We start from the raw sequence: 44,634 nt of genomic DNA, 5'->3' as shown, positions 1-44,634 counted from the left end.
AATTACCGATTTCTGTCCCACTCTCTCTTTTTATTCATCAAAGAATCCGGATAAGTCCAAGCCTCCGAAGGGGTTGGTGGAGAAGTTCTCTTGCTCTTCAAGGAGGGTACGGCCTTGATCAAATTCGAGAAATTGTTGGTAGACAAGAGCTGTCATGCGGGCGTCTTCTAAGCTATCGTGCGATCTTCCTGCGACTCCTAGAAATGCTGCAACGGTGTGGAGTTGGAGATTTTTAATGCCATGAAGGTCAGATGGACGACGTTCGAAGGCTTGGTCAAAGACATCGACAGCGTATTGCCCTTCTAAATCCAAGCCATTTTCAAGTAGGATGGGAAGGTCGCTCTTTTTGGCATTGTATCCAATCAAGGGGCGGTCTCCAACGAAGGCCTTGAATTCGCCGAGGACCTGCTCTAGTTGTGGAGCATTTTGGATCTTGTCCTGGGTTATGCCAGTGAGGCCGTTAATAAAGCTTTTTAGAGGCTTATCGGTGTAGACGTAGGAGTCATAGTGATCGACTTCTTTACCGTCCGTAAAACGCACGGCAGACACTTGGATGATCTGATAGGCACCTTCGTATTGGTTAAATTCGAGATCGAAGGCGATATAATCTTCTAATGTTTTCATGGAAAATCTCCTGTGCTAGAAAAGAAAAGGGACTGGTAAGATCCAGCCCCGGATTATCGACGGAAAACGCGTGCCCAGAAACCTTTGCTTTCTTGCTCTTGAACTTTTTCGTTGGCTTGTTCGAGTTCAAGTTTCAAGGTATCGCGGTCGTTCATTGCTTGTAAAGTCAATTGTTGTTGTTGGTCCAATTGCTTGTCTTTTTCAGCAATTTGAACGTCTTTCACGCGCAACTGTTCATCTTTCTTAGCGAGTTGCTCGTCTTTGGCTTTGAGTTGCTCGTAGAGACGGACGATTTCAGCATTTTTTTCATCTACCAAAATTTCCATCAATTCGCGTTGCTTCACATCATCGCTGACTGGCTCATCTTCAAAAATAGTTTTTTTGTAGATTTCTTCGAGCTTGATCAAGCCACTACGGGTTACAACGGTAACCCCTTTTTCGTTTTTTTGGGTATCTTCTGGAGCCAGCGCCTTGACACGGTTATTGACCGCCTGGCGGCTGACTCCTAAAATTTCAGCAATTTCGCTGACAGTTTTTTCAATCGCCATAACTTCCTCTAATATCTTTTTCTATGAAATACTCTATTAGATAGTAACATAAGTAGGCTAAGCTGTCAAATGAAGCAAAGAAAGGCTAAGCCTTGATACCACGATTAGTGGGCCTCTGTCATTTCAGGAAGATGGAGGCTTGATTGTGCTAAGTCAATGGTGAGTTGGTAATCGGTTTGATCACGCACAGTGATTTCAAAGTCCGTCGTGTAAAGGACCAAGCGAAGAGTTGTACCTTTTTCGAGCTTGTAGATAGTTGGTTGGAGATCAAAGTCAAATTCCATCCACTCGCCTGGTGTTACGGACTCAACCTCTAAGAGGTCATGCCGGTTTTGGAGGTTAAGATAACCTTTCGAAATGACTCGTTGGGCCGCTTCCTTGAATGGCAACTCGGTCAAGTTGTCTAGCATATGGTAGCGACCATTATCCAGCGTACGGACTGACAAGACAGCAGGATAGGGTTGGAGGTATTTCTTGCTTCCAAGCTCTAAGAGTTGGGCTGAGAGAAGACCTTTATTGGTGCTGGAGTGAAGTCGCAGGTGAAGGCGAGCTTTCCCGTTGAGGTGCAGGTCTTCTTCGATTGGAAGGTCGATGGTCACTTGTTGGGCCTTGTCTTGGTAGAGATCGCTTAAGAAGGTCGGATAAGCCTTGCCATAGCGCTCGTAATCTTTTGTCTCATAGCGATTTTGGATAACTTTTTCACCATCTCCCAGTGAGAATGTCCGCTGAGCTGTTTGATTGCCAAAGTCTTCCAAGGAAGTCCAACTTTGTTCTCCTGTATTGTCCTGCCAGATGACAGTTGGCAACTCATAGCTTGAATCGTAGCCCAGCAATTTTTTAGAGAGAAGGGCGTTCATGCTCTCACGGAAGTCAATGGACTGCCAGTTGTTGAGGTAGACATGGGCACCATTGTGGTAGAAGAGGTGCTTCTTGATGCTTGCTGGAAGGGCTTGGAACATGTTAAAGACGTGAAGCGGTTTGACGTTCCAGTCTTGGGAGCCATGGGTAAAGACCACCTCTGCCTTGACACGATTTGCGTTTAAGAGATAATTCCGATCGTGCCAGAATTGGTTGTAGTCCCCAGAAGCGCGGTCCAGCTCTTTTTTGACGCGATCAAGATCGGCTTGGTGGGCCACATTGTGGTGTAAATAATCTCCACCTAGAAGGTTGCGTGAGTAGGTCAATTCGGCAAGTGAATCAAAATCTTCACCTGGATAGCCCCCAGGACTTGTCACGAGGCCATTTTCGCGGTAGTAGTTGTACCAAGAAGAGATCCCAGCCTCTGCAATGATGACTTCTAGACCATCCACACCTGTGGTCGCAAGGCCGTTAGACATGGTTCCAAGGTAAGAGATCCCGGTGGTTGCGACCTTTCCATTAGACCAATCAGCTTTGACTTGACGTTTGCGTGTATGATCTGTAAAGGCCCGGCAACGGCCATTGAGCCAGTCGATAACGTTCTTGTAGGCTTCGATTTGTTGGTAATTTCCATTGGTCATCAAGCCTTGCGAATCTTTTGTCCCCACTCCAGATACGTAGAGATTAGCGTAGCCGCGTGGAAGGAGGTAGTCGTTGAGGGTATAGCTGGAATTGATATGGGTGAGAGTTTCTTCAGCTTCATCGACTAGCTCAGCTGAACCGACAGGATCCACCAATTCTAATTGAGGTACTTCTACTTGAATGGTATGAGGTTCTTTGACCTCGAGGTCGACATTCATATTGTAGAGGGCCTTGTCGCTGGCCTTATCGTTGGTCCCTTGGTGATAAGGACTTGCGGTCATAACAGCTGGAATCTTGCCTTCATAGCGAGGACGGATAATGCTGACCTTGACCAAGTCTGGCAGACCATCTTTGTCGGTATCGACCCGACTTTCCACATAGACGACCTCGCGGATGGCATCATGGCTCGTAAAGGTTGCGAGGCTCTTGCCGTTAAAATAGTGATACTGGTTATCTTCAGGAATCAAGCCATCGCTGACCAACTGATCGATGAGTAAATTTCCTTTTACTGTTCGAGTATTGAGAAGGTGATAGAGGTTTTCTACCAAGTTTCCATACTCAATCGGAAATTGGACTTCTTTCAAGAAGCTATCCGTATCTTCAAAATCAATAAAATAGCGGAAACCGAGTAATTGGAGGGCTACTGTGTAAAAAATGTTCGGAGACCATTCGCAGTCAGATTGGATATACGTTAAAAAGTCTGTTTTAGAATCCACCACTAGGTTAGAGAGGGGATAATCTGTATCTTTATAGGTGAAGTAAACCTTGCGGACAAACCATTCAAACAGTTCTTTTTCTGGGAGGTGGGTGGGAAGGTCAAACCCAATTTCTTTTAGTTCCTTAAGAATGTCTTTTTGGTCAACAGATAGATAGCTATATTGATTGTATTTCATAGACTGCTCCTTTTATCAGTTTCTTTTTTCTTTACTTCTTATATTATACTTGATAAAATAGTATTTGTCTAAAGACCTTTCGTCTATAAGGAGAAGGAATATTGAAAAAAATATCTTTTGAACAAGTTGCAAGAAGACGGACCTTATTGTTTGGGGTTCTTGCCGTCATTTTTGGGATTCTCATTTTTCGAAACGGCGTTGGTTTCACCAAATTTTCCTTGGATCTATTAGCCATTTACTTTTTAGTTGATGGACTAGGAAGCTTTCTTCTTCGCTTTTTGTTACGTAGCAAGTCTATTTCCTATAGCCACTCTATTTGGTTTATTTTTCTTTCACTTGCGTTGATCTGGTTGAATCGACTGAGTAGTCTGCCCGTAAACTTAGTTGTGATTTGTTTAGGGGCATATCAGTTGGGGAGTGCCATTGTCTATGGGATCACATTTTGGCTTTATAAGGCCAATCGGGTAAAAGGAGGCTGGCTCTATTTATGGGATGCGCTTTTAAACGGTGGGCTTGGTCTAGCAACTGTCTTGGAACCTGGTTCAGATGGGCACTTCCAATTTATCCTCTTGGGGGCTTATCTGGTCTTGTTGGGGATTTCTAATATTCGAGATGGTATTTTATTTGACAAAGACCAACAAGGCCAAGAGTTAAAACGTCGCTTTCGTATTAGCCTACCGGTTATCTTTGCAGCCTTTATCCCTGCTAAGGAGTTAAAACGGTTTAACCAGTTTCTTCAAAAAGGGAGCTCGGCGGGACACACAGGCCCTTATCGATTGGTGAAAAAAGAAGAAGAGGCAAGGGAATTAGAAATTTTGGTTCATACTTCTGACAGCAACTTATTTGGAGCGATTGGGCATGTAGATATTTGTTATCAGGGGAAGGTCATTTCTTACGGAAGTTACGATCCCTTTTCAGAGCGTCTATTTGGGACGATTGGGGATGGCGTACTGTTTAAAGTGGATAAGGAACCATACATCGAACTATGTAAAAAAGAGAGTCAAAAGACGCTGTTTGGCTACAGCCTATCCCTTACCGAAGAAGAGAATCAGGCAGTAGAGAAGCGTCTAGCTGAAATTGATCAGTTGTTAGAACCTTGGGATCCACCTAGGAGGTTACTGGAAGACGGTCAGCCGACCTACGCTTACAAATTGAAATATGATTTAGGGGCTGAGCTATATAAATTTACTTCTTCGCGTTTTAAATCTTACTTTGTTCTGTCTACTAATTGCTGCCTGTTAGCAGATTCCATTGTGGGACAGGCAGGAACGGCTGTATTAGATGTGCGTGGAGTGATTGCACCAGGGACCTATCAGGATTACTTAGAATACGAATTTGAAGCTCCAAACGGGCGGGTCCATACACGAACAGTATACTAAAAAAAGAAAGACAGATTTTTATTTTTGAAAAATCTGTCTTTTTTGCACAAGATTTCTTGTAAAAAGCCAGAAAATCTTTTACAATAAAAAGTGCTTGGAGGAAAGTATGACAGCAAATCAGATCGTAAGAGTGATCCCAGTCTTGAAAGTGAATAACCGAAATGTCAATCAACGCTTTTATGAAGAGACATTGGGAATGAAAGTATTAGTGGAAGAAGGAGCTCTCCTATCTTTAGGAGATGCCTCAAAAGTAGAGAAAATTGTCTTAGAAGAGTCACCGAGTATGCGTTCGCGTAAGGTCGAAGGTCCAAAGAAATTGGGTCGAATTGTGGTGAAAGTGGCGCAAGCTCAAGAAATTGATTATTTGTTGGCCCGCCAGCCAGAAACAAGCGCCCTTTACCAAGGAGCTATTGGTCGCGCCTTTGAAGTTGTGTCTCCTCAAGGAGATACCGTTTTCGTGCATGCTGAAGAAAATCTTGAAAGTCTAGAGCCTTTGGAGAAAGCGCCTCTTGTTGAGCTTCCAGAAGATTTCAAGGGTTTGACCAGCTTTGATGTGGACTTTCTTGAAGTCAATGTGGCCGATCTGGCCCAATCTCAGGAGCTTTACAGACGCTTGCCAGATCTTGCCCGCTTTATCCATTTGCAGGAAGCCCAGGGAGAAGATCTCCAAGTGGAGAACAAGGTGACTTGGGATTTGAGCATGATCAAGGTCGAATTGGCATCTTTTGATGTGGAAGACTTGAAAGAACGCTTGGGAGAAGCTGTCGATTTTGTGCACCGTAAGGGAACTTTCTTGATTGCCAAGGATCTAAGCCAGATCGAACTCTGGTTTGAAGCCAATCAAGATCAGGTCCATATTTCTTATGAAGAATAAGAATGGAGTGATGAGCGTGAAGGCAATCATCGAAAAAATTACCGAACAAATCCAAGAAGGCATCTATCCAGGTGCCTCTCTTGCGCTTTACCGCAATGGTCAGTGGAGTGAGCACTATCTAGGACTTGCGGACCCTGAAAAAGGTGAGCCAGTAGAGGCTGATCTGGTCTATGATTTGGCCAGTGTCAGCAAGGTCGTCGGAGTCGCTACCATCTGTGCTTTTTTGTATGCGAAAGGGGAGCTTCCGCTCGATCGTCCCTTTAAAGAGTTTTACCCGCGTTTTGCTCATGAGAAGACGACCATCCGGGAACTCTTGACCCATACTTCTGGGCTGGATCCTTTTATCCCCAACCGGGATCAATTGGATGCGAGACAGTTGAAAACAGCTCTTGAAAATTTGCAGTTGAAAGAAGACAAGAGTTTTCATTACACCGACGTCAATTTTCTTCTGCTGGGCTTTTGGTTAGAAGACAGGTTTCACCAGCCCTTGGATCGTTTATTTGAAGAGCTGATCTTTACACCTTGGAAGATGACAGAGACACGGTTTGGACCGGTCGAAAAGGCGGTGCCAACGGTCCGTGGCCTTGCTTCTGGAAGTGTTCATGATCCCAAAGCGAGAGTATTGGGCTGTCATGCGGGAAGTGCTGGACTTTTTTCAACTGTTGCTGATCTAGAGCGCTTCTTAGAGCATTATCTGAAGGATGATTTTGCGCGTGACTTGTCTCAGAATTTTGCGCGTGAAGAGGGCAAGACCCGCGCTCTCGGATGGAATCTAGAGGGTGACTGGTTGGATCATACGGGCTATACTGGAACCTTCATCATGTACAATCGAAAGAGGCAGGAAGCTGTGATCTTTTTGTCTAACCGGACCTATGAGAAGGACGAACGGGCCCAATGGATCTTAGACCGCAACTCTTTGATGGACTTGATCAAACAAGAATGTGAAAAATAGAAATGGATGGCTGGGATGACGGATCCCGGCCTTTTCTTGTCTGTCCATAAGAAGGAGCTCTTCTGGGTGATTCATTTTTGGACTCCGTCTTAGGTTGGATTTCCTTCAAAAGCATCGCTTTTTTGGCTGATTTATATTAAAATAGTAATGACCTTAATAGAGCGAGATGAATATGAACAAAGAGATAGGCGTCGGAAGGGCGCATAGTAAAATTATCTTAATTGGAGAGCATGCGGTGGTCTATGGTTATCCGGCTATTGCTTTGCCTCTCCATCATATCGAAGTGACCTGCCAGATCATTCCGTCAGATAGTCCATGGATTTTGTTTGAAGATGACACTTTGTCCATGGCAGTTTTTGCGTCTCTTGAGCACCTCGGGATTAAAGAGGCCCGGATTCGCTGCCGGATTCAGTCCATGGTACCGGAAAAACGGGGGATGGGATCGTCTGCGGCGGTGAGTATCGCAGCCATTCGTGCAGTTTTTGACTATTATCAAGAGGAGCTGGATGATGAGACCTTAGAAATCCTGGTCAATCGAGCAGAAACCATTGCCCATATGAATCCAAGTGGGCTCGATGCCAAGACTTGTTTGAGTGATCAAGCCATTAAATTCATCCGGAATGTCGGCTTTTACCCGCTGGAGCTGGGGATAAAAGCGAGCTTGGTGATTGCGGATACGGGGATTCACGGCAATACCCGTGAGGCGATTCAAAAGGTGGAAGCCAAGGGGCAGGAAGTTTTGCCCCATTTCCATGAGATTGGTCAGTTGACTCAGCAGGTGGAAGAGGCTCTGAAAATGAATGATCTAACGAACCTAGGACAGGCTTTGACTACTTGCCATGAGCACTTGAGAGCCGTGGGTGTCAGCTGTGAAAAAGCAGACCATCTGGTCGCCGTTGCCCTTGAAAATGGGGCCTTAGGCGCTAAAATGAGCGGAGGCGGTCTTGGAGGTTGTGTGATTGCCCTCGTCAAGGATTCTCGTGAAGCAGCAACCATTGCCCATGCATTAGAAAAAGAAGGAGCGCACCATACATGGATCGAAAACCTGTAAAGGCTAAGTCCTATGCCAATATCGCGATTATCAAATACTGGGGAAAAGAAGATGCCAAACAGATGGTCCCTTCGACCAGTTCGATTTCGTTGACCTTAGAGAATATGTATACAGAGACCAGTCTCTCTCCCTTGCCAGCAGATGCGACTGCTCATGAATTTTACATCGATGGGGAATTCCAAAATCCAGCTGAGCAAGCCAAAATTGGAGCTGTGATTGATGGCTTGAAGCCAGCAGATGAAGCGGGATTTGTTCGGGTGGATACCAGCAACAACATGCCAACCGCAGCAGGCTTGTCCTCTAGCTCGAGCGGGCTCTCTGCTCTCGTTAAGGCTTGCAATCGGTATTATGATTTGGGCTTGAGCCAGGAGGAATTAGCTCAAAAAGCCAAGTTTGCTTCGGGCTCTTCTTCGCGGTCTTTCTTTGGTCCCTTAGCAGCCTGGGACAAAGAAAGTGGCGATATATACAAGGTTAAGACAGACCTGAAATTAGCCATGATCATGCTGGTCCTCAATGACAAGCAAAAGCCCGTTTCCAGCCGCGAAGGGATGAAACGCTGCATGGAGACTTCGACTAATTTCAAAGAATGGATCGAAGAGTCTCGACAAGATTACAAGGACATGCTGGACTATCTAGCTGGCAATGATTTTGAACAGGTCGGTCAGCTGACAGAGCGCAATGCCCTTGCTATGCATGCGACGACTAGGACAGCCACTCCAGCCTTTAGCTACTTGACAGAAGAAAGCCACAAAGCTATGGACTTTGTCCGTGAGCTTCGCGCTGCAGGCCATGCTTGTTACTTTACCATGGATGCAGGGCCAAATGTTAAGGTTCTCTGTTTAGAAGAAGACTTGGATCAGCTGGTGCCTTTATTTGACGCCCGCTATCGGACCATCATATCTAAGACAAAGGACCCTCAAGATGAAGACTAAGTATCAGGTACAGACTGGAGGCAAGCTCTATTTAGCTGGAGAATACGCGGTGCTAACGCCTGGTTATGGAGCTGTGATTCAGTTTATCCCTATTTATCTGTCAGCTACCATCCAAGAATCTAGAAGCTATCAGCTAGCCTCAGATCTCTTTGGTTACCAGGTGGATTTGACCCCAAATAAGGACTACACCTTGATTCAAGAGACTATTCAGCTTATGGAAGAGTGGCTGAAAGATCAGGGGATAGCCCCTAAACCCTTTGATCTTCACCTTAGAGGAACACTGGGCGAAGAGGGGAAAAAGTATGGGATTGGTTCCAGCGGAAGTGTGGTCTTGCTCGTGATCAAGGCCATGGCTGCTCTGTATGAGTTAGACCTACATCCGGATCTGCTCTTTCGACTAGCAGCAGTGGTCTTGGTGCAAAGAGGGGACAATGGTTCCATGGGCGATTTGGCTTGTATCGCTTACGAGGACTTGATTTATTACCAATCCTTTGATCGGGCTTGGTTGCATGAAGTCTTGACTTCTCAGCCTCTTTCACAAGTTTTAGTCCTGGATTGGGACTACCAGATATGCTCGATCCAGCCAGCCATCTCTTATGATTTTCTGGTTGGTTGGACCAAGGAACCAGCGATTTCAAGTGATTTGATCCGCCAGGTCAAGGGAGCGATCAAGGAAGAATTTCTTCAGGAGAGCCAGAGCGCAGTGAAGAATCTTGAAAAAGGCCTCCGTGAAGGGAACCAAAAGGACATTAAGACCAGTATCAAACGCGCCGATAAGAACCTAAAGTCTTTGAACCCTTTGATCTATACCCCAGCTCTAAAAGAGCTACAAGAATCGACAGAGGACCTTTTTGCCTGTGCCAAATCCAGTGGTGCTGGAGGAGGCGACTGTGGGATCGCCCTTAGTTTTGATCCAGTTGAGACTCAGATCTTGATAAAGCGCTGGAAGAAAAAGAATATTGAAGTCATTTACCAAGAAAGGATGGGAGATTCGTGAGCGAAAATCGAAAAGACCAGCATATTCGTTATGCCTTGGAGCAAAGCTCCTCCTATAATAGCTTTGATGAGATCGAGCTGATTCACCGATCCCTCCCCCTTGTGGATCTAGCGGAGATTGATTTGACAACCCATTTCGCAGGGCGTGATTGGGAGTTTCCTTTTTACATCAATGCCATGACAGGCGGGAGTAAACGAGCCAAAGAGATCAATCAAAAGTTGGCAGCAGTAGCCGAAGCCTGTGGGCTTCTCTTTGTGACTGGCTCTTACAGCGCAGGGCTGAAGGATCCGAACGATCAATCGTATGCGGTCAAAAAAGACCATCCTCATCTTCTTTTAGCAACCAACATTGGCATCGATAAAGAGCCAGATCTGGGCTTGCGAACAGTGGAAGAGCTACAACCTCTCTTTCTTCAAGTCCATGTGAATCTGATGCAAGAGTTGCTCATGCCTGAAGGGGAGCGGAGTTTCCACACTTGGAAAGACCATCTCAAGAGCTATGGGCAGGGCTTTCCAGTACCTGTAGTCCTGAAGGAAGTCGGCTTTGGTATGGATCCCAAAACAGTTCAGGCTGCGCTAGATGCTGGGATCAAAACCGTCGATATTTCTGGTCGTGGTGGAACTAGTTTTGCCTATATTGAGAATCGTCGTGGTGGCAATCGCGCTTATCTGGATGATTGGGGACAATCAACTGCGCAGTGTCTCTTACAGTTACAGGATCAGATGGATCAGGTTGAGGTCCTCGCAAGTGGGGGCATCCGTCATCCTCTTGATATGGTCAAGGCCTTGGTCCTTGGAGCACGTGGCGTAGGACTTTCCCGCGTTTTTCTTGAGATGGTAGAGACTAAGAGTATTGAAGAAGTAATCGCCATTGTCCAAGGCTGGAAAGAAGACCTCAGATTGCTCCTTTGTGCGCTCGGTTGTCAGAACCTGAAAGAGGTCCGTGAAGTCGACTATCTCCTCTATGGAAAATTATGGCAAGCTCAGCAACAGAAAAAATGAAGAAAAATCATTTTAGAAACTTTCCTTAGGTGAGTACGGACGTCAGCGAACTTCTACGAAGTTCCATGACTTAGTTTTGAACCTAAGGTTTCAAAACTCCCGAGTGCCTGAAACAAAAACGTTTCAGGCACTTTTCTCACGGCGGAAAGTTTTCGTATATTATGATTCATTTTGAAAATTAGAACTCTTTTATAGTTCTTTGAAGAATCACTTAACTTATTTTACTTAAAAATTAGTTCCTATTCGTTTAGGATTGACAAAATAAGCCAATTTTTTCTTTTTTTTGAAAAAGTGTTCTCCTCAAAAATTCTGATAGTTTACGAATCGTTTACGGTTGCTGGAATCGCTTGCAAAATAGGCTTGTAAAAGAGTATACTAAATAAGGAAAAACATTTTTAAAAAGGAGTTTAGGATGAAGAAGCACTATTTTCGATCAGCTGTAGCAGCCTTGCTTCCGCTTTTGTTGATTGCTCAACCTGTTGAGGCTTGTACAGGGTTCATCATCGGGAAGAAATTGACTGCCGACGGTTCGACCTTGGTAGGGCGTACCGAAGATTTAGAGCCCAACCATAATAAAAATTTTGTGGTTAGAGAGCGTGTCTACAATAAAAAAGGAGCCATCTTTGAAGATGCTGCCAACGGTTTTCAATATCCCTTGCCTGAGATTAGCTATAAGTATACAGCGGTCCCAGATGTCATCCCTGATCAGGGAATTTTTGACGAAGCAGGATTCAACGAATATGGGGTTTCCATTTCTGCCACTGTATCTGCTTCAGCAAATGACAAGATCCAAAAGGTGGATCCCTATGTCAAGGATGGCCTCGCAGAATCGGGCTTGACCAGTATCGTTCTCCCAAGTGTGAAAACCGCAAGAGAAGGGGTTGAACTCATTGCTAAAATCGTCGAAGAAAAAGGCGCTGCAGAAGGAAATATTGTGACCATTGCCGATAAAGAAGGCGTCTGGTATATGGAAATCCTATCTGGTCACCAATATGCAGCGATTCTCTTCCCAGAGGATCGGTTTGCGGTCTTTCCAAATACCTTCTTCTTAGGGCATGTCGATCTATCGGATACCGAACGCACGATCGCCTCAAAAGATCTTGAAAAAGTCGCCAAAGAAGCCAATAGCTATAAGGAAGTGGACGGAAAATTCCACGTTTCTCAATCCTATAATCCTCCTTTGCAAGAAGCAGATCGCTCTCGGGTTTGGTCGGGAATCAAATCGCTAGACCCAAGCTCTCCTGTTAAATATGACGATGCGTCCTTTGACCTTCTTCATACAACCGATCGAAAATTAACCCTCCGCGATGCCATGAATCTCCAACGCAATCGTTTGGAAGGAACCAAATATAAACCACAGGATCAAATGGAGCTGGATGGAAAAGGCATTCCGAAAAAAGGGGAGTTTGATGAGGTTTATAAATACCCTATTTCCAATCCAAATGTCATGGAGGCCCATATTTTCCAACTGAAAGATGATGTCCCAGCGAGTGCGGGTGGGGGCACCATGTGGCTGTCGATGGGTAGTCCACGAAATGCTCCATATCTACCCTACTATGGCAATATTCTCAACACCTATCAAGCCTACCAAGAATTAGGGGATCATTACAATGATCGCTCCTGGTATTGGACCATTTCAAGAATCAACGACCTTGTGGCCAAGTATCCAGATTTATTCGAAGATGGGGCGATTCGTACTGAAATGGAACGGTTGGAGTCTCAGTGGATGGTCGAACAAGATCTGAGTGATCAGGAACAAATTGCCCTTGCTTCTCAGCCTGAAGAAGCTAGTAAGAAGGCAACAGAGGAAAGCATGGCAAGAGCTGAGAAAACTTTCGAACGCTTGCAAGAAATCAGAAAAGAAGCAGAACAAAAGGTAGCAGATGAACACGGAAAAAGTGCTCTGCAGGATTTAGATGACGAAGAAGATGCTGCTTATGAAGAAAAGATTGATCTCGTTGAATTTGACTATGATTACATTTTAGCAGCAGGCTTGTTCGGAGCAACCCTTCTAGCGATTGTGATCTACCTGATTCGCTCAAAGAAACAAAAGGGAGGAAAACAAGATGACTAAAATTCAAAGAGCCTCTATCTATCTCTTTCTACTATTTGCAGGAATTGGCTTGGAGTTTGAACTCGGTCATCTTTCTCAACAAGAATTTAGCCAGTCTGCAGGCAGAGACTTGGTCTTGAACTTGTCTGTCTTAGCGGCTATTATTATCCCACTCTATCTCTTTTCAAAACGATTGGCCAAGCAGTTGTCTGTCCCAACCTATCTCTTATGGATTGCTATGTTTGGAGGTGCCTTCGTAGCAGGCTGGTTGAGCTTTTCAGGTAATAGCTTGATTGATATTATGAATAGCCATGTGATCAAGGATGCCACTGTCTTTAACAAGTGGACCGATGCCTTGACAGCCCCATTCTCAGAGGAATTCTTTAAGGCTCTAGTTGCCTTTTGGGTTGTCTTGATGGTTGGCAAGAAAGATCTAAAAACGATTCTAATTGCAGGCTTGGGCTCTGGCTTTGGTTTTCAAATCATTGAGGATTTAGGGTATGTTGCTCGCCAAACCAAAACCAGCCAATTAGCCGCGGTTACTGAGGCCATTAACCGGATCTCTGGTGGATTAGCTTCACATGCCCTCTATACTGCTGTTGTATCAGTGGGTGTCTTCCTCTTGTTGTCTCAAGTGACCCAGCAAAAGGAAAAACTCTTTGGGCTCTGGTGTGTTCTCTCGACAGTAGCCAATCACTTCTTATGGAACTCTCCGTTTTATGAAACAGACCATCGGATTAATCTTCTCGTCGGACTGCTCTTTGCCGTCCAAGTAGGGACCTTTATCGAAGTGGTGCTCTATACCAAGAAACATCCCGAGTTGCCATTTTTAAAACAATAAGAAAATTTTTTCAAACACAAAAGAACTAAGACATGGGTCTTAGTTCTTTTAGAATGTAAACAAACTGTTTTTTACATAAAACAAGCTAAGTGATGCAGAATAATTAAAACTGATACATACCAATAGGCTCATTCAAACATACACTGAAACTTTCCGCAGTGAGAAAAGTGCTAGAAATAGGATTGTTTCTAGCACTCGGGAGTTTTGGAACCTTAGGTCCAAAACTAAGTCATGGAACTTCTTCGAAGTTCGCTGACGTCCGTACTCACCTAAGGAAAGTTTCAAAAATGACTTTGTCTTCAATCTGAAAACGAAAACCTTGTCTTAGTTCTTTTATTTTCTCAATTCTTGTAAGAGTGTTTGTGCTTTTTCTAAATTAAAGGGTTTGTTTTCAAGGAGTTGGCTAACCAATCGGGGAACTTCCTCTTCCTTAGCTCCTGCTAGAAGGGCTAGGGAGCGTGCTTGGAGTTTCATATGTCCTGATTGAATTCCTGTGGTGACAAGGGCTTTGAGGGCTGCGAAATTCTGCGCCAAACCGAGCGAAGCGATGATACCGGCTAATTCAATAGCAGAAGGCTCTCCTAGCAAACGGTGGCTGACTTGAACCGTTGGGTTGAGGCCAATCGAGCCTCCTTTTGTCGCAACCGGCATTGGCAGGGTGATCTCTCCATAGAGTTTTTTCTCTTCTGGCTGACTTGTCCAGTGGCTCAAGCCCTTGTATGAACCACTTTGTGTAGCATAGGCATGGGCTCCTGCTTCGATGGCCCGCCAGTCATTGCCTGTCGCAAGGACCAGGGCATCAATCCCGTTAAAAATTCCCTTGTTATGAGTAGCCGCACGGTAAGGATCCACTTGAGCCAGTTGGCTAGCTAGCTCCATCCGGTGGGCAATCTCAATGGCTTCCTCAGGATTTCGACTCAGTGCTTTAAAATCGATGGCACACCGTGCACTCACCAAAGAGCGAGTGGCCAAGTTGGATAAAATTGCCATCAAGGCCTGACCACCAGAGAGTTCCTGGATGCGATCGGTCAGAGCTTCTAACATGGTATTGAGCATATTGGCTCCCATGGCTTCTTTGGGATCGACAGCCAAGTAGACAATGAGAAAGTCCCCCTTGTTTTCGACCCAAAGATCCCTCGCTCCACCTCCACGCTTAACGATAGAAGGATAGGCTTCATTAGCCATCTGAAGAAGGGTTTCTTTGTCTTCGAGGATGCGCTTGCTTGCAGTATTCCTATCTTCAACATCCGTCAGAGCAATCTCACCGATCATTTGGCGCTGGTGCACCTGGGTGGTGAAGCCGCCCGAACGTTGGATGAGCTTGGCTGCAAAGCTGGCAGCTGCAACCACGGAAGGCTCTTCTGTGACCATGGGAAGGACATAGTCACGACCGTTGATCAAGAAATAAGGAGCGAGGCTAAAAGGCAAGTCAAAAGTCGACAAGACATTTTCTGTCAATTGATCTGCAATAGAAAGGGGAAGTCCCTTTTGTTCTTTTAAGATCTGTGCTTCATCCCAAGTTAAGAGGCCTTCCTTCAGTAAGGCCTCTATGCGTTCAGTGGGCGAAAGTTTTGCAAAACCTGGTAATCGTGCCATTATTTTTCTACTTTCTGGTAAGTGCGTTGGTGTTCCTTGATCTCTGTCAAAGCATAAGTTTGAAGCGTAGCAGGCTCAAACACTTGATTGCCACTAGGATCTAGATCTACTTCCTCATAAAAGAGTCGTTCGTAGTCAGAAACACTAAGAACCGTACGTTGGTCCAGTCTTTCCATGCGTTTGTGATCTAAGAGTTGCTCAAAACCAGGAACGAGATTGGCGCTAAAGATCTCAGAAACCGCTCCACTTCCATAGCTAAAGAGGGCGATTCGGTCACCAGCTTTGAGTTGGGGGTCATTTTCCAGTAGTGACAGCAAGCCTAGGAAAAGAGATCCAGTGTAGATATTTCCTACGCGTTGGCTGTATAGAATCGATTGATCAAAGTTGTATTGTAATTGATCTTTTTTCTCTTCTGGTACTGACTTATCCAAGATTTTTTTCAAGCCCTTGAGAGCTAATTTTGGATAAGGTAAATGGAAGCAGACGGCCGCAAAGTCTGTCAAGGTAAGGCCAGTCCGTTTCTGGTATTCCGCCCAGGTTGTTTTCAGAGAATCTAGATATTGTTGTGTTGAATAAATTCCATTCACGAAGGGAGTTGTCGCGTAATTTGGACGCCAAAAATCCATGACATCGCGTGTTTGGGCAACATTATCATCGTTAAAAGATAGAATACGAGGATTTTGGCTGATTAGCATGGCAACCGCTCCGGCCCCCTGTGTTGGTTCTCCAGGAGTTCCAATTCCGTATTTAGCAATGTCACTGGCAATGACCAAAACCTTACTCTGTGGGAATTTTTCAACATGGAGTTTAGCATAATCCAAGGCAGCAGTTGCAGCATAGCAGGCTTCTTTCATCTCAAAAGAACGAGCGAAAGGTTGGATGTCTAGTAAGCCATGGACAAACACAGCAGCAGCCTTACTCTGGTCAATTCCAGATTCTGTCGCAAGAATCACCATGTCGATTGCTTCTTTATCTTCGTCTGTTAAAATATCATCTGCTGCAGTAGCAGCCAATGTGACGATGTCTTCTGTGATCGGTGCAACACTTTGTTCTTTTAAGAGAAGACCCTTGCTCAGTTTTTCGGGATCAGTATCACGAGCAGTAGCCAAATCTTCTAAACGCAAGACATAAGGGCTCGTCGCAAAACCAATCTTATCAATCCCAATTGTCATTCTTAACCTCTTTTTTATTTGATATCTACTAGTATATTTCGTTACTATTTTACCATATTTAAGGGTTAAACTCCCTTGAAAAAGCTAGATCAGCAAGGAAATCATTCTCGGGACCGATTTTGCAATGTTTCAAAGAAAAATAGAGAATCTATAAGAAAAAGCCATCCTCAGATGGCTTTTCAACTCTTATCCTTGCTTATCTTTTTTAGGATTGCTCATGATTCGTATGAAGAGTTCTTTGCATTTGTCTCTTAGAACATTTTCGTAGAAGACGATTAAAGCGATGTACACAATCAGAAAGTTCAAGGTCAGATAGAACAAGTCAAATGAATTACGGGCATAGATAGTTGCTGATTGATAGGAGGGGAGGGCTCCTAGGATCATCCAAGGAAGATACTTGATATACTTGCTTATCATCATACAGCACCTCGCATACTTTAAAGGATTTGTTTTTTCACTATCATTGTATCCCTTTTAAGTAAAAATGCAAGCGATAACACTTAGAGAAATTGAAAAACGAATATTATTTTGCATTAGTTTGAATGGAGAAAAACTATTTTAAGATAAGTGAAGCGATTACTTTAGTAACAAAAAAATTTTTTGAGCTAATCATGTCAATTATGTACTTTATTTAAGCAAACTAATGACAAAATCTAAATGCAAAATCATCGATTAATCAATTCCTCAATTTCCTTTATCCCTTCAAACTCTCCAACACTTTCGAAAAGTTCTATAGCTCGTTTGAAATGTGTGTTGGCTAATCCTTTATCTTCCAAGGCTAAATAAATTTCCCCTAACCCTCTATAGCTACAAGCCTGAGAAATCACATCATCAGTCTCTAAAGATTGTTCCAGTGACAGATTCATGAATGTAAGAGCTTCATCAAGATTGTTTAATTTCAATCTCAAATAGCCTTGTTCGTAGTTATTCACAGCTTTCTTTAGATTATCATTGGGAAAATGCTCTTCAATTATCTTCTCTTCATCTTCAATGAGCTTTAAAGCCTTATGAAAATCACCCTGATCTCTGTAGATCATAGCTAATTGATGTAATCCAATGTGTTCATGTTCTTTGTCTTCATTTTGTTGAGCTAATAAAATGTATTTCTCAAAGATACGGGTACACGAGGCATAGTCTTTTTCTGCCAATAATAAATACCCCATCAGATTTAAAAGGCTAAAATCTGTACAGGTATCAATGGAAAAATCTTGTTCAACCAACTTTTTAGCTTCTGATGTTTTTCCCTCCAGAAACAAGTCCCAAGCCACATCAATTTTAGAAACCATCTATTTTCCCCTTTACCTATAAACAACCTTCATAAAATAAAATCACTCAATAAGAATATGCTAAATCCTATCTTTATAAATTTAATCCACTAGGCTAAAGTATAGCAAAAAGCCCAAATAACTACTATTTGGGCAAAATGTTACTTAGTTTCTTTTTAAACGAGCAATGAGTAACTTAATAAGATAAGCTAGAACTACAAGTGCTACTACGCGTGATAATAGATAGAAAATAGAATAAACAAAATAGATTTGCATATCTGACACCTCCTAAATAAAAGAGATTAACCATCTTGTCCTCAATATTATTGTACTCCCGTTTGAAAGCGACGTCAAGCGTTATGATAAATAGTATCAACATCTAGAATGAAGTTAAAACCTACAAAAAGCAAAATAAAACAATCTGTTTCATTTTGAAATCCTTTAACGATTGTAAAATATATCCTATTTTAGAAGAGGTACGTAAGAAGTTATCAATTTAGATAGTGTCAAAGCAAGAGAGAAATATAATTAGTAAACATAAAGACAATATTTTTTACATTTTTTATTATACTTTTATTAGTATAATTGGTAAAATCTTAATTAATAAAAATTATGGTCTATCTACTATCTCAATTACCTTACAACACAGGTTGATTGAATAGGATTAGATAACCGAAGTAATGTTGAAACGAATGGAGGGGGCTAATATTAAGAATTTAATAAGTGATCAAATGTCTAATAGACAAATCATCAAAGACTTTATTAGTAGTTTTATTAGTTCTTTAAGTGGAAAAGCTTTTAATTTTGCTTTAGGATTAATGTTACTGGACCAAACAAAATCGGCAATGAGTTTTGGAATCAATATGATCATCTATCCTTTAGTTAGTTTGATTTTCTTGGTTCCAATCGGTAATTTAGTAGACCGATACCGTCATAAAAAGATCTTAATTTATAATTTTATTTTTAGACTTATTATCTTTCTTCTGTTTTATGCATTTTATTTTTTAACGAATTCATCTACTATCTTATATTTAGTAATTCCGTTTGTCATACTTCACTCTGTCACAGTTAACATCAATGATACTTGTTATTCAGCCTCTATCCACGAGTTAGTAAATGATACAAAAATTCAACGATTAAGCTCTGTTACACAAACCGCCATTGCTATCGCAACCATGCTTTCCCCAGCTATTGGAGTCATTCTTTATAATTGGTTAGGCTTCTCAGGCTTTATTCTTATAGAAATCATTGCAAATATCCTTTCTTTAGGTGTCTTACTTACCATGAAATTCTTCTATGAACACGAAGAGCAAGAAGCTAAGATTAAACAGAATGAAAAGCATCAACACGGGGTCAAAGAAATTATCCAATTCTTAAAAGAAAATCAGATTGTCAAATATATTATTCTTGTTAGTGTTGTACTGAATTTTTTCTATACTTCCATTAGCATTGGAGTGCCATTTGTAGTCAAAGAGCAACTCTTATTAGATAATGCAACAGTAGGTATCCTAGAAACAATGTCTGCAGTTGGAATGTTATTAGCCAGTGTGTCTATGTCACTATTGCCAGACAAAAAAGAAAATAATACACTTCTCTCTAATAGAATTCGCATTCCACTTTTTCTTCTAACCATCGCAATCGTTGGTTTGGGTATTACATTTGCAACTACTAACACCCAAGTGATTATTTCTTCCGTTGGCGGTTTATTTATGGGAATTATCGCATTCACTCTTGTTATTCTAAATATTGTCGTCATGACCTATCTTCAAAGTAGCATTGAAACAAATTATTTAGGAAGAGTAATGAGTACTTTGTTCACACTAAATACGTCTATCATGCCGATAGGTACCATTGTATTTACTTATCTATTTCAAAAGGACATAAACGGAGGTCTTATATTCATATTTGGAGGTGTTTCTCTCCTGATCTATACCGTGATAATGTTACCTCGAATCTATAGAATACTCCAAAAAGAACACATTTATTGACATTGAAACAAAAGCAGTACTAAAACGTAAAACGAAAAAGACAAGGATAAAACACCTTGTCTTTTTTCAAAATATAAATGGACTGATTTATTTTGGATTCTATTTGTGATTTTGACATGCATCTATATAGGAAACCGTGATTTGCTTCCTCTTAATCATCAAGAATTTTCTCTTCGTGGTAGTTTCTGGGGATTTGTACTTGCATTATATCACTTACTATTCATTGATAAATTTGTTATCTCTAATCGGAATTAAAACGATACTAGGTAAAAACTCAATTTCAGGAGAAAATAAAGTAAATCTCCCCACAATAAAACGCATAGTATCAAGGTTCTTCAAAACCTAATATTATGCGTTTTTTGATCCTAAAGACTTTTCCCTATTCTTGTTTATTTTGATGTATAGTCCAGATAAAGACAATTCAAATTAGATTACGTCTATCTATTTACTTACCTTTTATTTGCTTTAATTCCTTTATCTCTTTTAGAATACTAAAAATATAGAAACTAAATAGAACTACAAATAAAAAAGATAAAACAAAGAAACCAAACGGAAGTTTTCTTCCCATACCAGCTACTATTCCAAGGGATAAAATACCGATAGCCATTATGGAAATTATGAAGATAAACCACAAGTAAATCATGTAAAACTTATAAAGATAACAAAAGGACTTATTTTTTTGTTTAGGCTTATCCTTCCATTTTAAATAAAAGAAATAAGGTGTATTAATAATTAAAATAAATAAAAATCTCATCTCTAGCACAACTTTTTACTTTCTATTTTGGATTTCCCACAAGATCTCCCAACTTCCAAATACCAAGCCAAAAAGAAATTGTTAGCATGATAAAGAATGTGAGGAACATATTATCCACCAGATTTTTACTCATCAAGCATAGTTCTCTAGCTATGTAAGGAGACACGAGGAACAAAATGCACTGTACTATAGTAATTATTTTTTTCATGATTCATTTATAATACTGTCACATATGATACAGTATACTCCTTTCTAGGAAGAATTCTTATTATTCCTATCTTTATTATAGGCCTACAGCAATTTAGATTCAATTTTTAATATGTGAAAGTAGTTTCAGAATAATTTACAAAACAAAAATAAAGTACACTTTTTAAAGAATGTACTTTATGCTTCTAATTCAGTTGTATCAATGGTTTAGCTTTAGTTTAGTCAATTGTACATAAACTTTTAGTTTTCTTCAAAAAATAAAAATGAGTTCCAATTGTTAAAATGAATCAAGAAAATACAAAAACTTTCCGCCGTGAGAAAAGTGCTAGAAACACTATTGTTTCTAGCACTCGGGAGTTTTGGAACCTTAGGTCCAAAACTAAGTCATGGAACTTCTTCGAAGTTCGCTGACGTCCGTGCTCACCTAAGGAAAGTTTTAAGAAGACTTTGTTACCAACATGACAAATGCTAGTTAGCATTGGTCATTTTTCTTTTTTGATAGCGTTGATAAGAATGGTAGAGTTTCAAAACGACAGATCCACTAGCCATCCCGATGGAGATCACCAAGGCCAGAATAACCACCAGGGTCACGCTGGTCACTGCCTGACGATATTGGCCACTGACAAAAAAGGAAGTAGTTCGATAGGAAATATATCCAGGAACCAAGGGCGCAAGAATGGACAACATAAAGACCACGACAGGCGTCTTGAGAATGATACTTAAAATCTGACTGATACAGGAGCCGACAATGGCTGCGATAAAGGTCGCAACGATGACATTGGTAGGCCCTTTCAGGATATAGTAGAGTAGCCAGATGCCCATACCGAGGATCCCTCCAGGAATCAACATGGAGCGCTGCACATTTAGGACAATTAAAAAGGTGATGATGGCAATCAAACTGGCCACCGCTTGGATTAAAAATTCAGTTAGGTTCATTATTTTATTTCATAAGGACGAGGGCGACCGTTGTACCGGCACCAAGTGCAAGAGTAATGAGGAGAGTCTCAAAGAGTTTGCTCATCCCAGAGTTGAGGTGGTAATTCATCAGATCTCGGACGGCATTGGTCATAGCGATTCCAGGAACGAAGGGCATGACACAGCCTGCGATAATGAGATCGGTATTGGAAGGAAAACCACTATAGCGCGTCCAGATATGGGCCAAAAAACCAAAGACAAAGGCGGCCGCAAAGGCAGTGACAAAAGGAATGCGAACGTATTTCTCAACGACAAGAGAAAAAGCAAAGGCAAAGACAGTCGCAATACCTGCTCCAATCGCATCATAGAAATTTCCTCCAAACATGATGGAGAAGAAAGGAGCACTGAGGGTTGCCGCAATGGTCAACTGGAGATTGGTATAAGGAACGCGCTTCATTTTCAACTCGCTCAGGGCCTGGTAGGCTTGCTCGAGATCGATCTCTCCAGAGACGAGTTGACGAGAGATCTGATTGACATCACAGACCTTTTCGATATTGTAATTGGTCCGCAAGATCCGTTTCATGCGCGTGACATTGGCATTCTCAATAGAAAAGAAAATAGCGACTGGCATCGCTAAAACATTGCAATCGACGATTCCCTGTGAATGGGCGATCCGGATCATGGTATCTTCGACCCGGTGAATCTCAGAACCGCTCTCTATCAGGAGGGTTCCAGCTAACATCAGGACGTCGATCACTTGGTTGATCTGTTTTGACTCTTCCATAATATCCTTCTTACTAAATAATCTGTTTCTATTATAGCAAAAAAGGACGAGAGACAGAACTAAAATTTGACAATTCTAGTTTGTTTCTTATCCTTTCTGAATTCGTTTAGAATAGCTATTGTTTAGGCTTATCATTCGTTAACTCGGGTGGTGGTGCTGCATGGTGCTATCCTGGACGAGAAGGGTTGCTAAAAAGATCAGTGCAATCAGGATAAAGAGCCAAATAATAGCGAAAATAAATGTTAAAAACATAGGATCACCCCTTCTATCTTATTTACAGCTCTACTATAACACTTGGAGAAAGCGCTGTCAAACCCTATATAGTAAGCTCTTAAACTCTTTCAAAATTCAGAATACTCTTGCGATGGGGATGAAAAAAACCAGCCGTTTCCGACTGGTTTTTTAAGATCTATTTGAATCTTAGTTCAAGGCATCATCCATTGAAAGAACTTCGTGGAAGACACGTTGTGTCAATTCAGTTTTTTGTTCTGGAGTGAGGTATTTAGTGTTTACACAGTATCCAGAGATACGTACGATTACGTCTTCACCTGACATGATCTTTTCGTAAACATCGTTCAAGTCCATAACGTTCAAGTTAACGTGTTGTCCACCGTTTTCGAAGTATCCATCAAGGATGGTTACCAAGTTATCAACTTGTTCGTCACGAGTTTTACCAAGAGCACGTGGTGAAACTTGAGTAGTGAGTGAGATACCATCAGCTGCATAACCAAAGTCAAGGCTAGCAAGTGAGTTCAAGTTTTGCAACCATCCACCTTTAGCTTTGTTAGATGGGTTAGCACCTGGTGAGAAGAATTCCAATTTAGACAAGTTCACAGAACCATCTTCGTTGAGGTATACCCCTTTGTGGACTGGTGAGTTACCAGTTTGTTTAGAGTAAGCAACGTTAGAAGTGATGGTAAGAAGTGAAACAGTTGCTTCAGCGTTCTTGTAAAGTTTGTGGCTGCGAAGACGAGTAGTGTAAGCTTCGATCAACCATTCTGCCAATTCGTTAGAACGTGGGTCATCTTCACCCCAACGTGGGTATTCACCGATTGTTTCGTAGTCGTAGATGTAGCCATCTTCGTCACGGATTGGTTTAACAGTAGCGTATTTGATTGCTGACAAAGTATCAACAGTGTTAGCGAATCCACAGATACCGAATCCCATGTTAGCGCGTTGGTGAGTTGGCAAGAAGGCCATTTGAACAGCTTCGTAGTTGTACTTATCAGTCATGTAGTGGATGATGTTCAAAGCATCTACGTAAGTGTCTGTCAACCAGTCAAGAGATTTTTCGAAGTTTGCTTTAACAGATTCGAATTCAAGAACTTCGTCACGGATTGGATCGATGTCAAATACTTTGTAGTCTTTATGAACATCGTCGTAACCACCGTTCAAACCAGTAAGAAGAGCTTTAAGAACGTTAACACGAGCACCGAAGTATTGGATGTTGTGGCGTTGTTCTTCGTTTTCTGGGTCAAGTGGAGATACACAACATGAGATACAGCTCATTTCACCGTATCCGTCTTTCGCCATTGTTGTTACACCTTCGTATTGGATAGAAGAGTGTTTGTGGCTCATGTGCATACAGTAGCGACGGAAGTTGTATGGCAATTTGTCAGTCCAAAGAACTGTCAAGTTTGGTTCTGGAGAGTTACCGATGTTGTCCAAAGTGTTCAAGAAACGGTAGTCCATCTTAGTAACACGGTGGCGACCGTCGTTACCCATACCAGCCATTGATGTTGTGATGAAGGTTGGGTCACCTGAGTACAATTCGTCGTAAGCTTTTGTACGAGCAAATTTAACAGTACGCAATTTCATAACGAAATCATCAACGAATTCTTGGATTTCTGATTCAGTGTAAGTACCACGAGCCAAGTCACGTTCAGCGTAGATATCCAAAACGATTGGCACACGTCCAAGAGAAGTAGCAGCACCGTTGATCACACGGCAGACAGCCATGAAGGCGATGTTTGTCCATTGGATCGCTTCTTTTGTATCGAAGGCAGGACGACGTACGTCTACACCATAAAGGTCACCCAATTTAACAACTTCTTGAAGTGCTTGGTATTGAAGGTTTACTTCTTCACGAAGACGGATTGATTCTTCATCGATTTCAGTAATAGAGTTCCAGTCGTTTGCTTTTTCAGCCATCAAGTAGTCAGCACCGTAAAGAGCCAAACGAGCATATACCCCGATGATACGTCCACGAGAGTAAGCGTCTGGAAGACCAGTTACAGTGTGAGCGTGACGAGCGCGACGGATGTTAGAAGTGTAAGCGCGGAAGATACCATCGTTTACAGTTGTAACGTATTTTGTGAAGATTTCATGAACTGCTGGATCTGGTTCGTATCCATTTTCTTTCAAAGTAGTTTCCGCCATACGAATACCACCACGAGGCATGAAGTTCAATTTGAACAATTCATCATTTTGGATACCGAAGATCAATTCGTTTTCTTTGTCGATATATCCAGCTGCGATATCAGCGATAGATGTTGGACGGTTATCGTATGGGAAACGAGTTTCTTCGTAATGAGCTTTTGTTTCTTCAACAATCTTCTTGATGTGAAGTGAACGTTCTGTTGGACCAGCTAGGAAGCTTTCATCTCCATCATAAGGTGTGTAGTTAGCTTGAACGAAGCGAGAAACGCTTGCTTTTTCTTTCCAATCTTCACCTTTGAAGCCTTCCCAGGCTTTGTCAAAAATATCTTGTGCTTCAACGACTGTTTTAACAACCATTTTTATTTTCCTCTATTGTCTTTCTAGCAACTATATCTGTTGCACTTACAATAGTAGTATACCATACAGAAATCGGTTACACAAAGACAAATTGCGAAAAATAGCAGATTCTTTTATAATACAGTTTCAACTCTTCTGTGATACTGTACTACATTTTTGAAAATGAACACGAATTTCCATCAATTTTCATGTTTTTAGGAAGGGCCGATTTTTGCAATTCCAAAATTTTATTTTTATAATAGAAAAAGGAGGGTGAAAAATGCTGATATTTCCATTAGTGAACGATACAAGTCGTAAGATCATTCATATTGATATGGATGCATTTTTTGCTGCTGTCGAAGAAAGAGACAATCCTAGTTTGAAAGGACAACCGCTTGTCATTGGCCAGGACCCTCGTCAGTCAGGAGGGAGAGGTGTTGTCTCGACTTGTAACTATGAAGCAAGGAAATATGGCATTCATTCAGCTATGAGCTCTAAAGAAGCGCTGGACCTTTGTCCTCAAGCGATTTTTATCTCTGGAAATTATGAGAAATACCGAGAAGTAGGTGAGCAGGTCCGTGAGATTTTCAAGCGTTATACAGATCTAATCGAGCCGATGAGTATTGATGAAGCCTATCTAGATGTGACGGAAAATAAAATCCAGAGCAAATCAGCTGTCAAAATCGCCCGCTTGATTCAGCATGCTATCTGGGAAGAGCTGCATCTCACAGCTTCAGCGGGTGTTTCTTATAATAAGTTTTTGGCCAAGATGGCAAGTGACTACCAAAAACCCCGTGGCCTAACGGTGGTCTTACCGGAGGACGCTGAGGATTTCCTGAGCCAAATGGACATTGCCAAATTTCATGGAGTAGGAAAGAAGACAGTAGAGCGACTACATGAGATGGGTGTCTATACTGGCGCGGATCTTTTAGCCATCCCGGAGATGACTTTGATTGATCGGTTTGGGCGATTTGGCTATGATCTCTTTCGAAAGGCGCGAGGGATTCACAATAGCCCTGTCAAAAGTCATCGCATCCGTAAGTCGATCGGAAAAGAGCGGACCTACCGCAAGCTCCTTTATGCAGAAGATGATATTTTAGAAGAAATTGCCAATCTGTCCAGTAAGGTGGCCCAATCGCTGGAAAAACATGGTAAGCAAGGAAAGACCTTGGTCTTAAAAGTGCGCTATGGAGACTTTACCACCTTGACTAAGCGTATCACCTTGACGGAGCCAACGCGAGATGATGAGCGCATCAATCGTTCAGCGCGTCGCATTTTTCAAGAAATCGAATCGATAAATACAGGAATCCGCCTCTTGGGTGTCACCATGACCAACTTTGTTGATCATACTGAACTGTCTCTGGTAGAGGAAGAAAAAGACAACTAGTCTATTCACTAGTCGTCTTTTTTGATATCAAAGAAGGCTGCAATCTCTTCTTCTGTTAGTCCAATCATAGGCGAGATGGCGTGGAGATTGTCTTCTGTTAGTCGATAGACAGTAGGCTTAGACGTCTCTGCTTTCGTTTCAACAGTTTCTTCCTTGCTTCGTGCAGATTCGATTGTAGCAGAAGCCATTGCAACGGATGAAGAATAGTCTGTGGTTGCTTCGCCTCCGTCCAGGTCCTTGAAGCGTTCCACCAAGTAGGTCTTGCGCGCTGTACCTGTATTTTTAGTAGCGAAATCAAAGGCGCTGTATTCTCCTAAGAGAATCAGCTTGCTCTTTGAGCGCGTGATGGCGGTATAGATCAAATTACGCTGCAACATCCGGTGGCTTTGATTCGTAATGGGTAAAATCACCACAGGAAATTCGCTTCCTTGCGATTTGTGAATACTCATCGCATAGGCTAAGCGAATCTTGTACCATTCATTGCGCGGGTAGACGATTTCATTGCCATCAAATTGGATAGTCAATTCATCTTGCTTCGATTCTGTATATTTTCCGGGGAGAAGATCGGTAATGTAGCCAATATCTCCATTAAAGACATTGCTTTCTGCATCATTGACCAGATGGATAACCTTGTCTCCATCGCGGTATTGGCAGTCTGGCGTGTCAAAGACGACCTGATCTTTGACAGCTGGATTGAGAAGGTCTTGCATGAGTGTATTGATGTTGTCAATGCCGGCCTGGCCCTTGTACATCGGTGCCAAGACTTGGATATCTCGAGCTGGGATCTGACTGCGAAGGGCAGCAGAGGTGATCTGTTCGATCATCTTAGGGATGTGTTCGCTTCCGGCTTCGAAATAAGAGCGGTCGGCTTTTCGTTCTGTGAAATCTTGAGGAAGCTTACCCTGGCGAATGTCTCCTGCAAGTGAGACAATGGTCGAATCTTCACTCTGACGGAAAATATGTTCGAGCTTGGTCTGAGGGATGCTTGGGATCTGCAAGAGATCCGCTAGGACCTGTCCAGGACTGACGGATGGTAATTGGTCAGCATCTCCCACAATCAAGAGTTTGGTATCGGTTGCGATGTTGCTGACTAATTGATTAGCCAGCCAGGTATCGACCATGGAAAACTCGTCCACAATGATAAAATCTGCATCTAGATAGTCCTCTAAGTGGCTGGTATCATCATCTCCTGTCATTCCCAAATGGCGGTGGATGGTGGCACTCGGAAGTCCTGTCAGCTCATTCATGCGCCGGGCTGCCCGTCCCGTTGGGGCAGCCAAGAGGATTGGCAGGTCTTGTTTCTTACGCAGATCCAGCTGGTGGAGTTGGGCATAGACACTGATCATCCCATTGATAACGGTGGTTTTTCCTGTTCCCGGTCCCCCAGTGAGGATAAAGACCTTGTTTTGAATCGCCTGGTGAATCGCCTCTTTTTGAATAGCATCGTAGTGAATCCCCAGATCTTTTTCAACCTCTTTAATTGCCTGGTTGATCTTTTCAGGGTCAAATGAAGTCTGCTTTCCTTTCTCCAGCAATCGACCAATGTGACTGCGAATGCCTTCCTCCGCAAAGAAAAGGCTATTGTCAAAGATCTTTGTATCCACGTTTTGGACCTTGTCTTCTTCAATAAGGTGGCCTAATTCTTGGGCGACAGTGGAGGGATCCAATTCTACTGGACGCGCTGATTCCAAAAGGTCAATGCTATAGCGCAGGAGGTCCTTGGCTTCAATATAGGTATTTCCAGTCTCGATAGAGTAGCTAAAGAGGCTGTGAATCAGACCCGCGCGGAAACGCTCGGGGGCGTCACTTGCGATGCCCAGTTCTTCTGCCAGTTGATCTGCAATTTTAAAGCCCATTCCTTGGATGTCTTCCACCAATCGGTAGGGCTGTTGCTCCACGATCTGGAGCGTTTCTTCCTTGTAGAAATCCTGGATTTGAAAGGCTAGTTTATTGGGAATGCCATAATTGGCTAGTTGGGCGAGAATGCGCTCCGTTCCGTAATTCTGACGGAGTTTATCCACAAAAGCCAGGCGGTTTTTCTTGGAGAGACCTGTGATTTCTTCTAATTTTTCAGGGGCCTCCAGAATTTTGTCAATGGTGTCTTCTCCATAGAGATCCACGATTTTTTGGGCTGTTTTGAGACCAATTCCCTTGAAGTGATCGCTGGAAAAATACTTCACTAAGCCCTTGCTAGAGGGTTTGGCACGTTCATAGCGACTGATTTTGAGCTGTTCTCCGTATTTAGGATGATGGACCAGCTCCCCCCAGAAGGTGTAGTCTTCGCCTTCCATGATATCTGCCATAGTACCCGTCACAATAATCTCAAAATCATCAAAGTCTTCGGCATCGGTATCGCTAATGTCGAGCAAGAGGATTCGAAAAAAACTGCTAGGATTTTCAAAAATAATGCGCTCAATAGTACCAGAAAAATAATATTCCATCATTTCTTTCCTTTTTATGAAGCGAGGCTGGGACATACTTGTCTCAGCCTCAGTCTGTTGATCTATACTAATAAGTTTTGAAAGGGTAGATCGGCCATAGTCTAAAGACGGCTTGCCCTTTGATTTGTTCTTTCTTGAAAGCTCCGACTTGACGACTATCTTTTGAAACGATCCGGTCATCTCCAAGTAGGAGGTATTCATCGTCGAGCAACTTCAAGGTAAATTTAGGATTGCCATCCTTGTCTACTGTAAAAGCTTGGGCTGTATTGGCCAATTGGCGGAAGAGTTCTCCGTTTTCTTCGAACCCTTTTCCAGTATAGGTCGATTGCAATTTATCCTTTTTGAAACGAGCGATGTAGTCTTTCAAATAGGGCTCATTGGTCTTTTTCCCATTGATGTAGAGGGTATCGTTGTCGTACTGAATGGTATCTCCAGGAAGACCGATGACCCGCTTGACGATGTCCTTGGTTTTGCCGTCGTCGTCTTTTTCATTGGCAACGACAATGTCGAAACGATCAATTGAGAGGTGGTTGACCACAAGGAGATACTCGCTATCAGCCAGGGTTGGATCCATCGAATGGCCGTCCACCTTGACCGGAGCCCAGAGGTAGATGCGAGAGGCGATGATGAGACCAACAATGATACTGAAGAGGCCCCATTCTTTAAGGAATCTCACTACTGGTGAGCTAGATGTATGTTTTGAACTTCTTTTTGACATAACTTATCTTTCTAGTAATTTCTTTGCTTTTTCTGTGTTTTTAAAATGGAGTTTGGCACAATAATCCAGAGCCTTCATCCCGTAGGTCTGAAGCAATTTAGCAGCGACTTGGTCTGACTTCGCCCCTGCTCCACTAGGGAGATTAAAGCCCAGTTCCTTGCCCAGATCTTCCAGATTTTGAAGGAAGAGATTGCGGGCGATGATGGAACTAACTGCAACCGCTAAATATTTGCTTTCTGCTTTTTCTTCCAACTCAATGGCTTGGGTGACCTGATTTTTTTCAGCTTTCACGTATTTTTGGTAGTTTTTAGCCGTCGTAAAGGCATCGATCACAATTCGTTCTGCTTGGATTCCTTTATTCAATAGAAGATAGATAGCCTGATTGTGCAGGGCCACTTTGACCGAAACAGCATTGTAGCCAGAAGCAATGACTTCATTGTACTTCTTTGGAGACAATAAGAGTGCTTGGTGCTGGATGTTTTCCTCAAGGAGAGGAGCCAATTGCTGAATTTTTCGATCATCCAAGGTCTTTGAATCCCCAACACCAAGCTTTTTAAGCCAGTCGTGCTGGTCAGGTGTGACAAAGGATGCAACGACGGTGAGTCCACCAAAATAAGAGCCGTTTCCGACCTCGTCGGTTCCGATCATGGCTAGATCTTGTCCTGCAGATGAAGTAGTAGAACCTTTAGGGTTCCCAGCATCTTGCCCGAAAAAGGCCAGGTAAGGAGTAAGGTCATTGCCCTGAAGCAAGACTTTTCCAGACTTGTAGATCGAAACGGTCGCTCCCTCTAATCGAAAGAAATAATCCATATGAGGGTTCTTGCTTTGAGTGAGAGAACTGCGATAGGTATGGACAAAATCAAGGATTTGCTCCTGTGTTGGAGTGAGTGTCATACTTTCCATAACCACTATTGTACCACAAATTCAGGGAGAGAGGGAGCAAAAAGAAAGAAAGAATCCACTGGAAAATCCCTGTGAAGAGGGGCTTTGCTACTGACAAAGCTAGCCTTTTTTGGTATAATACCGTGAGGTGATTTTTATGGCGAGCTTAAATAGATATAAATTTACATTTGGAAACAAAGCGCTCACTTTAACAACCAACCATGATAATTTGTTTATGGAAGAAGTCGAACGTGTTGCGAAAGAAAAATACCAAGCAATTAAGGAACAAATGCCAGAAGCCGATGATGAAACCATCGCGATCTTATTGGCAGTAAATAGTTTGTCCATGCAGCTGAATCGCGAGATTGAGTTTGACGACAAAGAAACAGAATTAGATGATTTTCGTCGCAAAGCTTTAGACGACTTAAAGGATAAATCATCTAAATAAGAGGAGATACATGTTAACTTTCTTAATCTTATTGATTTTGGCATGGAGCTTTTATATTGGCTATGCAAGAGGCATCATCCTCCAGTCCTATTATTTTCTAGTGACCTTGGTGGCCCTCTTGATTGCAGGTGGTAGCTACAAGGGACTGGCTAAGATTTTGTCTCTATGGGTTCCTTTTTCGAGTCCCACCCAGCAATCGGTGAATTATTTTTATGCCAACCGCTACCTGTTTCAATTAGATGACATCTTTTATGCAGGGTTAGCTTATGTGTTGATTTTTGTGCTGGTTTATTTGATCGGCCGCGTGATTGGAATCTTTATGCACTTGGTTCCCCAGCCAGAAAAATTGGAGGATCGCAAGTATCAAATTGGAGCAGGTGTGATCGCCGTCGTGATAACCCTCTTGGTGATCCAGATGGGCTTGACTATTCTCTCAACAGTTCCCATGGCTTCTATCCAAAATAGACTAAATGCAAGTGGATTGATCCGCTTTATCATCCTTCATACCCCGATCAGTTCAAGTCTGTTCCACAACTTGTGGGTGACTGCGATTATCGGAGCTTAAGGAGCAAAAATGAAGAAAGGAGTGAGATAAGTCCGATTCAAGGAAGGACGCTCACTTTTTTTGTAGGAGAAACATGAATAAAAAAATCTTAGATATTCTGGAGTTTGACAAGGTCAAGCAACTCTTTGAACCCTATCTACAGACAGAACAAGGGGAGATGGAGCTAGCAGTCCTTACTCCAACCGATAAAAAAGAAACTATCGAAACGGCCTTTATGGAGCTAGAAGATATGGAGCAGATCCTCTTGGAAGAGCCTCGCTTTGCCGTGTCGACCATTCAAGATGTCCGTCCAGTCGCCAAGCGTTTGGAGATGGAGGCGGCCCTCAATATCGATGAATTACTAGCGCTAAAAGCTGTCCTTCGGGTGACACATGAGCTCAAGGATTTCTACGACAACTTGGAAAATGTCCGTCTGGAAAGGCTCAATCGCCTCTTTGACAACTTGGTAGATCTTCCTCGCCTACAAGGTGGGCTTCAAGCTATCAACGAAGGAGGCTTTGTCGAGTCTTTTGCTAGCGAAAAATTGGCCAAAATCCGCCGCCGAATCCAGGAAAATGAACATCAGGTCAGAGAGATTCTACAAGACCTGCTGAAAAGCAAGGCCGATATGTTGGCGGATGCTGTGATTGCTAGTCGGAATGGCCGCAATGTTCTACCCGTAAAAAATACCTATCGCAACCGGATTGCAGGGGTGGTCCACGATATCTCAGCTAGCGGGAATACCGTTTATATCGAGCCTCGAGCAGTCGTCAATCTTAATGAAGAAATTGCCAATCATCGAGCCGATGAACGGTATGAAATCATTCAGATTCTGGAGGAATTGTCTGACACCCTGCGCCCTCACGCAGCAGAGATTGCTAACAACGCTTGGATTATCGGTCACTTAGACTTGATCAAGGCCAAGTATCGGTTTATGCGCGATTGTAAGGCAGTGGTACCAGAGGTTAGTAACAATCGCTCTATTCAGCTCTTGCAACTACGTCATCCCTTGATTGAAAATGCCGTCGCGAATGACCTGCATTTTACCGAGGACTTGACAGAAATTGTGATTACCGGTCCCAATACAGGGGGGAAAACCATCATGCTAAAAACGCTGGGACTAGCGCAAATTATGGCCCAGTCTGGTCTTCCCATCCTAGCGGATCCAGGTAGTCGTGTGGGGATCTTCTCACAGGTCTTTGCAGATATTGGAGATGAACAATCGATCGAGCAGAGCTTGTCGACCTTCTCCAGTCATATGACCAATATCGTATCGATCTTACATCAAGTGGATACCGCCTCCTTGATCCTTCTGGATGAGTTGGGGGCTGGAACCGATCCTCAAGAGGGGGCTGGCCTTGCTATTGCCATTCTAGAAGACCTGCGCTTACGCGGGATTAAGACCATGGCGACAACCCACTATCCAGAGCTCAAGGCCTACGGGATTGAGACTGCAGGAGTGCAAAATGCCAGCATGGAATTTGATACAGCGAGTCTGCGTCCGACCTATCGCTTCATGCAAGGAGTTCCTGGCCGCTCCAATGCCTTTGAAATTGCCCGCCGTTTGGGCTTGTCTGAGACTATTATCCAGGATGCCATGAAGATGACCAATACGGATAATGATGTCAATCAAATTATTGAAAAATTGGAGGCGCAGACCTTAGAAAGTCGCAAGCGCTTGGATACCATTCAAGAGGTCGAGCAAGAAAATCTCAAATTCAATCGCGCTCTTCGAAAGCTCTATAACGAATTGACCAGAGAGAGAGAAACAGAGCTCAATAAGGCAAGAGAAGAGGCCAAGGAAATTGTGGACATGGCCCTCTCAGAGAGTGACCGTATCCTTCAAGGGCTTCACGCTAAATCCCAGTTAAAACCACATGAGATCATTGAGGCCAAGGCTCAGTTGAAAAAACTAGCGCCTGAAACCGTTGACCTTTCTAAAAACAAGGTCTTGAAAAAAGCTAAAAAGGCGCGTGCTCCTAAGGTGGGAGATGAAATCTTGGTTATCAGCTATGGTCAACGCGGAACCCTAGTCAAGCAACTCAAAGATGGTCGCTGGGAGGCGCAAGTTGGCTTGATCAAGATGACCTTGGAAGAAAAAGAATTTAACCTTATCAAGGCTGAAAAAGAAGCGGCTCAACCTAAGAAACGCCAGGTGAATGTCGTCAAACGCTCGAACACGAGTGGGCCGAGAGCGCGTCTGGATCTCCGTGGAAAACGCTATGAAGAGGCCATGCAAGAGCTAGATGGCTTTATCGATCAGGCTCTGCTCAACAACATGGCCCAAGTCGATATCATCCACGGGATCGGGACGGGAGTTATCCGTGAAGGGGTGACCAAGTACCTCCGTCGCAACAAACATGTCAAAAGTTTTGAATATGCCCCCCAAAATGCGGGTGGAAGTGGCGCAACCATTGTCACGTTTAAAGGCTAATCGAATCCTAGCTGTTTATCAGCTAGGATTTTTAAAATCTGACATAATGAAAATGATTGAAAGTTGTTGAAAAGGATTCACTTTTAAATCTGATTTTCAGTAGGTCCTCCCTTTTAAAAGTGCTATAATAGAGGCAATGAATGATTTGGGAGGATACGCATGCGTAAACGTGAAAGTGCAGATTCGTGTACAACGATTCTAGTCGGAAAAAATGCTAGCTATGATGGTTCGACCATTGTAGCACGAACAGAGGATTCTCAAAATGGCGTTTTTACGCCCAAGAAATTGATCGTGGTCAAACCAGAAGATCAACCGCGTCATTACAAGTCGGTTTTATCAACTTTTGAAATCGACTTGCCAGATAATCCAGTTCGCTATACAGCGGTTCCAGATGCCATTCCTAAAGACGGGATCTGGGGAGAAGCTGGGATCAATGTCTACAATGTAGCTATGAGTGAGACAGAGACCATTACGACCAATAGCCGTGTGCTAGGGGCAGATCCTCTTGTAGAGAGTGGCATCGGTGAGGAAGATATGCTGACCTTGGTCTTGCCTTATGTCAAGACAGCCCGCGAAGGGGTCTTGCGTCTCGGAAAGATTTTGGAAGAGTACGGAACTTATGAGTTTAACGGGATTGCCATTTCAGATGTCCATGAAATCTGGTGGTTGGAAACCATCGGAGGTCACCACTGGATGGCGCGCCGTGTTCCAGATGATGCCTATGTGACCAACCCCAACCAACTGGGAAGTGATTATTTTGAATTTGGCAATTCAGATGAGTTTCTTTGTGATCCGGATCTTGAACGTTTTGTCACAGAGCACCATTTGATTTTGGATCAAGAAGGGAAAGGCTTTAATCCACGCTATGCCTTTGGTAGCCAAAAAGACAAGGACCGTCACTACAATACACCGCGGGCTTGGGCCATTCAGCGTTTCCTCAATCCTGAAATCGAGCAGGATCCACGGAGTTTTGAGATTCCTTGGTGTCAAAAACCTTATCGTAAGGTAACGATTGAAGATGTCAAATATGTCTTGAGCAACCACTACCAAGACACTATCTACGATCCTTATGGTCCTGAAGGAGATCACGTGAGTCAGCGGACCTTCCGGACGATCGGGATCAACCGGACCAGCCAGACAGCGATTCTGCAATTGCGTCCAAATAAACCACAAGAAACGACAGGCATCCAATGGATTTCTTATGGCTCCATGCCTTACAATACAGCTGTTCCTTTCTTTACCCAAGTGGATACAACACCAGACTACTTTGCCAATACGACGGCTAAGGTAACAACGGATTCCTTCTACTGGGCCAACCGGATTATTGCGGGACTGGCAGATCCTCACTATGCTCACCATGTTGGTGATTTGGACGATTACCAAGAAACGACAATGGCCTGGGGACATGCGCGCATCAATAAAGTCGATCGTGCACTTGCAGCAGGTGAAACCGTTGATTTTGAGGCGGAAAACCAAGCTATGAGTGATCAAATCCAGGAAGCGACAGATCAACTCTTGGACAAGATTTTGCTCGATGCTAGCAACCTCATGACCAATCACTTCTCCTTGAGTGATTAAAAACCGTGTATTTTCAGGTAGCATACAAGATATTTTCAGAAACGATTGACAAGCTTTTGAAAATCGATTAAAATAGAGAAAATTACATACGACCGAATGAAGTTTGCAGGAGCGTGAGTGACTGTGAATGGACGGAACTCTGGAGAGACCAGAAATGGCACCGAAGGGGCAAGGTAGAGGATGATGCATCTACTCAAACTCTCAGGTAAAAGGACAGAGCGAAAAATAGGGGAAGACCCCTATTTTAAGCAGGACCAGAGTACATGTTTGACATGTGCTCTTTCTTTTTCTCTTTTCTGTCGAGCGGTCGATGAAAAAGGAGACAGAAAATGGATCATGTATTGCAGTTTTTTCAGCAGCTCGATAATTTAGTGTGGGGCGCCCCCTTATTGGTGCTCTTGGTAGGAACAGGGATCTACCTGACCCTTCGCTTGGGTTTGCTTCAGATACGCTACCTTCCAAAAGCTTTTCGCCTGATCTTTACAGAAGATGAGGGACACGGGGATATCTCGAGTTTCGGAGCCCTTGCGACAGCTCTAGCGGCTACTGTAGGGACGGGGAATATTGTAGGGGTAGCTACAGCGATTCAGACAGGTGGCCCAGGTGCCCTCTTTTGGATGTGGATGGCAGCCTTCTTTGGAATGGCGACCAAGTATGCAGAAGGGCTCTTAGCCATTCGTTATCGAACCAAGGATGACAACGGTCATATCTCAGGAGGTCCGATGTACTACATTCTTCACGGGATGGGAGAGAAGTGGCGACCACTGGCTATTTTCTTTGCGGTTGCAGGAGTGCTGGTAGCCCTCTTTGGGATCGGAACCATGACCCAGGTTAATTCCATTACGGGATCCCTTCAAGCCAGTTTTGGGACAGCTCCAGAAGTGGCTAGTGTAGTAATTGCTCTGGTGGTTTCGACCATCATCTTTGGTGGGATTCACTGGATTTCCAAAGTCTCTGAAAAAGTGGTTCCTTTTATGGCTGCTGCCTATATCTTTGCGACTGTCACGATCATTGCCTTGCATCTGGACCAATTGCTTCCAGCCTTAAAAGCAGTCTTTTCTGGTGCTTTTACAGGAACTGCAGCCATGGGAGGTTTTGCAGGAGCAACGGTCAAAATGGCTATCCAAAAAGGGGTGGCGCGTGGAGTTTTCTCCAATGAATCGGGTCTCGGATCTGCACCCATTGCAGCAGCAGCGGCGAAGACCAATGAGCCAGTCGAGCAGGGCTTGATCTCCATGACAGGAACCTTTATTGATACCATTATCATCTGTAGTTTGACAGGACTTTCGCTCTTGGTTTCAGGTGAGTGGATGGCTAAGGGCAGCACTAGTACCCTGACTCAGGATACGTTTACAGGTGTCTTTGGCCCGGTTGGAGGCATTATCTTAACGCTGTGCTTGGTGCTGTTTGCGACAACGACCATTCTTGGATGGTCTTACTACGGGGAACGGTGTTTCGAATTCCTATTTGGTGTCAAACATATCAACCTCTATCGGACCTTCTTTGTCTTTATGGTTGGACTAGGAGGTTTCCTTAAGCTGGATCTGGTCTGGGTGATTGCGGATATTGTGAATGGACTGATGGCTTTGCCTAACCTGATTGCCCTTTTAGCTCTCTCCCCTGTCATCATCAAAGAAAGCAAACAATACTTTAAGAAATAAGAAAACCCAGATCGCGAGGTCTGGGTTTTCTTGTCTATTTGAGATAGAATCATTTAATAGCGTTTTTCTTTTGGCCAGCTGCTCATTTCGGCGATGGCGGTGAAGAGCACATCTGTCGAAGAGTTGAGGGCTGTTTCGCAAGAGTCTTGGATGACCCCGATGATAAAGCCGACGCTGACGACTTGCATGGCAAAATCATTGGTGATGCCAAAGAGGCTACAAGCAACAGGAATGAGAAGGAGAGATCCTCCCGCAACTCCGGATGCCCCGCAGGCTGAGATGGCTGCCACAACACTGAGGATAAGCGCCGTTCCAAAGTCAACCTGAATGTGCAAGGTATTGGCAGCAGCGAGCGTCAAAATATTGATCGTCACGGCTGCGCCTGCCATGTTTACAGTTGAACCAAGTGGAATGGAGACAGAATAGGTGTCTGGATTCAGCCCCAATTCTTCACAGAGACGCATATTGACAGGGATGTTGGCTGCAGAGCTTCTGGTGAAGAAGGCTGTTACCCCACTGACACGGAGGCATTTAAAAACAAGGGGATAAGGGTTCTTGCGGATCATGAAAAAGACGATCAATGGATTGATGACCAGGGCTACAAATGCCATGGTACCAACCAAAACAAGTAAGAGAATCCCGTAGTTACTAAGGGCGCTTAGTCCTTGGCCAGCGATGGTCGTGAAGACCAAGCCTAAGATCCCAAATGGAGCTAGGTTGATAATCCACTCAACAATTTTTGAAGTGATGTCTGCTAGAGTTTGGAGGAGGTCTTTACTATGTTCACTCGCCTCTCTCATGGCGATCCCAAAGACAGTCGCCCAAGAAAGGATTCCAATGTAGTTGGCTTGCTGCAAGGCGTTGACCGGGTTGTCGACGATCTTGAGCAAGAGGTTACTGATCACTTCGCCAATTCCATTTGGAGAGGATCCTTCAGCGGCCTTTCCAGTCAGGGTAATGGTGATGGGGAAGATGTAATTGACCAAAACAGCGACGAAGGCGGCTGCAAAGGTTCCTAGGAGATAGAGGACGATGACCTTTTTCATATTGGTCTCTGTTCCTTTTTGGTGTTGGGAGAGGGCATTTGCGACGAGCGCAAAGACCAGAAGGGGTGCGATGGCACGGAGCCCCCCAACAAAGAACTCTCCTAGGAGTCCAATCCCAGTTGCTTTAGGAAATACAAGTGCTAGAACGACACCAAGTACAATCCCGATTGCGATCCGTTTCATAAGGTTGGTTTTATTCCAAGTGGTAATCAGTCGATGAATCATGTAAGGCCTCCTTAAAAAATAATTAAGGAATATTATACGATAGTTAGGGGGGAAAGCAATGAAATTTTTAAAAAATAGCCTTATTTCCGAATATTTGATATAATCATACTATTCTTTGTTAGAAAGGCCCGAATAAATGAGTCAAGCTTTCCAACGTTATTTCAGTAAAATAGACTGGACAACTATTTTTGATGACCTAATTTCAAAATGCATCTCCCTGATTTTTGTCTTTCTCTTATTTTTTATCGCTAAAAAGGTCATCCATAGCCTGGTCAAGCGGATATTAACCCCTTCTTTTAAGTATACGGTGCAGGATGAAGCCCGTAAAAAAACCATTCTCCGTTTAGTAGAGAGTCTCTTGAACTACTGCTTGTATTTTATCTTGATCTACTGGATCTTGTCGATCCTCGGTCTTCCAGTCTCTAGTCTATTGGCTGGTGCTGGGATTGCTGGGGTGGCTATCGGGATGGGAGCCCAGGGCTTCCTTTCCGATTTGGTCAATGGTTTCTTTATCCTTTTAGAACGCCAGCTGGATGTGGGAGACAATGTTCGTCTCACGAATGGGTCTATCAATATTGCCGGCATCGTCAGCAGTGTCGGGATTCGGACGACCCAGGTGCGGGACTTTGATGGGACTCTCCACTTTGTTCCGAATCGCAACATCACCGTCGTCAGCAATCTCTCACGTGGTGATATGCGCGTGCTGATCGATATTCCGCTAGATGCAAATACCGATCTCGACAAGATCTATCAGGTGATTGCTAAGGTCAATCAGTCTGAACAAGACAAACACCCAGAGGTGTTGACAGGTCCTACGATTTTAGGCCCACAGATCGAAAAAAATGGTCGTTATTCCTTCCGCATCGCGATGACTGCCCAAAATGGAACCCAGACGACTGTCTATCATACCTACTATAAACTCTACCATGATGCCTTGATGGAAGCAGGGATTAGCCTACCGACAGGAAAGAACGGGATCATGTAACACAAAATGAGGCTGGGACAAAAGTCCTAGCCTCTCAGTTATCTTTGAATTGTCGAGCAAGACGCAGCGGTTGACTGGGCTCTACTACGCTGATTTCATCAGCTTTTACAGCCCTACACAACTGTGCGGAGGTGGGGCGACGAAATCGAATTCTAACGAATTACCGATTTCTGTCCCACTCTCTATTTTAAGTAGCAGTATTTGAAATCCAGCTTTTTAATCTGGTCCCAATTTTTTCGAGCCTCTGGTGGCAAGACGATGAGTTGCTGGCGCAACATCGTCGTGATTTCGAGATTTAAGGATTCGATGGGGAGGGCAATGGCTACGGAACTTTTTGCCCTTTGGATCTTGTCCATGCAATATTCAATATGATGGCAAGCTGCACCGGTCTGTGATTGACGGCTAGCTGCGATTTCTTGTCGCATATTGGAGAGTAATTGGACCAATTCAGACTTAAGGAATTCGATCGTATCTGATTTTTCTTGAGCTAAAAGAAACATAAGCACACCTCCTTTTGCTATAGTTTAATACTAATTTATTAAAAATGCAAGGGGGTAAAGTAAAAAAAATAAAATTTTTTTAGAAAAAGATACAGAAAAAGAGAGGGCTCACATCTCCCCACTAGAGACAGTCGAGTCCCTTATCTAAAAAATGGCTTTTCTCCCTTGGTCGGGTTGACTTGACAGAGGTCTGTAGCTATAAAAAAACTCCTGAAACATACTGGTTTCAGGAGTTGAGAGGCTTTGACCCGAAGGTCTTAAAGAAAAATATCGATTGATTATACAAGACCTTGTGCAATCATCGCGTTTGCAACATTTTCAAAGGCAGCGATGTTGGCACCTGCAAGGTAATCTTTACCAAGTCCGTAAGTTTCTGCAGTTGTTTTAGCAGTGTTGAAGATGTTGGTCATGATGTCTTTCAAACGTCCGTCCACTTCTTCGCGTGTCCATGAAAGACGTTGGCTGTTTTGGCTCATTTCAAGAGCAGATACAGCAACCCCACCAGCATTGGCTGCTTTAGCAGGTCCGTAAAGAATACCATTTTCTTTGTATACGTTGATGGCATCGATGTTACTTGGCATGTTTGCTCCTTCAGAGACAACTTTCACACCTTGAGCGACTAAACGTTTTGCAGCATCGCCATCGATTTCATTTTGAGTTGCACATGGAAGAGCGATGTCATAGTTACCAGCATAAGTCCATACAGAACCTTCGTAGTAAGTAGCAGTTGGTTTTTCAGCAGCGTATTCAGTCAAACGTGCACGACGTTTTTCTTTGACGTCTGTAAGAAGGTCGAAGTCAATACCGTTTTCGTCGATCACGTAACCGTTTGAGTCAGATACAGAGATAACAGTTGCACCAAGTTCAGTTGCTTTTTGAAGAGCATATTGAGCAACGTTACCAGAACCTGAGATTACGACTTTCTTACCAGCAAAGCTGTCGCCGTTGGCCTTGAGCATTTCTTCAGTGTAGTAAACCAAACCGTAACCAGTTGCTTCTGGACGGATCAAGCTACCACCGAAACCAAGAGGTTTACCAGTCAAGACACCAGCATCAAATTGGCGAAGGCGTTTGTATTGACCGTAAAGGTATCCGATTTCACGTCCACCAACCCCGATATCACCAGCTGGGACATCAAGAGAAGGACCGATGTGCTTTTGCAATTCAGTCATGAAGCTTTGACAGAAACGCATCACTTCAGCGTCAGTTTTTCCTTTAGGATCGAAGTCAGATCCACCTTTACCACCACCGATAGGAAGACCAGTCAAAACGTTTTTGAAGATTTGTTCGAATCCGAGGAATTTCAAGATCCCTTGGTTAACTGTTGGGTGGAAACGAAGTCCGCCTTTGTAAGGACCGACAGCAGAGTTGAATTGAACACGGTAACCACGGTTTACTTGAACCTTTCCATCACGGTCAACCCAAGGAACACGGAAGCTAATCACGCGTTCTGGCTCAGTAATGCGAGCCAAAATATTTTCTTCGATGTATTCTGGATGTTTTTCAAATACAGGTTCCAAAGTGCTAAGGAACTCTTCAACAGCTTGAAGGAATTCCGCTTCATGGCCGTTGCGAGCTTTTACGGTTTCGAAAGTGCTTTGGATATATTCTTTTGCAGTTGTCATGTTAATTCTCCTTTGTGAATGAAACGAAAACCAGCAAACCCGCTAGGGGAGTGGCTTTGAGACAGTTGACAAACAATGTCATGTTTTATTACATGGATCATTATAGCAGACTTTTTTTGGCTTGTAAAGAAAAAAGTTGAATTTTCTGAAAATTTTATCGTGACTAGGAAAGTCCAAATATTTGGAAGAATTTTTAGCTTTGATTGTCCGGAAGCTTCCAAGTGATGGTATAATGAAAGAAGAAAATAGAGAGCATCCCGAACGATTCTGTTGGTGGTGTTTCAAAAAAGGAGTACAAGATGGTATCGACAAAAACGCAAATTGCTGGTTTTGAATTTGACAACTGCTTGATGAATGCGGCAGGTGTAGCCTGTATGACCACTGAGGAATTAGAAGAAGTGAAGAACTCAGCTGCTGGGACCTTTGTGACCAAGACCGCGACCTTGGAGTTCCGTGCTGGAAATCCAGAGCCACGCTACCAAGATGTGCCGCTTGGTTCGATCAATTCGATGGGGCTACCTAACCAAGGGTTGGACTATTATTTGAATTACTTATTGGAGTTGCAAGAAACGGATCCTGACCGGACCTTCTTCTTATCTCTCGTCGGCATGTCTCCTGAAGAAACTCATACCATCTTGAAAAAGGTGCAAGACAGTGACTTTAAAGGCTTGACAGAGTTGAACCTATCTTGTCCCAATGTCCCTGGGAAACCTCAGATTGCCTATGATTTTGATACGACAGATCGGATCTTGTCTGAGGTCTTTGCCTATTTCACCAAACCTCTAGGGATCAAGTTGCCACCTTATTTTGATATCGTTCATTTTGATCAAGTAGCAGCGATCTTTAACAAATACCCGCTCAAGTTTGTCAACTGCGTCAACTCGATCGGAAATGGCCTCTACATCGAGGATGAATCCGTGGTGATTCGTCCTAAGAACGGATTTGGTGGGATTGGTGGAGAATACATCAAACCAACGGCTCTCGCTAATGTCCATGCTTTTTACCAACGTCTGAATCCAGAAATCCAGATTGTGGGGACAGGGGGCGTCTTGACTGGCCGCGATGCCTTTGAACATATCCTTTGTGGCGCGAGTATGGTACAAATCGGAACCACGCTTCATAAAGAAGGAGTGGGGGCTTTTGAACGCATCACTGCGGAACTCAAAGCCATCATGGAAGAAAAAGGCTACCAAAGTTTGGAAGACTTCCGTGGGAAATTGCACTACATTGACTAATCTTTCGAAAAAAACTTCCTCAAGTGGAAACTTGGGGGAGTTTTTTATGAGAGTGGGACAGAAATCGGTCATTCGTTAGAATTCGATTTCGTCGTCCCACCTCCGCACAGTTGAGTAGGGCTGTAAAAGCTGATGAAATCAGCGTAGTAGACCCACTCAACCACTGCGTCTTGCTCTACAATCCAAAAATAATTGAGAGGCTAGGACTTTTGTCCCAGCCTCATTCTGTTCCTAGTTTTAGGGATTTTCCATTTTTATAGAGAGAAAAAGGTGTACAATGGATGTGAAAAGGAAGGTGATTTCTATGGAAGAAAGGGACGTGATTCAAGAGGCAAGAACGACGGTCACCCTTCTTCAAACAGCCTTTTCTAAAGGATGCACCCCCAGTCCAGATGCCCTTCGATTTCGAGAAAATCTAGATCAGATGTTGAAAGGTTTACGAAAGGCTAGGCGGGTAGACAATCGTCTGTTGATTGAGTTAGAAAAGTTTTATCAGACCGCCAGTCTATTGATTGGTCTGGGCGGGCTAGCATTGAACGAAGAAGCCTTTCAAGCTTGGCGAGCTTATGATCACTGGCATTACGAGGTTGTGAAGCCTCAGTTACAGGTCTATGGACCGACGGTGGTTTTGTAGTTGATGTGCCTTGAGTTTGTCCACAGATATTCGGAGGAGGTGTTGGTCATGGTAGTCCTTCATGATTTTCTACATCAGTTAACCCTATCGTTTTGGAACTTCTATTACTCGCTCTTTTTCTTATTTGAAAAATAAGAAGGATTGAATCCCTTTTACATATAGTAGAAGGGATTTTTGATGCAGAATCCTTGAAAATCTGAGGCTCTTGGATTATGATGGAGCTAATAGTAAGAAGCGTTCCTTGTGGGGAATGCAGGAAGCGAGGAAAAAAGATGGCAGAGATTTATTTAGCAGGTGGCTGTTTTTGGGGCTTAGAGGAATATTTTTCACGGATCCCCGGTGTAGAAGAGACGACGGTGGGCTATGCCAATGGCCAGGTAGAAACGACCAATTACCAACTGATCAAGGAAACGGATCATGCAGAGACTGTACAAGTCATCTACGATCCAGATAAAATCACCCTACGGGCGATTCTGCTCTACTATTTCCGGGTGATCGATCCCTTGTCCGTTAACAAGCAGGGAAATGATCGAGGCCGCCAATATCGGACCGACGTCTATTATACAGACGAGGCAGATCGTGAGGTGATTGCCCAAGTGTTTGCGGAAGAAGAAAAGCAACTGGGACGCAAAATCGCGGTTGAGTTGGAACCCTTGCGCCACTATATCCTAGCTGAGGACTACCACCAAGACTACCTTAAGAAGAATCCTGGAGGCTATTGCCATATCGATGTGACAGATGCTGAGCAGCCCTTGATTGATCCAGCAGCTTATCAGAAGCCAGATCAAGAAATCCTAAAGGCGAAACTGACAGCAGAGCAGTACCAAGTCACTCAAGAAAGTGCGACGGAGCGTCCTTTCCACAATGCCTATGATCAGACCTTTGAAGAGGGCATCTATGTGGATATTACGACGGGGGAACCTCTCTTTTTTGCCAAGGATAAGTTTGCTTCTGGCTGTGGATGGCCAAGTTTCTCCCGTCCCATTGCCAAAGATGTGGTCCACTATTACCAGGATCATAGCCACGGGATGGAGCGGATCGAAGTTCGATCCCGCTCAGGCAATGCCCATCTCGGCCATGTCTTCACCGATGGACCAAAAGACCAGGGTGGTCTTCGCTATTGTATCAATTCGGCCTCTCTGCGCTTTATTCCAAAAGAAGAGATGGAGCAAGAAGGATATGGTTATTTGTTAAAAGCTTTGAGATAATAGAAAAAGCATCTTAAAAACTTTCCTTAGGTGAGTACGGAC

At 43.4% G+C, this 44,634-nt stretch carries 36 protein-coding genes and 1 riboswitch; of the genes, 20 read left to right on the top strand and 16 right to left on the bottom strand.

The window, feature by feature from the left end; all coding sequences use genetic code 11:
• Positions 1–30 precede the first annotated feature (30 nt).
• The 3 genes from HMPREF2686_RS04560 to HMPREF2686_RS04550 form a co-directional block, all read right to left on the bottom strand.
• The gene (locus HMPREF2686_RS04560) at positions 31–624 is read right to left on the bottom strand and encodes a 3'-5' exonuclease (RefSeq protein WP_070449396.1); all 594 of its coding nucleotides are present in this window, start codon (positions 622–624) and stop codon (positions 31–33) included.
• Positions 625–677: 53 nt separating this feature from the next.
• Positions 678–1,172: a DUF536 domain-containing protein gene (locus tag HMPREF2686_RS04555; RefSeq protein ID WP_003008835.1), complete on the bottom strand. Its 495-nt coding sequence runs from the start codon at positions 1,170–1,172 to the stop codon at positions 678–680.
• Positions 1,173–1,276: 104 nt separating this feature from the next.
• Complete coding sequence (locus HMPREF2686_RS04550) at positions 1,277–3,565, bottom strand: Xaa-Pro dipeptidyl-peptidase (RefSeq protein WP_070449394.1); 2,289 nt, start codon at positions 3,563–3,565, stop codon at positions 1,277–1,279.
• Positions 3,566–3,666: 101 nt separating this feature from the next.
• Between HMPREF2686_RS04550 and HMPREF2686_RS04545 the strand changes: the two genes are divergently transcribed.
• The 9 genes from HMPREF2686_RS04545 (at position 3,667) to HMPREF2686_RS04505 (ending at position 13,645) form a co-directional block, all read left to right on the top strand.
• The gene (locus HMPREF2686_RS04545; protein ID WP_023919173.1) at positions 3,667–4,944 is read left to right on the top strand and encodes an HdeD family acid-resistance protein; all 1,278 of its coding nucleotides are present in this window, start codon (positions 3,667–3,669) and stop codon (positions 4,942–4,944) included.
• 106 nt (positions 4,945–5,050) lie between these two features.
• Entirely contained in the window at positions 5,051–5,818 is a 768-nt protein-coding gene (locus HMPREF2686_RS04540; protein ID WP_023919171.1) for a CppA N-terminal domain-containing protein, read from the top strand.
• Between the two features lie 10 nt (positions 5,819–5,828).
• Complete coding sequence (locus tag HMPREF2686_RS04535) at positions 5,829–6,770, top strand: serine hydrolase domain-containing protein (RefSeq protein ID WP_037599403.1); 942 nt, start codon at positions 5,829–5,831, stop codon at positions 6,768–6,770.
• A gap of 172 nt (positions 6,771–6,942) precedes the next feature.
• Entirely contained in the window at positions 6,943–7,821 is an 879-nt protein-coding gene (gene mvk / locus HMPREF2686_RS04530) for a mevalonate kinase (protein WP_070449512.1), read from the top strand.
• Positions 7,803–8,753 (top strand): diphosphomevalonate decarboxylase, encoded by a 951-nt coding sequence (gene mvaD / locus HMPREF2686_RS04525; protein WP_070449393.1) that lies wholly within the window; start codon positions 7,803–7,805, stop codon positions 8,751–8,753. The genes mvk and mvaD overlap by 19 nt, the downstream gene beginning before the upstream one ends.
• Positions 8,743–9,750 (top strand): phosphomevalonate kinase, encoded by a 1,008-nt coding sequence (locus tag HMPREF2686_RS04520; RefSeq protein WP_070449391.1) that lies wholly within the window; start codon positions 8,743–8,745, stop codon positions 9,748–9,750. The genes mvaD and HMPREF2686_RS04520 overlap by 11 nt, the downstream gene beginning before the upstream one ends.
• A complete protein-coding gene (fni, locus tag HMPREF2686_RS04515; RefSeq protein ID WP_070449390.1) occupies positions 9,747–10,751 on the top strand; it encodes a type 2 isopentenyl-diphosphate Delta-isomerase in 1,005 nt (334 codons plus the stop codon). Before HMPREF2686_RS04520 ends, fni begins: the two co-directional genes overlap by 4 nt.
• Positions 10,752–11,163: 412 nt before the next feature.
• On the top strand, positions 11,164–12,825 hold the full coding sequence (locus HMPREF2686_RS04510; RefSeq protein WP_070449388.1) for a C69 family dipeptidase: 1,662 nt from the start codon (positions 11,164–11,166) through the stop codon (positions 12,823–12,825).
• Positions 12,818–13,645 carry a PrsW family glutamic-type intramembrane protease gene (locus HMPREF2686_RS04505; protein ID WP_070449386.1) on the top strand — a complete coding sequence of 276 codons (828 nt, stop codon included), beginning with the start codon at positions 12,818–12,820 and terminating at the stop codon, positions 13,643–13,645. The genes HMPREF2686_RS04510 and HMPREF2686_RS04505 overlap by 8 nt, the downstream gene beginning before the upstream one ends.
• Positions 13,646–13,978: 333 nt before the next feature.
• On the opposite strand, the gene HMPREF2686_RS04500 is transcribed toward HMPREF2686_RS04505, so the two are convergent.
• The 4 genes from HMPREF2686_RS04500 to HMPREF2686_RS04485 form a co-directional block, all read right to left on the bottom strand.
• Complete coding sequence (locus HMPREF2686_RS04500; RefSeq protein ID WP_070449385.1) at positions 13,979–15,241, bottom strand: hydroxymethylglutaryl-CoA reductase, degradative; 1,263 nt, start codon at positions 15,239–15,241, stop codon at positions 13,979–13,981.
• The gene (locus HMPREF2686_RS04495; RefSeq protein WP_049490611.1) at positions 15,241–16,413 is read right to left on the bottom strand and encodes a hydroxymethylglutaryl-CoA synthase; all 1,173 of its coding nucleotides are present in this window, start codon (positions 16,411–16,413) and stop codon (positions 15,241–15,243) included. The genes HMPREF2686_RS04500 and HMPREF2686_RS04495 overlap by 1 nt, the downstream gene beginning before the upstream one ends.
• 186 nt (positions 16,414–16,599) lie before the next feature.
• The gene (locus HMPREF2686_RS04490) at positions 16,600–16,830 is read right to left on the bottom strand and encodes a hypothetical protein (protein WP_070449383.1); all 231 of its coding nucleotides are present in this window, start codon (positions 16,828–16,830) and stop codon (positions 16,600–16,602) included.
• A gap of 248 nt (positions 16,831–17,078) precedes the next feature.
• Positions 17,079–17,699, bottom strand: a complete 621-nt coding sequence (locus HMPREF2686_RS04485) for a tetratricopeptide repeat protein (protein ID WP_049490614.1) — start codon at positions 17,697–17,699, stop codon at positions 17,079–17,081.
• Positions 17,700–18,409: 710 nt separating this feature from the next.
• Here HMPREF2686_RS04485 and HMPREF2686_RS04480 point away from each other — a divergent pair.
• Positions 18,410–19,666: an MFS transporter gene (locus HMPREF2686_RS04480; RefSeq protein ID WP_229100886.1), complete on the top strand. Its 1,257-nt coding sequence runs from the start codon at positions 18,410–18,412 to the stop codon at positions 19,664–19,666.
• A 1,429-nt stretch (positions 19,667–21,095) separates the two neighbouring features.
• On the opposite strand, the gene HMPREF2686_RS04470 is transcribed toward HMPREF2686_RS04480, so the two are convergent.
• The 3 genes from HMPREF2686_RS04470 to pflB all read right to left on the bottom strand — a co-directional run bounded on the left by HMPREF2686_RS04470 (position 21,096) and on the right by pflB (position 25,062).
• Positions 21,096–21,563 carry a threonine/serine exporter family protein gene (locus HMPREF2686_RS04470; RefSeq protein WP_031575574.1) on the bottom strand — a complete coding sequence of 156 codons (468 nt, stop codon included), beginning with the start codon at positions 21,561–21,563 and terminating at the stop codon, positions 21,096–21,098.
• A gap of 4 nt (positions 21,564–21,567) precedes the next feature.
• Complete coding sequence (locus HMPREF2686_RS04465) at positions 21,568–22,326, bottom strand: threonine/serine exporter family protein (RefSeq protein ID WP_021153883.1); 759 nt, start codon at positions 22,324–22,326, stop codon at positions 21,568–21,570.
• A gap of 420 nt (positions 22,327–22,746) precedes the next feature.
• A complete protein-coding gene (pflB, locus tag HMPREF2686_RS04460; RefSeq protein WP_061591097.1) occupies positions 22,747–25,062 on the bottom strand; it encodes a formate C-acetyltransferase in 2,316 nt (771 codons plus the stop codon).
• A gap of 259 nt (positions 25,063–25,321) precedes the next feature.
• On the opposite strand from pflB, the gene dinB reads away from it, so the two are divergent.
• Entirely contained in the window at positions 25,322–26,428 is a 1,107-nt protein-coding gene (gene dinB, locus HMPREF2686_RS04455; RefSeq protein ID WP_070449382.1) for a DNA polymerase IV, read from the top strand.
• Positions 26,429–26,436: 8 nt separating this feature from the next.
• On the opposite strand, the gene HMPREF2686_RS04450 is transcribed toward dinB, so the two are convergent.
• The 3 genes from HMPREF2686_RS04450 to rnhC all read right to left on the bottom strand — a co-directional run bounded on the left by HMPREF2686_RS04450 (position 26,437) and on the right by rnhC (position 30,490).
• Complete coding sequence (locus HMPREF2686_RS04450; RefSeq protein ID WP_070449381.1) at positions 26,437–28,869, bottom strand: SF1B family DNA helicase RecD2; 2,433 nt, start codon at positions 28,867–28,869, stop codon at positions 26,437–26,439.
• 67 nt (positions 28,870–28,936) lie between these two features.
• Positions 28,937–29,587 (bottom strand): signal peptidase I, encoded by a 651-nt coding sequence (lepB, locus tag HMPREF2686_RS04445; protein WP_070449379.1) that lies wholly within the window; start codon positions 29,585–29,587, stop codon positions 28,937–28,939.
• 3 nt (positions 29,588–29,590) lie between these two features.
• A complete protein-coding gene (rnhC, locus tag HMPREF2686_RS04440) occupies positions 29,591–30,490 on the bottom strand; it encodes a ribonuclease HIII (protein WP_070449376.1) in 900 nt (299 codons plus the stop codon).
• Between the two features lie 136 nt (positions 30,491–30,626).
• Between rnhC and HMPREF2686_RS04435 the strand changes: the two genes are divergently transcribed.
• The 5 genes from HMPREF2686_RS04435 to HMPREF2686_RS04415 all read left to right on the top strand — a co-directional run bounded on the left by HMPREF2686_RS04435 (position 30,627) and on the right by HMPREF2686_RS04415 (position 37,134).
• Positions 30,627–30,917: a hypothetical protein gene (locus HMPREF2686_RS04435; RefSeq protein WP_049471900.1), complete on the top strand. Its 291-nt coding sequence runs from the start codon at positions 30,627–30,629 to the stop codon at positions 30,915–30,917.
• A gap of 10 nt (positions 30,918–30,927) precedes the next feature.
• Entirely contained in the window at positions 30,928–31,482 is a 555-nt protein-coding gene (locus HMPREF2686_RS04430; protein WP_070449375.1) for a CvpA family protein, read from the top strand.
• A 73-nt stretch (positions 31,483–31,555) separates the two neighbouring features.
• Positions 31,556–33,895, top strand: a complete 2,340-nt coding sequence (locus HMPREF2686_RS04425) for an endonuclease MutS2 (RefSeq protein ID WP_070449373.1) — start codon at positions 31,556–31,558, stop codon at positions 33,893–33,895.
• Between the two features lie 159 nt (positions 33,896–34,054).
• Positions 34,055–35,473: a C69 family dipeptidase gene (locus HMPREF2686_RS04420; protein ID WP_070449372.1), complete on the top strand. Its 1,419-nt coding sequence runs from the start codon at positions 34,055–34,057 to the stop codon at positions 35,471–35,473.
• A gap of 129 nt (positions 35,474–35,602) precedes the next feature.
• A riboswitch (glycine riboswitch) is annotated at positions 35,603–35,700 on the top strand.
• Between the two features lie 102 nt (positions 35,701–35,802).
• Entirely contained in the window at positions 35,803–37,134 is a 1,332-nt protein-coding gene (locus tag HMPREF2686_RS04415; RefSeq protein WP_070449370.1) for an alanine/glycine:cation symporter family protein, read from the top strand.
• 53 nt (positions 37,135–37,187) lie between these two features.
• On the opposite strand, the gene sstT is transcribed toward HMPREF2686_RS04415, so the two are convergent.
• Positions 37,188–38,405 (bottom strand): serine/threonine transporter SstT, encoded by a 1,218-nt coding sequence (sstT, locus tag HMPREF2686_RS04410; protein WP_070449369.1) that lies wholly within the window; start codon positions 38,403–38,405, stop codon positions 37,188–37,190.
• 136 nt (positions 38,406–38,541) lie between these two features.
• Here sstT and HMPREF2686_RS04405 point away from each other — a divergent pair, with 136 nt between their 5' ends.
• Positions 38,542–39,390 carry a mechanosensitive ion channel family protein gene (locus tag HMPREF2686_RS04405; protein ID WP_070449368.1) on the top strand — a complete coding sequence of 283 codons (849 nt, stop codon included), beginning with the start codon at positions 38,542–38,544 and terminating at the stop codon, positions 39,388–39,390.
• A gap of 182 nt (positions 39,391–39,572) precedes the next feature.
• Here the strand turns inward: HMPREF2686_RS04405 and HMPREF2686_RS04400 are convergent, their stop codons facing one another.
• A complete protein-coding gene (locus tag HMPREF2686_RS04400) occupies positions 39,573–39,890 on the bottom strand; it encodes a hypothetical protein (RefSeq protein ID WP_049485484.1) in 318 nt (105 codons plus the stop codon).
• Positions 39,891–40,168: 278 nt separating this feature from the next.
• The gene (gene gdhA, locus HMPREF2686_RS04395) at positions 40,169–41,515 is read right to left on the bottom strand and encodes an NADP-specific glutamate dehydrogenase (protein ID WP_070449366.1); all 1,347 of its coding nucleotides are present in this window, start codon (positions 41,513–41,515) and stop codon (positions 40,169–40,171) included.
• A 299-nt stretch (positions 41,516–41,814) separates the two neighbouring features.
• Here gdhA and HMPREF2686_RS04390 point away from each other — a divergent pair, with 299 nt between their 5' ends.
• The 3 genes from HMPREF2686_RS04390 to msrB all read left to right on the top strand — a co-directional run bounded on the left by HMPREF2686_RS04390 (position 41,815) and on the right by msrB (position 44,592).
• Positions 41,815–42,750, top strand: coding sequence for a dihydroorotate oxidase (locus HMPREF2686_RS04390; RefSeq protein WP_070449364.1), 936 nt, complete (start codon positions 41,815–41,817; stop codon positions 42,748–42,750).
• A 277-nt stretch (positions 42,751–43,027) separates the two neighbouring features.
• Positions 43,028–43,384 carry a helicase BlpT gene (locus HMPREF2686_RS04385; protein WP_070449363.1) on the top strand — a complete coding sequence of 119 codons (357 nt, stop codon included), beginning with the start codon at positions 43,028–43,030 and terminating at the stop codon, positions 43,382–43,384.
• Between the two features lie 272 nt (positions 43,385–43,656).
• Entirely contained in the window at positions 43,657–44,592 is a 936-nt protein-coding gene (msrB, locus tag HMPREF2686_RS04380; RefSeq protein ID WP_070449361.1) for a peptide-methionine (R)-S-oxide reductase MsrB, read from the top strand.
• Positions 44,593–44,634: the final 42 nt, after the last annotated feature.

The sequence above is a fragment of the Streptococcus sp. HMSC057G03 genome, assembly GCF_001808745.1.
Lineage (GTDB): Bacteria > Bacillota > Bacilli > Lactobacillales > Streptococcaceae > Streptococcus > Streptococcus parasanguinis_Z.
This window is presented reverse-complemented; position numbering and strand designations above follow the sequence as displayed.

Excerpts from the sequence above, each read along its gene's own strand:
- HMPREF2686_RS04560 (WP_070449396.1), bottom strand. The coding sequence starts at position 624 with ATGAAAACATTAGAAGATTATATCGCCTTCGATCTCGAATTTAACCAA.
- HMPREF2686_RS04555 (WP_003008835.1), bottom strand. The coding sequence starts at position 1,172 with ATGGCGATTGAAAAAACTGTCAGCGAAATTGCTGAAATTTTAGGAGTC.
- HMPREF2686_RS04550 (WP_070449394.1), bottom strand. The coding sequence starts at position 3,565 with ATGAAATACAATCAATATAGCTATCTATCTGTTGACCAAAAAGACATT.
- HMPREF2686_RS04540 (WP_023919171.1), top strand. The coding sequence starts at position 5,051 with ATGACAGCAAATCAGATCGTAAGAGTGATCCCAGTCTTGAAAGTGAAT.
- HMPREF2686_RS04535 (WP_037599403.1), top strand. The coding sequence starts at position 5,829 with ATGAGCGTGAAGGCAATCATCGAAAAAATTACCGAACAAATCCAAGAA.
- mvk (WP_070449512.1), top strand. The coding sequence starts at position 6,943 with ATGAACAAAGAGATAGGCGTCGGAAGGGCGCATAGTAAAATTATCTTA.
- mvaD (WP_070449393.1), top strand. The coding sequence starts at position 7,803 with ATGGATCGAAAACCTGTAAAGGCTAAGTCCTATGCCAATATCGCGATT.
- HMPREF2686_RS04520 (WP_070449391.1), top strand. The coding sequence starts at position 8,743 with ATGAAGACTAAGTATCAGGTACAGACTGGAGGCAAGCTCTATTTAGCT.
- HMPREF2686_RS04510 (WP_070449388.1), top strand. The coding sequence starts at position 11,164 with ATGAAGAAGCACTATTTTCGATCAGCTGTAGCAGCCTTGCTTCCGCTT.
- HMPREF2686_RS04505 (WP_070449386.1), top strand. The coding sequence starts at position 12,818 with ATGACTAAAATTCAAAGAGCCTCTATCTATCTCTTTCTACTATTTGCA.
- HMPREF2686_RS04500 (WP_070449385.1), bottom strand. The coding sequence starts at position 15,241 with ATGGCACGATTACCAGGTTTTGCAAAACTTTCGCCCACTGAACGCATA.
- HMPREF2686_RS04495 (WP_049490611.1), bottom strand. The coding sequence starts at position 16,413 with ATGACAATTGGGATTGATAAGATTGGTTTTGCGACGAGCCCTTATGTC.
- HMPREF2686_RS04490 (WP_070449383.1), bottom strand. The coding sequence starts at position 16,830 with ATGATAAGCAAGTATATCAAGTATCTTCCTTGGATGATCCTAGGAGCC.
- HMPREF2686_RS04485 (WP_049490614.1), bottom strand. The coding sequence starts at position 17,699 with ATGGTTTCTAAAATTGATGTGGCTTGGGACTTGTTTCTGGAGGGAAAA.
- HMPREF2686_RS04480 (WP_229100886.1), top strand. The coding sequence starts at position 18,410 with ATGTCTAATAGACAAATCATCAAAGACTTTATTAGTAGTTTTATTAGT.
- HMPREF2686_RS04470 (WP_031575574.1), bottom strand. The coding sequence starts at position 21,563 with ATGAACCTAACTGAATTTTTAATCCAAGCGGTGGCCAGTTTGATTGCC.
- HMPREF2686_RS04465 (WP_021153883.1), bottom strand. The coding sequence starts at position 22,326 with ATGGAAGAGTCAAAACAGATCAACCAAGTGATCGACGTCCTGATGTTA.
- pflB (WP_061591097.1), bottom strand. The coding sequence starts at position 25,062 with ATGGTTGTTAAAACAGTCGTTGAAGCACAAGATATTTTTGACAAAGCC.
- dinB (WP_070449382.1), top strand. The coding sequence starts at position 25,322 with ATGCTGATATTTCCATTAGTGAACGATACAAGTCGTAAGATCATTCAT.
- HMPREF2686_RS04450 (WP_070449381.1), bottom strand. The coding sequence starts at position 28,869 with ATGGAATATTATTTTTCTGGTACTATTGAGCGCATTATTTTTGAAAAT.
- lepB (WP_070449379.1), bottom strand. The coding sequence starts at position 29,587 with ATGTCAAAAAGAAGTTCAAAACATACATCTAGCTCACCAGTAGTGAGA.
- rnhC (WP_070449376.1), bottom strand. The coding sequence starts at position 30,490 with ATGGAAAGTATGACACTCACTCCAACACAGGAGCAAATCCTTGATTTT.
- HMPREF2686_RS04435 (WP_049471900.1), top strand. The coding sequence starts at position 30,627 with ATGGCGAGCTTAAATAGATATAAATTTACATTTGGAAACAAAGCGCTC.
- HMPREF2686_RS04430 (WP_070449375.1), top strand. The coding sequence starts at position 30,928 with ATGTTAACTTTCTTAATCTTATTGATTTTGGCATGGAGCTTTTATATT.
- HMPREF2686_RS04425 (WP_070449373.1), top strand. The coding sequence starts at position 31,556 with ATGAATAAAAAAATCTTAGATATTCTGGAGTTTGACAAGGTCAAGCAA.
- HMPREF2686_RS04420 (WP_070449372.1), top strand. The coding sequence starts at position 34,055 with ATGCGTAAACGTGAAAGTGCAGATTCGTGTACAACGATTCTAGTCGGA.
- HMPREF2686_RS04415 (WP_070449370.1), top strand. The coding sequence starts at position 35,803 with ATGGATCATGTATTGCAGTTTTTTCAGCAGCTCGATAATTTAGTGTGG.
- sstT (WP_070449369.1), bottom strand. The coding sequence starts at position 38,405 with ATGATTCATCGACTGATTACCACTTGGAATAAAACCAACCTTATGAAA.
- HMPREF2686_RS04405 (WP_070449368.1), top strand. The coding sequence starts at position 38,542 with ATGAGTCAAGCTTTCCAACGTTATTTCAGTAAAATAGACTGGACAACT.
- HMPREF2686_RS04400 (WP_049485484.1), bottom strand. The coding sequence starts at position 39,890 with ATGTTTCTTTTAGCTCAAGAAAAATCAGATACGATCGAATTCCTTAAG.
- gdhA (WP_070449366.1), bottom strand. The coding sequence starts at position 41,515 with ATGACAACTGCAAAAGAATATATCCAAAGCACTTTCGAAACCGTAAAA.
- HMPREF2686_RS04390 (WP_070449364.1), top strand. The coding sequence starts at position 41,815 with ATGGTATCGACAAAAACGCAAATTGCTGGTTTTGAATTTGACAACTGC.
- HMPREF2686_RS04385 (WP_070449363.1), top strand. The coding sequence starts at position 43,028 with ATGGATGTGAAAAGGAAGGTGATTTCTATGGAAGAAAGGGACGTGATT.
- msrB (WP_070449361.1), top strand. The coding sequence starts at position 43,657 with ATGGCAGAGATTTATTTAGCAGGTGGCTGTTTTTGGGGCTTAGAGGAA.